The sequence below is a fragment of the Paracoccaceae bacterium genome, from assembly GCA_019454225.1.
In the GTDB taxonomy this organism is placed as follows: domain Bacteria; phylum Pseudomonadota; class Alphaproteobacteria; order Rhodobacterales; family Rhodobacteraceae.
This window is the reverse complement of record CP075370.1, coordinates 394,112-450,549: the sequence shown is the minus strand read 5'-3', so window position 1 is coordinate 450,549 and position 56,438 is coordinate 394,112. Positions and strand designations below refer to the sequence as shown.

The following is a 56,438-nucleotide window of genomic DNA, read 5'->3' as shown; positions in this document are numbered from 1 at the left end:
TGCCCTTCGGCCCGCGACAGGATGGCGTCCGGGTCGGTTCCGTCGCGCGGCGTCAGCGACCGCGCGCCGGTCGCGCTGCGCAGGAAGGTGGCAAGCCGGTCCACCGCGCCCTCGCCCGGATCGGCGCGCAGCGCGGATTCCAGCGCGGCACGGGCGGGGTCGGCGAAATCCTCCTGCAACGTCGCCAGGGTCGGCACGCCGGTCGCGGCGGCGCGCAGGGCGTCGGGCACCTCGACGCCGTTCCCGGCCAGGTCATCCAGCGGCTGGGCAAAGGCCGCCCCCGATTCGATGGCCGCCAGCACCCGGCCCAGCGCCGCGCGGCTCAGCGCGGCGCGGGCGGTTTCCTCGGCAGCGGCCTTGAGCTGCGCCGCCTCGGCCTCGGCCTCGCGCAGGGCCGCCTGTACAGCCTCGGCCGCAGCGGCGGTATCGGCGCTGGCCTGCGCCTGTCGCTCGGCCACCGACGCCAGTTCCGCCCGCAGGGTGGCAAGGTCGCGCTGCAGGGCGGCCATGGCAGCAGGGTCGCCCGGTTCACCCGTCGGCGGCGGCAGGGTTTCCAGCACGGCGATCCGCCCCTCGATCATCTCCAGCCGGGCGGTCGGATCGGGCGGAACCGTCAGGGTGCCCAGGCGCGATTCGATCGCGTCCAGCCGGGCCGTCAGCGGCGCCAGGTCGGGCCCGGCCGCCGGTGGGGGCAGCGCGGCAAGCGCCGCGCGGGTTTCCGCCTCGGCCGCCGCCAGACGCTCAAGTTCCGACTGCTGCGCCGCCACACGCGCCTCCAGCGCCTGGGTTCCGGCCAGCGGCCAGCCCTGCGGCACAACCTGCGCCACGGCAAAGCCCAGGCCCGCGGCCAGCACGCCACCAAGGAACGGCAGCACCGGCGATGCCCGACGCGGCGCAACCGGCTCGGCCCGGGGCGGCGCTGGCGCGGGGTCGGCCTTCGCCGTCGCGGGTTCGGGCTCTGCGGGCGGCGGGTCGGCCGTCAATACCAGGAGCGTCGGCTCGGGTTCCGGATCGCGCGGCGGCAGATCGGGTGACGGCGGATCGGGCGGCGCGGCCGGCCCATCAGAGGGTGCGGGCGATTCTTCGGGGGTCTGCGGGTCATGTGCCGGTTCGGGCAGCGGTGCATCCGGGGCGGCGTCGGCCTCCGTGCGCGGTGTTTTTCGGCTTGCCATGGTCTGCCTCCCTGCCGGACACGGGGTCGCGCGATGCCTGACTCGGCCGCGTCCACCGCGCAAACCCTAGCGGCAGGTGCCGCACCCCTCAAGGCGGGCCGGTTGCCGCAGGCAAGAATGACAGGATCAATTGACAGTCAGACTGTCAATCAAATCTGACATTGCTGCCGCATCGGGCCGCGCCGCCACCGAAACGCGCGCCGCAGGCGGCGCCGCCGCCGCCACAGCGTCGCTGAGCGCGGCGATGTGAAGCGGCGCCCGCGCGCGTGATGCCTCGGCGGCGAAAAGCTGCGCCGTCCGCGGCGAGAACAACGGCACGATCACCTTGCGCGTCTGGTCCAGCCAGGCCCGCGCGGCGGGCAGCAACGGTTGCGCCCGCTGTTCATAGATGATCGCCTCATCTGTGGGAATGCCCGCTGCCGCCAGGGTCGCCGCCACCTCGCCCCGGCTGTCGGCGCCGCGCAGGTGCAGCAGTCGCCCGCTGCGGGGGCCTGCCAGCAGCAGCCCGACCAGCGCGGCGGCATCGCCCCCCGCCGACCGCGCCCGGAACCCGGCGGCGGTGGCCACCGCCGCCGTCCGGTCGCCCACGCACCAGGCCCGGTCGGGCAGCGGCCAGCCCAGCCGCCGCGCCGCCTCGACCCCGGTTTCCGACGTGAAGATCACCGCATCCGGCATGGCGGCGGGCTGCGGTGGCGACAGGAACGCGGGCGCCAACAGCGGGCTGTGCAGGATCTCGGCACCCGGCAGCCGCGCCAGCAGGTCACGGGCAAAGCGCATGCCCTGCGCGGCGGGCCGGGTCAGCAGGATGCGCGGCGCATGACCTTCGGGCGGGCGGGGTTGAGCGGGCATGGGCGGGGTGTTACCCCGGGCGTGATCACCTGGCAACGCGCATGACCCCTCTCACCGTCCTTGGCATCGAATCAAGCTGCGACGACAGCGCCGCCGCCGTCGTGCGCGACGGGCCGTCCGGCCCGGCGATCCTGTCGTCGGTGGTCGAGGGGCAGACCGGCCTGCATGCCGCCTTCGGCGGTGTCGTGCCCGAGATCGCCGCCCGCGCCCATGCCGAACGGCTGGACCACTGCGTAGAGGCCGCGCTGGCGCAGGCGGGGATCGGCCTTGCCGACCTTGATGCCGTGGCGGTGACGGCGGGGCCGGGGCTGATCGGCGGGGTGCTGTCGGGGGTGATGCTGGCCAAGGGCATCGCCGCCGCGACCGGCCTTCCGCTGGTGGGGGTCAACCACCTCGCCGGGCACGCGCTGACCCCCCGCCTGACCGATGGGCTGGCCTATCCCTATCTGATGCTGCTGGTCTCGGGCGGGCACTGCCAGTTCCTGCGCGTCGCCGGGCCGACCGCCTTCGCCCGCCTCGGCGGCTCGATCGACGACGCCCCGGGCGAGGCCTTCGACAAGGTCGCCAAGGTGCTTGGCCTGCCGCAGCCCGGCGGCCCCGCAGTCGAGGCCGAGGCCCGCACCGGCGATCCCGGCCGGTTCCGCCTGCCCCGCCCGCTGCTCGACCGGCCGGACTGCGATCTCAGCTTTTCCGGGCTCAAGACGGCCGTACTGCGCCTGCGCGACACGATGGTGCAGGCCGACGGCGGGCTGCGGCGGCAGGCCCGCGCCGACATCTGCGCCGCCTTCCAGGCGGCGGTGGCCGATGTCCTGGCCGAAAAGACGCGCCGCGCCCTGCGGCGCGCCGATGTCGGGGCCTTCGCCGTGGCCGGGGGCGTCGCCGCGAACGGCGCGATCCGGGCCGCGCTGCAGGCGGTCTGCACCGCCTCGGGCGTCGCGTTCCATGCCCCCCCGCTGGCGCTCTGCACCGACAATGCCGCGATGATCGCCTGGGCCGGGATCGAGCGGTACCGCGCGGGCGGACGGGATGGCATGACCCTGTCGGCCCGGCCCCGCTGGCCGCTCGACGCCACCGCCGCCCCGATGCTGGGCAGCGGCAAGAAGGGCGCAAAGGCATGATCGGCGTGCTGGGGGCGGGCGCGTTCGGCACGGCGCTGGCCGTGGTGCAGGCGGTCTACGGCCGCCCGGTCCGGCTTTGGGCCCGGCGCGACGCCGCCGCGCTGCAGACCGGCCGCCGCACCCCCCGCCTGGAGGGCGTCGATGTTCCGCCCGCCGTCGCCGTCACCGGCGACCTTTCCGCGCTGGACGACTGCGGAACGCTGTTGCTGGCGCTGCCCATGCAGGCGCTGCGCGGGTTTCTTGCCGACCATGCGGCGCAACTGGACGGGCGGGTTCTGGTCGCCTGCTGCAAGGGCATCGACCTGACCACGCTGACCGGGCCCACCGCCCTGATCGCCGCCGCCTGCCCGCGCGCCACGCCGATGATCCTGACCGGCCCGTCCTTCGCCGCCGACATCGCGCGGCAACTGTCCACGGCGCTGACGCTGGCCGGGCGGGATGCCGCGGCGGTGCGGGCGGCGCAGGCCGCCATCGCCGTGCCCTCGCTGCGGATCTATGCCAATTCCGACGTGACCGGCGCCGAGATGGGCGGCGCGCTCAAGAACGTCATCGCCATCGCCTGCGGTGCGGCCATGGGCGAGGGCATGGGCGAAAGCGCCCGCGCGGCCCTGATGACGCGCGGCTTTGCCGAGATCACCCGCCTGTCGCTGGCCTGCGGCGCACGGCGCGAGACGCTGATGGGCCTTTCGGGCTTTGGCGATCTGGTGCTGACCTGCACCTCCGGCCAGTCGCGCAACTACCGCTACGGGCTGGCGCTGGGCCGGGGCGAACCGTTCGACCCCGGCGTCACCGTGGAGGGCGTCGCCACCGCCCGCGCCACGCTGGCCCTCGCCGCCCGCCTGGGGGTCGAGATGCCGATCACTGCGGCATTGGTGGAACTTGTCGACAACGATATCAGCGTGGCCGAGGCGATCCAGTCGCTTCTGTCGCGCCCGCTCAGGGAGGAATGACCATGCCTTACGCCTTGATCTGCACCGACAGGCCCGGGGCCCTTCAGACCCGCCAGGACAACCGCGCCGCCCATCTGGCACATATCCGGTCCACCGGCGTGGTGACCATGGCCGGTCCGTTCCTGGACGCGGCGGGCGAGATGTGCGGCAGCCTGATCGTGCTGGACGTGGCCACGATGGACGAGGCCCGCGCCTGGGCCGAGGCCGACCCCTACGCCAGGGCCGGGCTGTTCGACCGGGTCGAGATCCGCGCGTGGAAGAAGGTGGTGGGATGAACTACTGGCTGTTCAAGTCCGAACCCGATGTCTGGGGCTGGGACCATCAGGTCGCCAGGGGCGACGCGGGCGAGGAATGGCATGGCGTGCGCAACTATCAGGCGCGCAACAACATGCGGGCGATGAAGATCGGCGATCTCGGGTTCTTCTATCATTCCAACATCGGCAAGGCCGTCGTCGGCATCGTGCAGGTCACCCGCGAAAGCACCCCCGACAGCACCACCGAAGACCCGCGCTGGGATTGCGTGTGGATCAAGGCCGTGCGCCCCTTCGCGCGGGCGGTCACGCTGGACGAATGCAAGGTGCAGCCGGGTCTGGAAAAGATGGTGCTGGTCAACAACACCCGCCTGTCGGTGCAGCCTGTCTCGCCCGAGGAATGGCGCATCGTCTGCGGCATGGGCGGCGTCGAACCCTGACTTGATCGCCGCCCGCAGGGGCGTAGCATGGGCGCGCGATCCAATCATGGGGGATGCGATGGGAATCCTTTCGGTTCTGCTGGCCGCCGCCGCGGCCTGGATACTGGGTGCGGTCTGGTACATGGCATTGTCGAAACAGTGGATCGCCGCCTCGGGCGTCCCGGTCGATGCGCAGGGCAAGCCCGCCGGGGGGATGAACCCCCTGCCCTTCATCCTTTCGGCGCTCTGCATGCTGCTGGTGGCCGGAATGATGCGCCACGTCTTCGCGGCGGGTGGCGTCGCAACCCCCGGTGCGGGGCTGGTGTCGGGCCTTGGCATCGGTGCCTTCTTCATTGCGCCCTGGGTCATGATCAACAACGCCTATGCCATGCGGCCCTTCAGCCTGACGCTGATCGACGGCGGCTATGCCGTCTGCGGCTGCGGGCTGATCGGTCTGGTGCTGACCCTGGTCTAGCGCCGCGTCGGCGGTATCCGCCCGCTTCGCCCGAAGCCCGGTTGCGGGCATGATGCACGGCGCGCCGCATGCCGCCTGCAACCGGCCCCGCGATCCCCGATCCGGCGCCGATGTGTCCCTGCGATTGCGCCGCGATGCCAACCCCTGTGGCGGTTCCGCGCGCTGCGGCGACCGTCGGCCGTGACGCCGGCAGGGTGGGGTCTGGACGGACCGTTCGTTAAGAATCCCTTACCGGCGGACAGTCAACCTGTTGAAATATCTGTGCTTCGAAAATGTCCCATCGTGGGACGCTTGGCCGCGTCGCCGGTACACAGCCGCCTTGGACGGAACGAAATGAAGGGCCCCGCACCCCTACGGGACCCTTCATCCACCCCACGTGCTCCCCTTGCACCGCACGTGTTCTGAAAAGGTCCCGGGCTTGCTGCCCCGCGCTGCCGTGATACCGGGAATCACGCCCCGGCCGCAATTTCGAAGCGCGCAGGTTTTTCGACGAATGCGCCGGATCAGCCGCGCGGGTCGGGCAGCAGCAGCGCGACCAGCCCCAGCGCCGGCAGCACCGAACAGATCCGGTAGACCGCCTCGATCCCCCAGGCGTCGGCCATCACGCCCAGCACGGCCGCACCCACCGCCGCCAGCCCGAAGGCCAGCCCGAACAGCAGCCCCGCCACCATCCCCGTGCGCTGCGGCATCAGGTCCTGGGCGTAGACCACCATCGCCGGAAAGGCCGAGGCCATGATCATCCCGGCAAGCGCGCTGACCGCCATCGTCGCAGGCAGCGGCAGCCAGGGCAACGACAGCGACAGCGGCAGCACCCCCAGGATCGACCACAGGATGACCCGCCGCCGCCCGATCCGGTCGCCGATCGGTCCGCCCACATAGGTGCCCAGCGCGACGAAGGCCAGGAACACGAACAGCCCGATCTGGGACTGCCCGACCGACAGGCCGAAACGCTCGATCAGGTAGAAGGTGTAGTAGCTCGAGAACGACACCGTGTAGACGAACTTCGAGAACATCAGCACGATCAGCAGCGTCATCGCCAGCCGGACCACGGCGGGCGGATGCGCCGGGCTGCGCTGCGCGCGGGCCTTGCGGGCGACGGCGCGCCCCGCACCGACCGCGATGTACCACCGCCCCACCAGCCACAGCAGCGCCATGCCCGCCAGGGCCACGACCGCGAACCATTCGATCGACGCCTGCCCCCGGTCCAGCACGATGAAGGCCGCCGCCAGCGGGCCGATGGCCGACCCGGCATTGCCGCCGACCTGGAACACCGACTGCGCAAAGCCGGGCCGCATCCCCGCGGCCAGCCGCGCGATACGCGAGGATTCGGGGTGGAAGATCGACGATCCCAGCCCGATCAGCGCCACCGCCAGCAGGACCGTCCCGAAGCTGTCCGCATGGGCCAGCAGGACCAGCCCCACGCCGGTCGAGGCCATGCCGGCCGACAGCGCCCAGGGCAACGGCCGACGGTCGGTGTAAAGCCCGACCAGCGGCTGCAGGATCGAGGCCGTTCCCTGGAACACCAGCGTGACGATGCCGATCTGGGTGAAGGTCAGCGCCAGATTGTCCTTGAGCAGCGGATAGACCGCCGGGATCAGGGACTGCATCAGATCGTTCAGAAGATGCCCCAGCGAAACCGCAAGGATGATCGGAACGACGGTGGTTTCCGCCGTGGCGGGGGCGTGGGGATCGGCGGTCATCGGTGCCTTCCGGATGGACGGCGCACAGTTGCGCAGCCCGACGGGAATGACAAGACGCGCCGACCCCCGGCAGGGGCGTCAGCCGTAGACGGCTTCCTTGCCGAAATGCTTGGTCAGCATGTAGTAGACGACGGCGCGATGCTTGTTGCGTTCCGACTTGCCATAAGTCTCGACCACGGCAGCGATGGCGGCATCAAGCGCGGGGCCTTCGGGAAGGCCAAGCTTCTTGATCAGGAAGTTGTTGCGGACACGGGCCAGTTCTTCGGGGTCGCTGGCCGCGACCGTCTCGCTGTCGGCGTTGTAGATCGACGGGCCGCAGCCGATGGTGACCTTGGTCAGCAGCGCCATGTCGGGCTCCATCCCGCACTTCTTGCGCAGGTCGTCGGCGTATTTCGCGATCTTCTCGTCACGCTTGCTCATGGTCGGATCGACCCCCCCTGGTGTTGTTGCATACGCGAGGCCCCGTCGGGGCACGGGCGAAGGCTAGGACACCGAGGGGCGCCGACAAAGCGAAATGTCGGCGCCGCGATCAGGCAGCGACACCGTGACTGGCCAAATTGCCACGGACTTCGATGCTGCGGCGCAGGCGGATCACATACTGGTTGGCCATCAGTTGCAGCGTCGCGCAATCGCCAAGTTGCGCCATCACCGCCTCGACCGAGCGGCGCACCGGCGCGCCCAGTGTGTCGGACTGCCAGTTGAAATCGTCGCCCGCGATGATCCCGTCCGGCTTGACCTTGGCAAGGCAGAGTTCGAGATCCCGGCTGATGAACGGCTCGTTGTGGTTGCCGTCGATATAGACCCAGTCGAGCGACGCGTCGGGCAGCGCGGACAGCGCCTGCTCCGAAGTCATGCGGTGGATGCGCACACGCGGATCGTTGCCGAACGCGGCGACGACATCGTGATACTTGCTGTCCATGAGATCGGCGTTCTTGGGTCGTCCGAACCCTGTGTTCCTGAATTCCGGCAGATACTGCCAGGGGTCGATCAGGTGCAGACACACCGGATCGCAGAGTTCGAGGATGCGGCGGCTGAAGCCGCCCTCCCACACACCGATCTCGGCGGCGACCGCCCCTCTTGGCATCATGCCCAGCAGCCGGCCGCGCACCGCATCACGCTTCGACGTTTCCATTTCGCCGTTGTCCCGCCCGAATCACGTCATTGTTGACGCAATGGAACCAATCGGGCCGGATTGCGGCGGATTTTGGGCAGTATCGCCGGGTTCGGATCAATAGCGATAGTGATCGCTCTTGAACGGACCCTCGGGTTTCACGCCGATGTAGGCCGCCTGTTCGGGCTTCAGCTCGGTCAGCTTCACGCCGATCTTCTTGAGGTGCAGGCGGGCGACCTTTTCATCCAGGGCCTTCGGCAGGATGTAGACACCTGGGGCGTAGTCCTGCCCCTTGGTCCACAGCTCGATCTGGGCAAGAACCTGGTTGGTGAAGCTGGCCGACATCACGAAGGAGGGGTGGCCGGTGGCGTTGCCGAGGTTCAAAAGGCGCCCTTCGGACAGCAGGATGATCCGGTTGCCCGAGGGCATCTCGATCAGGTCAACCTGGTCTTTCACGTTGGTCCACTTGTGGTTCTTGAGCGCGGCAACCTGGATTTCGTTGTCGAAGTGGCCGATGTTTCCGACGATCGCCATGTCCTTCATCGCGCGCATGTGCTCGATGCGGATCACGTCCTTGTTGCCGGTGGTGGTGATGAAGATGTCGGCCGAGGCGACCTCATCCTCCAGCAGCGTGACCTCATAGCCATCCATCGCCGCCTGAAGGGCGCAGATCGGATCGACCTCGGTCACCTTCACGCGGGCGCCCGCACCGCGCAGGCTGGCCGCCGAGCCCTTGCCCACGTCGCCATAGCCGCAGACGACCGCGACCTTGCCGGCCATCATCGTGTCGGTGGCGCGGCGGATGCCGTCGACCAGCGATTCCTTGCAGCCGTACTTGTTGTCGAACTTCGACTTCGTGACGCTATCGTTGACGTTGATCGCCGGGAAGGGCAGCAGGCCCTTCTTGTGCAGTTCGTACAGGCGGTGGACGCCGGTGGTGGTTTCCTCCGAGACACCCTTGATCGCATCGCGCTGCCGGGTGAACCAGCCGGGCGAGGCCGCAAGACGCTTCTTGATCTGGTTGAACAGGCAGACCTCTTCGTCGCTGGTCGGCACCTCGATCAGGTCGGTTTCGCCTGCCTCGACCCGCGCGCCCAGAAGGATGTACAGCGTTGCATCGCCGCCATCGTCCAGGATCATGTTGCAGGTGCCGCCTTCGCCGCCGAACTGGAAGATCCGGTCAGTGAAGGTCCAGTAATCCTCAAGCGTCTCGCCCTTGTGGGCAAAGACGGGAACGCCTGCGGCCGCGATGGCCGCCGCCGCGTGATCCTGGGTGGAGAAGATGTTGCACGACGCCCAGCGGACCTCGGCGCCAAGCGCCGCCAGTGTCTCGATCAGCACACCGGTCTGGATGGTCATGTGCAGCGAACCCGCGATGCGCGCACCCTTGAGGGGCTTTGCCGCGCCGAACTCCTCACGGCAGGCCATCAGCCCAGGCATCTCGGTCTCGGCAATCATCAGCTCCTTGCGGCCGAAATCGGCGAGCGCGATGTCTTTGACGGCGTAATCGGTGGCCATGGCTTGTCCCTGCAAAGTTATCGGGGGGCACTTAGCACGGGGACCCCGTCTCGACAATGCGGCAGCGCAGCGGATAACGTCCCGGCCTGGAGGATGCGATGAAACAACCCCGCGCGTGGCAACGGATGCTGTCGGGCCGCAGGCTGGATCTGCTGGACCCGACACCGGTCGATATCGAGGTCGAGGACATCGCGCATGGCCTGGCCTTCGTCGCGCGCTGGAACGGGCAGACGCGGGGCGACTGGCCCTATTCGGTGGCGGAACATTCGTTGCTGGTCGAACAGATCTTTGCGCGCCGCAACCCTGCGGAAGGGCCGCGCTGGCGGCTGGCCGCGCTGCTGCATGATGCCCCGGAGTATGTGATCGGGGACATGATCAGCCCGGTAAAGGCAGCGGTTGGCCCGGGCTATGGCGCGCTGGATGAGCGGCTGTCGGCGGCGGTTCATCTGCGGTTCGGCCTGCCCGCGGTGCTGCCGCTGGCGGTGAAGCGGGCCATCAAGTCGGCAGACCGGGTTTCGGCCTGGCTCGAGGCGGTGCAGATCGCGGGGTTTTCGCGGGATGAGGCTGACCGGCTGTTCGGACGACAGGACAGTGCCCTGGTGGCCGGGCTGGAGATACGGTTGCGCCCGCCCGCAGAGGTGCGGGCGGACTACGTTGCGCGGCACACCGCCTTGCTGGATGCCTGCACGATCAGAACCTGATCCCGCCGAGCATCGACCACGCCTTGCGGCGATTCTCGTCATCGCGGATGGACCGGTCCTGCCCATGCAGGGCAGGGGGCGGCAGCTGGCGGGTGGCGATCATCATCACCTGGGCGAGTATATGCAACATTTCCTGTTCCTCCATTGATCGGATGGGGACAGTATTGCCCTTAAACACGACGATATCCGAATCAGGAATTTTTCCGATCTGTAAGACTGGCTAACACATGCCCATCGACTGGCGACACCTGCCACCGCTGACCGCGTTGCGCGCCTTTCAGGCTGTCGCGCAATCCGGCGGCTTTTCCGCCGCCGCACGCATCCTGAACGTCACGCATGCGGCGGTGGCGCAGCAGGTTCGCGCGCTGGAGGATCATCTGGCGGTGCCGCTGGTGCTGCGCGAGGGGCGGCGCATGGCGCTGACCGCGGACGGCGCGCGTCTGGCGCAGGCGCTGGAGGAGGGCTTTGGTGCGATCCAGTCCGCTGTCGAGGGGTTGCGGGCAGGCGGCGCCGACCGCCCGGTGCGCATCACGCTGACCACGGCCTTCGCCGCGCAGTGGCTGATGCCGCGCCTGCGGGATTTCTGGGCGCTGCACCCCGATATCGGCCTGTCGCTGCATCCCGACAACCGTGTGGTCGACCTGCGCCGCGACGGCATGGACCTGGGTATCCGCTATGGGCAGGGCAACTGGCCCGGCGTGACGGCCCGTTATCTTGCCGCCGCCCGGCTGGTGGTTGCCGCGGCCCCTGCAGTTGTCGGCGAGGTTCCGATCGGGCAGGATCGGCTGGCGGACATGGACTGGATCCTGTCGCGCGGCTGGCTGGAACAGGACGACTATCTGCGCAGCCTGGGGCTCGAGCCCGCGCTGTTGTCGGCCACCGAGATATCCGACGAGTCGCTTGCCCTCGCCGCGGCGCGGCAAGGGCTTGGTCTGGTCGTCGAAAGCGCAGCGCTGGTCGAGGACGACGTACGCGAAGGCCGACTGGTACTGGTTCACGAAAGCCGCGACCGCCTGCCGGCCTATTTCGTCGTCACGCCGCCAGGCCCACCCCGCGCCCCTGCGCGGGCCTTCCTGGCGTGGCTTTCCCGCCAGGCCTGACCGGGCTCAGATCGCCATGTCGCCCGGCTGCTTGCCTGCGGCGAGCGCCTCGCTGAACCAGCGGGGCTTGCGGCCACGTCCTGTCCAGGTATCGGCAGGGTTTGCCGGGTTCGCGAATTTGGGAGCAGAAACAGTCTTGCCCCGGGCCGTCGTCAGCGTGGCGAGTTCTGCCAGATTGAACCCCAGTTCCCGCGCCTTTTCCTCAAGCTCGACAAGCGCGGCTTTCTTGCGCCGGTCCTCAAAGCTCGAAATCGCGCGCGCCACCTGGGACTGAAGGTCCTTGAGCTCCTTCAGTGACAGGTCGTTGAGGTTGATTTCCATAGTCCCGTCCTTCTTTCATTGAATTGCATACACGGTATACGTTCGTATAGTGGCATTCAAGACGTCGAAAAGGACTGGTCAATTCAACGGGGGCTGCGTTTGGCCAGAATCCGCTGAAGCGTACGGCGATGCATGTTCAGTCGGCGCGCGGTTTCCGAAACGTTGCGGTCGCACATTTCATAGACCCGCTGGATGTGCTCCCATCGGACCCGGTCTGCAGACATCGGATTGTCCGGCGGCGCCGGAAGCGCGTCGCCCCGCGACAGGAGCGCGTTGGTGACCTCGTTCGCATCCGCAGGTTTCGAAAGGTAGTCGATGGCGCCGATCTTGACGGCGGCGACCGCCGTCGCAATCGCCCCGTATCCCGTCAGCACCACAATCCGGCAATCCGGCCGTCGCTCGCGCAGCATCTCCACCACGTCGAGCCCGTTGCCATCCTCCAGTCGCAGGTCGACCACCGCATAGGCGGGGGGACGGGCCTGGGCAATTGCCCGGCCGGCCGCGACGCTGTCGGCCGTCTCGGGAAGGAAGCCGCGCTTTTCCATCGCCCTCGCAAGGCGTTTCAGGAAGGGTTCGTCATCGTCCACAAGCAGAAGGCTGCGATCCGGACCCAGTTCTGCGGCGGCATCCTCTGCCATGCTTCTCTCCTGCTGCGCGATACGTGCAAATGAACCTAGGCACCTGCCACGCCGCAGTCAAACGGGGCGGTCAGGCGGGCGGCTTTGGCCTAGCCGGCATTCAGGAAGCAGGCGACGCGCTCTGCCATCTGGTCCGGCGTGACCTCGCGCTTGAAGAAGTCGACGAAACCGCGATCCGGCGTCATCAGGTAGGTGAAGGTGGAATGGTCGATCAGATAGAATTCCTCGGCCGGGTCCTGCACCTTGAAATAGGTCTTGTATGCCTGCGACGCGGCCCGAACCTGATCGTCGGTGCCGGTCAGGGCGATCATCCGGGGGTGCATGTTGGCGGCATAGTCCGCCAATACCTCGGGCGTATCGCGCTTGGGGTCGATCGAGATGAAGACCGGGATTGCCTCGATTCCCATCTCTTCCAGGATGTCCACCGCCTCGGCATTGCGCTGGTTGTCCAGCGGGCAGACATCGGGGCAGAACGTGTAGCCGAAATAGACCAGCGACGGCCTGGTGATCACCTCGGCCTCGGTCACCTGACGACCAGCCTGATCGGTCAGGGCGAAGGGTCCGCCAATGGCGCCGCCCGCGACCTGTCCGCCGCGACATGCCGCGAAAGGATCGGCCATGCGATCGGAGTATATCTTCCAGGCGGTCGCCCCGAGACCCCCCGCCACCGCCACCACCGCCGCCATTGCCCAGACACGCGCCATTCCAGTTCTCCACCTTCCAGGCGCCATTGAACCGGCCGACCGGGCGCCATAGCATGCATTGCGGTTACGTGATCCCGCAGCCGGGGGCAATGCGATGCTTTCACCCAGCCGGGGCTTCCGAACCTTCGACACCGGACAGGGCAGCGTCCGCCTGCGCACGCTCATCCTGCTGCGCTGGCTGGCGATCTGCGGCCAGCTGATGGCGATCACCGTGGCGCATCGCTACTACGGGCTGCAACTGCCGCTGGGCATGTGCTTTCTTGTGGTCGGCGCGGCGATCGTTGCCAATCTCATCTCGATCTTCGTGTTTCCCGAGAACAAGCGCCTGACCGAGGTCGAGGCCATGCTTGTGCTGCTGTTCGACCTCGCGCAATTGTCATTCCTTCTATACCTGACCGGCGGGCTGACCAATCCGTTCGCCCTGCTGATCCTTGCGCCCGTGGTCATCTCGGCTTCGGCGCTGCAGTTGCGCACGACGATCCTGCTGGGGCTGACGGCGATCTGCCTGGTCACGCTGACGGCCTTTGCCAACATCCCGCTTCGCTTTGCCGATGGCAGCGTGCTGGTCGTGCCGCCGCTGTTCGAGTTCGGTTTCTGGCTGTCGATCCTGATCGGGATCCTGTTTCTCGGGCTTTATTCGCATCGCGTCGCCGACGAGATCCGCGTGATGTCGGAGGCCTTGCTGGCAACCCAGATGGCGCTGGCGCGGGAACAGAAGCTGACCGACCTGGGCGGCGTCGTCGCAGCCGCCGCACATGAACTCGGCACGCCGCTGGCCACGATAAAGCTTGTCAGCGCCGAACTGATCGAGGAACTGGCGGACCGCCCGACGCTGCGCGAGGATGCCCAGCTGATCCGGGACCAGGCCGACCGTTGCCGCGACATCCTGCGATCAATGGGGCGGGCGGGCAAGGACGACCTGCACCTGCGCCGCGCGCCCCTCGGAGCGGTGCTGCGCGAGGCGGCAGAGCCGCATCTGGAACGCGGCCGCACCGTGCATTTCGATCTTGCCCCCGAGGGTGGTGCGCCGGACCGCCAGCCGGTGATCCTGCGGCGCCCCGAGCTTATCCACGGGCTGCGCAACCTGATCCAGAACGCGGTCGATTTCGCACGGTCCTCCGTATGGGTCGATGCGACATGGACGCCGCAGAAGGTGTCCGTGACGATCGTGGACGATGGCGAGGGGTACCCGCCGCATCTGATCGGCCGGATCGGCGATCCGTTCCTCCGGCAGCGTCGCGGGCCGCAGGATGGCGCACAGCGTCCGGAGTACGAGGGCATGGGCCTGGGCCTGTTCATCGCAAAGACGCTGCTGGAACGCACCGGCGCCGAGGTATCCTTCGCCAATGCCTCCGACCCGTTCCTGACCCCCGCCGAGCGCCCCGAGCGCGGCGGCGCCATCGTCCAGGTCGCCTGGCGCGCACGCGACATCGTGCTCCAGGATGAGGGATCGCTGGGCGAGAACCGTCCGAACGCAATCTGAGGCGACGTTTCGTCAGCTTCTGGCTTAATGCGCCGTTAACCTGTTCGCGACAAGGTTGCAGTCAGGTGGACAGCCCGGGTGTGCGATGACGTTCGATCCCTTTCTTGCCGCAGGCCTTGTCGTGACGGCGATCATGGCCGCTGCCCTCGGCGTCCTGGCGCTCGCCGCAATGCAGGCACGGATGCGCCCGCCCGTCCTCGCGGGCATCTTTGCCGAACCCGCCGGGGCCGTCACCTTCCTGTTCGATGGCGAGGCGCTGGTCGATGCAACGCCGGTGGCACGGGGTCTGGTGCAGCGCAGCCCGCTTCGCACGGGCAGCGCCTGGACAAGGCTGGGCGCATGGCTGCACCCGCGCTTTCCCGGCTTTGCCGAAACCATCGCGCGCCTGCCGTCAGAGGGGCGGATCGTGTTGACCGGAACGGGCGGGGATGCGTCACTTACCCTGACCGCAGAACTGCGTGGCGGGTTGACCCGCATCTCGCTGGTTCAAGGGGATGAGACGGCCGGTTCGCTGGCCGAAAGCGGCATGCAGGAGGAGCTTGATCTTCTGCGTCGCGCGACATCGACGCTGCCGGTGCCGATCTGGCGCGAGGATGCCGATGGCGCCGTGGTCTGGGGAAACGCCAACTATCTTGACCTTGCGCTGCAGCGCCTGCCACCCGGGGCCGAGCTTGAGTGGCCGCTGCCCCGGCTGTTCGACCGTCTCGCCGCGCTGCAGGGCGCGCGGGACCAGCGACAGAGGCTCTCCGATTCCGACGGCAAGTCGGGGCACTGGTACGAACTCGTCGTCGTGCCGGACGGTGACGGCCGGATCGTGCACGCACTTCCCGCCGATGGCGCGGTTCAGGCGGAAATGTCGCTGCGATCCTTCATGCAGACGCTGACAAAGACCTTCGCGCATCTGCGCACCGGACTGGCGATCTTTGACGAGGCGCGAAACCTTGCCCTGTTCAATCCTGCGCTGCTGGACCTGACGGGTCTGCCGCCCGACTTCCTGACTGCCCGGCCATCGCTCGCCGCATTCTTCGATGCGTTGCGCGACCGTTCGATGATCCCCGAACCCCGGGATTATCGGAACTGGCGCCGCCAGATGACCGAAATGGAAGATGCCGCCGCAACCGGCCTGTACGAGGAGATCTGGAACCTGCCCTCGGGCCAGTCCTACCGTGTCACCGGGCGCCCGCATCCGAACGGGGCACTGGCCCTGATGTTCGAAGACATCTCGACCGAGATGACACGCACCCGCCGCTATCGTGCCGATCTGGAACTGGGCCAGGCGGTCATCGACACGATGGACGAGGGGATCGCGGTGTTCTCGCAGGCCGGTGCGCTCGTCATGTCGAATGCGGCCTACAGTCGGCTATGGGGTCACGATCCCGGCGCCACTCTGGAAGGCACGGCCGCGGCCGCAGCGCTTTGCGAACACTGGCGCAACCGCTCGGCACCCACCACCGTCTGGGATCGCGCAGAGGATTTCATTGCCGCCATGGGTCCGCTTTCGGCCTGGGCCGACGACGTGCGGCTGACCGACGGGCGCCGCATCGCGTGCCGCTTTGCGCGGCTTGCAGGGGGTGCCACGCTGATCGTGTTCCGCGACGATGCGGCCGCCCCGCACCATGCCGCGACCCTGCCAGACGAACCCGCGCCGCAGTTCGCCAGCGGGCGCCGCAGCGCCTGAAGGGGCGAAGCAAGGACGGAAGGCAGCAATCGGGGACCCCCGACCGGCGCCGACAGGGATTGCCGCCTTTCGGCTTGTCGCGGCGGGCGAGCCCGGTAATGTCCGGGGATGCCCCTATCCGCAGCCCGGCCGTTCCCAGCCATGCCCAGTGCGCTCGACCTGACGCTCTATCTGCCCGACGATGCCGCCACGGATCGGCTTGGGCGCGCGATGGCGCATGTCCTGTGTGCGGGCGACACCGTGGCACTGGAAGGGCCGATCGGTGCAGGCAAGACGCATCTTGCCCGCGCGCTGATCCGCGCACGTTTGGCTGGCCAAGAGGATGTCCCTTCGCCGAGTTTCACGCTGGTCCAAACCTACGGACCACTGGATGATCCCGATGCGATCTGGCACGCCGATCTTTATCGCCTTGGCCACCCGGACGACACTGCGGAACTTGGCCTCGATGACGCACTGGGGCGGCGGCTCTGCCTGATCGAGTGGCCAGACCGGATGGGCAGCCGCCTGCCGGCCGACACGCTGCACCTGCGGCTGACCCCTAAAGGCGAGGGGCGGTCGGTGCTGCTTCGCGGGGGGGTGCCCGGCCGGATCGCGGCGCTGAGCGCCATGGTGTCCGCCCTTGACGGCACACGCGATGCCTGCTGATCCGCCGCACCCACGCGATGCCGCCGCCCGGCGGTTTCTGGATGCCGCCGGGTGGGGTGATGCCAGATGGCAGCCACTGGCAGGCGACGCCTCCGCACGCAGCTACAGGCGGCTGACGCGCGGCATGGAGACGGCGGTGCTGATGGATTCACCGCCCGGGCAGGCCGACGACCCTGCGGCCTTCGTCGCCATCGGCGCGCATCTGTCCGCCATCGGCCTGTCGCCGCCGCGCGTGCTGGCCGCCGATCTGGAAGATGGTTTCCTGCTGCTCGAAGACCTGGGGGACAGTCTGTTCGCACGGCTGGCCGCCACCGAGCCAGAGCGGGAACCGGCACTCTACGCCGCGGCGACAGATGTGCTGATCCACCTGCAGGCCAACCCCGCCCCTCCGGGCCTGCCGGATCTCCCGGCGCAGGACTGGGCCGAGGCCGCGATGCTCGCCGTCGATGTCTATGCGGCGGCGGCCACCGGATCGGCGCCGCCACGCCAGAACCTCGCCGCGCTTCTGGGCGAGGCTCTGGCGACCCATGCGGATGGCCCGCGCGTCCTGATCCTGCGCGACTATCATGCCGAGAACCTGCTGTGGCTGAAGGACCGCCCGGGTGTGGCGGCCGTGGGGCTTCTGGATTTCCAGCTGGGGCAGATGGGCCAGCCTGCCTATGACCTGGTGTCGCTGCTGCAGGACGCGCGGCGTGACCCGGCGCCCGGGATCGAAGCGGCGATGGTCGCCCGATTCCGCGCGGCACATGGCGGTGGCGCCGGTTTCGAAGCCGCCTACGCGGCGCTGGGCGTGCAGCGGGCCTTGCGGATCATCGGGGTCTTTGCGCGTCTGGCGGTGACGGCGGGCAAGTCGGGATACCTGCCGCTGATGCCGCGCGTCTGGGGGCATCTGATGCAGAATCTCGCGCATCCCGCGCTTGCCCGGCTGAACGCCGAATGCGCGCGGCTGTTGCCGCCACCCACCCCAACCATCCTGGCCCGGATCGCCCAGTCATGCCCCGCGCGCTGATGCTGTTCGCCGCCGGGTTCGGCACCCGGATGGGGCGGCTGACCGCCGATCGACCGAAACCGCTGATCCCGGTGGCGGGTCGGCCGCTGATCGACCATGCGCTCGGCCTTGCCGATGCGGCGGGCGCAGACCCCATCGTGGTGAACCTGCACTACCGGGGCGATCAGATCGCCGCGCATCTGGAAGGCCGGCCAGTTTCGCTGTCATGGGAGCGCGAGGCGATCCTCGACACCGGCGGCGGGCTGCGCGCGGCGCTGCCACTGCTGGGGCCGGGGCCGGTCTTCACGCTCAACTCAGATGGCATATTCACCGGCGAGAACCCTTTGTCCGCACTTCAAAGGGGATGGGACGGCGGGCGGATGGGGGCGCTGCTGTCGTTGCTGCCCGCCGACCCGGGCGATTTCCTGATGTCGGCCGATGGCCGTCTGGCGCGGGCAAGGGGTGCACCGGGCTATCGCTATCTGGGTGCGCAGATCATCGATCCCGCCGGACTGTCATCGATTCCCGATGCCGCGTTCTCGCTGAACCGGATATGGGACAGGATGATCGGCGAAGGCCGCGCGTTCGGCCGGGTCCATCGCGGCGCGTGGTGCGACGTCGGTCGCCCCGAGGGCATAGCCGAGGCGGAATCGCTGTTGCGGGGCACCGATGTTCGCTGAACCCGGGCCACGGCTGTTCGCGCTGCCACCCGGGGCGGATTTTCCGGCACTGGTGGCACGGGGTCTGCGCGAAAGGCTGTCGGGCATGGCCCCGGAAGGCTGGGCCCGCGTGCGCATTCTGGTGAACACGGACCGCATGCGCGACGCCATCATCGGCCATCTCGCTTCGCAGGGCGACATCCTTCTGCCGCAGGTCGGGCTTGTCACTGACCTCGGGCGCGATGCGGCCGAACCCGGGCTGCCGCCGTCCATCCCGCCGCTGCGCCGACGTCTGGAACTGTCGGTACTGATCGGGCGTCTGCTTGACCGTGCGCCCGATCTGGCGCCCCGCTCGGCGCTCTACGACCTGGCCGACAGTCTGGGCGACCTGCTGGACGAGATGCAGGGCGAAGGCGTGGCACCCGAGACCATCGCGGCGCTTGATGTGTCGGACCATTCCGACCACTGGCAGCGGACACGCGATTTCATGGCGATCGTGGCGCCCTTCTTCGGACCGGGCGCGGCACCGGATGCCGAGGCGCGTCAGCGGCTGGTGGTAGAGCGGCTGGCATGGAGATGGCGCACCGAACCGCCTGAAACGCCGGTCATCGTCGCGGGTTCGACCGGGTCGCGCGGCACGACCCTGCGGTTGATGGAGGCGGTGGCCGCATTGCCGCAGGGGGCATTGATCCTGCCGGGGTTCGACCCCGACATGCCGCCCGACGTCTGGACCGGGCTGACCGATGCCCTGGCTGCCGAGGATCACCCCCAGTTCCGCTATCGTCGGCTGTTCGATCGGCTTGGTATCGGTCCTGGTGCAGTGCGCCGCTGGCTGGCGGCTGACCCGCCCGCGCCGGACAGGAACCGCCTGATCTCACTGGCGCTGCGCCCTGCGCCGGTGACCGACCGCTGGCGGGCCGAGGGCGAAAAGCTGCCCGACCTTGTCGCCGCGACCGCCGGTGTCACCCTGATCGAGGCGCCCGATCCCCGCGCCGAGGCGATGGCGATCGCGCTGATGCTGCGCGAGGTCGCGGAACATCCGACGCGCAGCGCCGCACTGATCACTGCCGATCGGGCGCTGGCCCGCCGCGTCACCGCCGCACTGGACCGCTGGGGAATCCGTCCGGACGACAGTGCGGGGCGGCCCCTTTCCCTGTCCGCTCCGGGGCGGTTCCTGCGGATGATCGCCGCCCTGCCCGCCGCGCCCATCACCGTCGAGTCGCTGCTGGCTCTGCTGAAGCATCCGCTTGCGGCGGCGGGCGGGGATGGGGACGGGCGAGCGGCACATCTGCGCAACACCCGCGCTCTGGAACGGGTTCTGCGTCGCCACGGCCCGGCCTACCCGGGTCCCGCCGATGCCATCCGGATCGCGGCTGACATCGACGGCGCGGCCGAGTGGGGCGTGTGGCTGGCGGCCTGCCTGTCCGCCGTCGATCCGGCGCCGCGCGACCTGCCGCAGGCGGTGGCCGACCTGCTGGTTCAGGCGGGCGCGTGGGCAACGGGGCCGGGGCTTGCGCCGTCTGCCGCCGCTGTCTGGATGGCCGGTGGCGGAGCCGAGACCCGTGCCGCCATGGCCGCACTGACCGACGCGGCGGATGCCGGGGGAACGGTCGCACCTGCCGATCTGGCTCGCCTGCTCGACCGGGTGCTGCTTGGCCGCATCGAACGCGACCGTGCGGAGGCCCATCCGCGCATCCGGATATGGGGCCCACGCGAGGCGCGGGTTCAGGGCGTCGAACTGATGATCCTCGGCGGGCTGAACGAGGGCGGCTGGCCACAGGCGGCGGCACCCGATCCATGGATGAACCGCACGATGCGGTTGGCGGCGGGGCTGTTGCTGCCGGAACGGCAGATCGGGCTGGCGGCGCATGACTGGCAGCAGGCGATGGGTGCGCCGCAGGTCATCATGACGCGGGCGCGGCGCGACGACCAGGCAGAAACCGTGCCGTCGCGCTGGCTGAACAGGCTGACCAACCTGATGCAGGGCCTTTCGGGCGAAGGGCAGCGCGGGCCGCAGGCGCTTGCCGCGATGCGCGCGCGCGGTGACACTTGGCTTTCGCTGGTGCGCGGTGTCGAAGACCCGGGCGAGGTCGTGCCGCCTGCCCCGCGTCCGGCACCGATACCCCCGCTTTCAGCCCGGCCCCGCGAACTTCCCGTCACGGCGATCCGAACGCTGATCCGCGATCCTTATGCCGTCTATGCGGCGCATGTGTTGAAGCTGCGCCCGCTGGATCCGCTGCGGGCCGAGGCCGACGCCCGGCTGCGCGGCTCGATCCTGCACAAGGCGCTGGAACAGTTCACGATCGGAGCGCCGGATGGCGGCGAAGACCGCGACACCGCGATTGCCCGGCTGATCGCCACCGCCGATGCGGTGCTGCGGGACGGGGTGCCCTGGCCTTCGGCGCGGCTGTTGTGGCTGGCGCGGATCGCAGGGGCGGCACCCGTGGCCGTGGACGTTCTTGCGGCAAGCGGTGGAACGCCCGTCGTGGTGGAAACCCGGGGCGCCACGCATTTGCCGGGACATGCCTTCCGGCTGACGGCGCGGCCCGACCGGATCGACATCCTGCCGGATGGCACGGTGCATATCTTCGACTACAAGACGGGCGCGCCGCCGACGGCCGACCAGCAGAAGCACTTTGACAAGCAACTGCTGCTGACGGCGATGATTGCCGAGGATGGCGGGTTCGCGGCACTTTCCGGCCCGCGGTCGGTCGCGGGGGTGACCTATCTGGGGCTTGGCACCACACCAAAGGTCGAAACCGTCGCGATCACGGCCGATCTGATGGATGACACACGCGCCGGGCTGGATCGGCAGATCGGGGCCTACCTGGCGGAGGGCAAGGGTTTTGCATCGCGGCGCGCGGTCCTGCGGCGCGACCACCCGGGCGACTATGACCATCTGGCGCGCTTCGGCGAGTGGCAGATGACGGAATGGGCGCAAGCCCTGCCGGTGGGAGATCCGGAATGATCGCCGCCGACAACCCGTCGCTGCGACAGGCCCTGGCCTCGGACCCCGCGGCCTCGACCTGGGTTTCGGCGAATGCCGGTTCGGGCAAGACAAAGGTGCTTATCGACCGTGTCGCGCGCCTGCTGCTGGCAGGTGTGTCGCCCCAGGGCATTCTGTGCCTGACCTATACCAAGGCGGCGGCGGCCGAGATGCAGGTGCGGCTGTTTGCGCGGCTGGGAGGCTGGGCCATGCTGCCCGACGATGACCTGCGCGCGGCGCTCGGAAGTCTTGGGGGTGGGGCAGCGGCCGATCTGGCGCAGGCCCGCCGCCTGTTCGCACAGGCGATCGAGACGCCGGGCGGCCTTCGAATCCAGACGATCCACAGTTTCTGCGCCGGCTTGCTGCGCCGCTTTCCGCTCGAGGCCGGGGTATCCCCGGGTTTCCGCGAGCTTGAGGATCGCGCCGCCGCCCTGATGGTCGATGCGGTCCTGGACGATCTGGCCGAACGCGACCCCGGAGGCGCGATGTCACGGCTCGCCGCCACCTTCCCGGGCGCCGACCTGGCAAAGCTCGCCACCGCTGTCACTGGCCAGCGCGCGGGTTTCGCCGCCGTCCCCGATGATGCGGCACTGTCTGTCCGCCTTGGCGTTTCCCCGGGTGACAGCGACGACCGCCTGCGCCGCGATGCCCTGCGGCACGGGGATGCCGAACTCGTCGCGGCGGTGGCCGAGGTCATGGCAGGCGGATCGCCCAATGACACAAAGGCGGCGTGGAAACTGCGCACGCTGGATCTGTCTGCACCCGGTCTTGCCCCGCTTGAGGCGCTTGAGGGCGTGATGCTTTTCGGTGCCAAGGCCAAGGCCCCCTTTGGCCCCAAGGGTCGGGACATCGCAACCAAGTCAACGAAGGAGCAACTGGGCGATCTGGCCGAGGGTCTTGACGATCTGGCGCAGCGCATTGCCGATGCGCGCCCCCGCCGCCTGGCTTTGCAGGCGTTCCGCAAGTCGCAGGCGATCCACCATTTCGCCCGCGCCTTCCTGCCTGCCTATGCGCAGGCCAAGGCGGCCCGGGGCGCGCTGGATTTCGATGATCTGATCCTGTCGGCCCGGCGCTTGCTGTCCGACCCATCGGTCGCGCCCTGGGTGCTCTGGCGGCTGGATGGCGCGATCGATCATATCCTGGTGGACGAGGCGCAGGATACCAGCCCCGCGCAATGGGATATTATCCAGTCCCTTGCCGCGGAGTTCACCGCCGGAAGGGGCACACGGGCCGATGCGCCGCGCACGCTGTTCGTGGTGGGTGACCGAAAGCAGTCGATCTATTCCTTTCAGGGTGCCGATCTGCGGGCGTTCTCGGAAAAGCAGGCGCATTTCCGACAGGGCTTTGCCGACAGCGGGCGCGGTTTGCAGGAACTCGACCTGCCGCACTCCTTCCGGTCTTCCCCGGCGGTGCTGCGCCTGGTCGATGCCACCTTCGCGGCACCGGGGCACATACTGGACCCCGGTCTTCGCCACATCGCCTTTCGTGACACGATGCCGGGCCGATGCGATCTGTGGGACCCGGTCGAGGAAACCCCGGCCGACAGGCCCCCCGCCTGGGATGATCCGGTCGACACGCGCGGCGCCGACCACCACGACCGCGTTCTGGCCCGGCGCATCGCCTGGGCCCTGCGCGACCTTTTCGACCGCGGCAGCCAGGTTCCCGTTGCCGACCGTCCCGACACCTCGCGCAGACTGACCCCCGGCGATGTGATGATCCTGGTGCGCCGCCGTTCCGCACTGTTTGCCGAGATCATCGCCGCACTGAAGGCCGAGGCGTTGCCCGTCGCCGGTGCCGACAGGCTGAAGCTGGGGGGCGAACTGGCGGTGCGAGATCTGCTGGCGCTGCTGTCGGTGATCGACCTGCCGGATGATGACCTGTCGCTTGCGGCCTTGCTGCGCTCGCCGCTGATGGGGTGGTCCGAGGATGATCTATTCCGCCTCGCACACGGCCGGCCCGCTTCCCTGTGGGAGGCATTGCGCGCACGGGGTCCCTCGCCCGCGCTGGCGATGTTGCAGGATCTGATGGCGCAGGCCGACTATCTGCGCCCGCATGACCTGATCGACCGCGCACTGACGCGGCATGACGGGCGGCGGCGGTTGGTCGCGCGGCTGGGGGCCGAGGCAATAGACGGCATCGACGCCCTGCTCGCACAGTCGCTGGCCTATGAAACCGAAGGCGTGCCCAGCCTGACCGGCTTTCTTGTCTGGTCGCGCGCCGAAGATGCCGAGGTCAAGCGGCGGCTGGATTCGGGTGGCGGCACGATCCGCGTGATGACGATCCATGGCGCCAAGGGGCTTGAGGCGCCGCTGGTCATCCTGCCGGATACCGCCGCCCGCAGGGGGCACAGCCTGTCCGGTCCCTCTGCCCTTCCGGATGGCACCCCGGTCTGGCAGGTCGCCGCGGCCGATCGCCCACCCGCGCTGGCCGAGGCCGCCGAAGCGGCCCGTCAGGCGGATGCGGACGAGGACATGCGCCTGCTCTATGTCGCGATGACGCGGGCGCAAAGCTGGCTGATCGTGGCGGCTGCGGGCAACCTGGGCAAGGACCCGGGCGAGACCGGGAACGAGGACGCGGCACCCGTATGGTATCGCACCGTCGAGGCCGGAATGATCGCCGCCGGCGCCCGCGCCAGGGCCGACGACACGTTTCGGCTGTCGCACGGCGATTGGCCGCCCGACCTGGGCGCCGCAGCACCCGATGCCATCGCGCCGGCCGATGCCTTGCCGGGTTGGGCCGTCACGCCCGCGCCAGATGCGCTTCACAGGCCTCGATCCTTGGCGCCCACCGCATTGGGCGGGGCGAAGGTTCTGCATGGTGAGGCGACGGACCATGACCACCCCGATGACGAGGCGGGCAAGGCGCGAGGGACCGCACTGCACCGCCTGCTGGAGCATCTGCCGCTCTGGCCGCGCGCCGACTGGCCCCGCGTCGCCGCTGCCCTGATGCCTGAGGCCGACGCGGACGATCTGCTGCCCGAGGCGGTGGCCGTTCTGAACGCACCCGATCTGGCCCGGCTTTTCGCGCCCGGCACGCTGGCCGAGGTGCCGTTTGCCGCAGACTGGGAGGGGCGACGCCTGTCGGGCACCATCGACCGGCTGGTTGTCGGGCGCGATCACGTGCTTGCGGTGGATTACAAGTCGAACCGCCTGATCCCCGACTCGGCCGCCGGGGTTCCGGATGGAATTCTGCGGCAGATGGGGGCCTATGCCCATGCGCTCGGCCGGATCTATCCCGGGCGGCGCGTCGAGGTGGCAATTCTCTGGACGCGCGCGGCGCGCCTGATGCCGCTTGATGCCGCCGCCGTGAATGCGGCCTTGATGCGCGCCAGCACACCTTGACCTTTGCCGGAGCGGTGCCTAGCTTTTTGAGCCAACACATTCCGATCAGGAGATATGACATGGGTGCCGCGACCGTCGCCGTGACCGACGCCACCTTCGACAAGGAAGTCCGCCAGTCGGATATTCCGGTCGTTGTGGACTTCTGGGCCGAGTGGTGCGGCCCCTGCCGCCAGATCGGCCCCGCGCTTGAGGAACTTGCCACCGAGTATGCCGGCCGTGTGAAGATCGTGAAGGTCAACGTGGACGAGAACCCCGACAGCCCGGCCGAACTGGGCGTGCGCGGCATTCCGGCGCTGTTCCTGTTCAAGAACGGTCAGGTGGTGTCGAACAAGGTGGGCGCGGCGCCCAAGGCCGCGCTGGCCAACTGGATCGGCACGGCGATCTGACGTCGTCCGACCATCATCCGACAGATGACAGAGGCGGCCCGGCAGGGCCGCCTTTTTTCATGCCGGCCAGCCGTGGCGGCGCAGGCGCGCGGTGATCTGGGCTTCGGCCTCTGGCGCGCCCCCGTTGATGGTGTTCTGCTTGAAGAACCACCAAAGGTAAGCGGCAAAGTCCGGATCCGGGGCTGCCATGCGGGCGAACGCCGCCGAAAGACCATCTCGTGGCACCGAACCTGCGATGTGGTGAAAGTCGATCCCGGCAAACAGGACAGCCTGCTTTCCGGCGAAGAATCCGGTCAGGGCCACGCCGGAGTTCTGCGTGACCACATGGTCACAACCGCGCAAGAGGTCGCGGGCGTCGGCCTTGACCAACTGGAACCGCGGAAACCGCCGTTCCAGCAGGTTCAGCGCCGTCATGTCTGCCGCATCATACACCTCTTTCGGGTGCAGGGTGGCCCGGATCGGCAAGGCGCTGGCACCAAGCGTCGCCTCGATCATGGCCAGGGGGCTCATCGTCTGGAAGCTGCGGTGTTCGCGCAGTCGCCCTTGCAGCGGCATGAAGATGAAACCCTCGCGCGTCACAGGCCCATCACCGAACACCTTCGGCCGCCAACGCCGCAGGAACCCGCGCGCCTCGGACTGCGGCACGGAGCGGGGATCATGGTCGGCCAGTGCGACATCGAAATTCCAGCGTTCGTTCGTCGCCTCGATCCGCCAGAACGGATAGTGGTAGGCTCGGCGCAGGCAGAGGATGCGGCGGCCAAGCGGTTCCTGCATGTGAAACAGCCCATAGCCGCGCGTCAGTGCCAGCAGGCGCTCGGCCTCGGTATCGGGGTGGAATCTAAGTCGCCAACCGGGCAGCGCCGCCCCGATCCTGTTGAAGATGTTGATCTGCCCGGCCTCGGCATTCTCGCGCAGGGGCGAATGCAGATAGATGTGCAAGGTTTCGGCCAAGGTCCGCCCGCTTGTGTCACAGCACTCCACCCGCCATATACCAAGGCAGCACGGAGGACGACATGGCGGATGACAGGTTTCCCGGTTGGCATGGCACGACAATTCTGGCCGTGCGGCGGGGCGGCAAGGTCGTCATGGCGGGCGACGGGCAGGTCAGCCTCGGCAATACCGTGATCAAGGGTACGGCGCGCAAGGTGCGCCGCCTCTCGCCGGGCGGGCGGGATGTGGTGGCGGGTTTTGCCGGGTCCACCGCCGATGCCTTCACCCTGCTGGAACGACTGGAGAAGAAGCTGGAGGCGCTGCCGGGGCAACTTGCGCGCGCATCGGTGGAACTGGCCAAGGACTGGCGCACCGACAAATACCTGCGAAACCTGGAAGCCATGCTGATCGTCACCGACGGGCGCGACCTGTTCGTGATCACCGGCGCGGGCGACGTGCTGGAACCGGAACATGATGTGGCAGCCATCGGGTCAGGCGGAAACTTCGCGCTGGCCGCAGCGCGCGGCCTGATGGCGACCGAACAGGATGCCGAAACGATCGCCCGCCGTGCCATGGCCATAGCTGCGGAAATCTGCGTCTACACCAACGGCAACCTGACCGTCGAAACCATAGGGGCCTGACGCATGGACACCTTCCAGCGCGAGGACCTGCGCGCCGCCGTGGCCGCCGGTATCCTGACCGAGGCGCAGGCGGCATCCGTCGCCACGCTGGCCGAAGGGCGCGCGGGGCAGCGGGCGGCGATGCCCGCCGAGGATGAGCCCTTTGAATTCTTCCGCGGCTTTTCCGAGATCTTCGTCTCGATCGGCCTCGTGATCCTGCTTTCCGGCGTGGCCGCGATGCTGGCCTGGTTCGGCGGCGAGGGCCTGCTGCTCTTTGTTCCGCTGGCCTGTGCGGGGGTTGCCTGGTGGTGGGCAGGGTATTTCACGCTGCGGCGGCGAATGAATCTGCCGTCGATGGTGCTGGCCATGGCGTTCGGTAGCGGGCTTTACCTTTCGGCGGTCACCCTCGCCGCGATGGCGGACCTGCCCTATCGCATCGCGGTGGTAGGGTCGTTCGTGGTCGGGGCGGCGGGCATGGCCCTGTGGTATCGGCGGTTCCGGCTGCCGTTTGCGATGTTCCTGCTGGGGCTCAGCGTTCTGGGCGCGATCTATGCGCTGACCGCGTCGGTCGATTCTCTGGGCGGGTTCGTCGAGGGGCGCAGGGGGGCGGGGCTCACCTCGCTGTTCGACCTGCGCGAAAGCCCCTATTTCGCGATGGCGACGCTGGGCTTCGGCGTGGCGGCCTTTCTGGTGGGCATGTGGTTCGACACGCGCGACCCTTACCGCCTGGGTCGGCATGCGGCGACCGCCTTCTGGTGCCATATGCTGGCTGCGCCCGCCCTCGTGAACACAGTCGCGCTGACGCTCTACAACACCGGCGGGCAATCGGGCATCTTGCTGCTGGTGATCGCGCTGGCGGCCATCACGGCGCTTGCGCTGGTCATCGACCGGCGGTCGTTTCTGACGGCGGCGATTGCCTACATCGCACTGGTCATCGCGTGGATCGTGCAGGGCGATGGTGAAAGCGATTTCGGCAGCTGGACATTCATCCTGATCGCGCTGGGCGGGATCATCACCGCCATCGGCACCTGGTGGGTGCCGCTTCGCGCAGGCCTGATGCGCGCCTTGCCGGATTTTCCGGGCAAATCCCGGCTGCCCCCCTATGGAAGCACCGAATGACAGACCTGACCCCGCGCGAGATCGTATCCGAACTTGACCGCTTCATCGTCGGCCAGGCGGCGGCCAAGCGCGCCGTGGCGGTCGCGCTGCGCAACCGGTGGCGGCGGCGGCACCTGCCAGACGGGCTGCGCGATGAGGTCTACCCGAAGAATATCCTGATGATCGGACCGACAGGGGTGGGCAAGACGGAGATATCACGGCGACTTGCGAAGCTTGCCCGGGCGCCTTTCCTGAAGGTCGAGGCAACCAAGTTCACCGAGGTCGGCTATGTCGGTCGCGATGTCGATTCGATCATTCGCGATCTGGTCGATGCCGCGATGATCGAGACGCGGGAACGGATGCGCGAGGATGTGAAGGCCCGTGCCGCAAAGGCAGCCGAAGACCGGGTGATCGAGGCGATTGCGGGCAAGGATGCGCGCGAAGGCACGCGCGAGGCGTTCCGGGGCAAGCTGCGGCGCGGCGAACTGGACGAGACCGTGATCGAGGTCACCATCGCCGACACGTCAAACCCGCTGGCGATGTTCGATCCGACCGGCGGTCAGGGTCAGATGGGCGCCGTGAACCTGGGCGACCTGTTCGCGAAACTCGGCGGACGACAGTCGCGGCGACGGATGACCGTGGCCGAGAGCCATGACATCCTGATCGGGGAAGAGGCGGACAAGCTGCTCGATGACGAGGCCGTGAAGGCCGCGGCGCTGCGCGCGGTGCAGGAAGACGGCATCGTCTTCATCGACGAGATCGACAAGGTGGCGGCGCGATCCGACCTTCGGGGCGCGGACGTGAGCCGCGAGGGTGTGCAGCGCGACCTGCTTCCGCTGATCGAAGGCACAACCGTCAGCACGAAGCATGGCGCGGTGAAGACCGACCACATCCTGTTCATCGCGTCGGGCGCCTTCCATATTGCCAAGCCATCCGACCTCTTGCCCGAACTGCAGGGCCGCCTGCCGATAAGGGTAGAGCTTTCGGCACTGACCGAGGCCGATTTCGTTCGCATCCTGACGGATACGGACAATGCGCTGACCCGCCAGTATGCCGCGCTGATGGCAACGGAGGGGGTAGCAGTGACCTTCACCGAGGACGGGATTGCCAGCCTCGCCCGGATCGCGGCTGAGGTGAATGCAAGCGTCGAGAACATCGGGGCGCGGCGGCTCTACACCGTGATGGAGCGCGTATTCGAGGAGTTGTCCTTCGCTGCACCCGACCGTGACGGCGAGAGCGTGACGATCGACGCGGCCTATGTAGAGGCGCAGGTCGGGGCACTGGCACGGGCGGCAGACATCAGCCGATACGTTCTGTAACGAAGCCGGGCAGGCGCTGTTTGACATGCGCCGTCATCGGGGGAATGACTGGACCATCTTTGGTGGAGTTCCCGCGATGCGCTGGCATCTTGCAGTCATGTTCCTCGCGGTCGCCGCCTGCACGCCGCGCGGTGAAATCACGCTTCTGGCGGACGCCGGCCGCGTGGCACAGGTGGAACCCATCTTCATCGGCACGACACGCGAGATGGATGCGGCCACCGGCCAGTTCGGGCGCGAGCGTCGGCTGAAGGGCGTGACCTTTGCACGCTATGATGTGGCGATCCCTCCGGATCGCGAGGTCGGCACCATCGACTTTCCCCGGCGGGGCAGCACACCCGACCCGCGCACCGATTTCGTGACGACGGCAGAGCGGATCTATCGCGACGACCGCGCCTTCCGGACCGATCTGGCGGCCGCGATGCGTGCCCTTCCCCGCGGGACACGCGAGGTGACCGTGTTTACCCACGGCTTCAACAATACATTCGCCGAGGGCCTGTATCGCATCGCGCAGATGAGCCACGATCTGGAGCTTCCGGGCGTGGCCGTTCACTACTCCTGGCCCTCGCTGGGGCAACCTCTGGGCTACGTGCGTGATCGCGACAGCGCGCTGTTCGCACGGGATGGGCTGGAGCTGCTGCTGAATGAGGTCACGGCAGCCGGGGCCGAGCGGGTCATGATCGTCGGCCATTCCATGGGTGCCGCCCTGACCATGGAAACCCTGCGCCAGATGGCGATCCGGGGAAACACGAACGTGCTGCGCCGGGTGTCGGGCGTGGTTCTTCTGTCGCCCGATATCGAGGTCGATGTGTTCCACGCGCAGGCTTCGGCGATCAAGCCCCTGCCGCAGCCGTTCTTCGTGTTCACCTCGACCCGGGATCGGGCGCTGGCGCTGTCGGCGCGGTTGACCGGCCAGCGCCAGGAACGGCTGGGCAATATCCGCAATGTCGGACGAATCTCGGATCTGCCGATCACCATCGTGGACGTGGCTGCGTTCTCGAAGGGCGACGGCCATTTCAATGTCGGCAACTCACCCGCTCTGATCCGGTTGCTGAACCGGATCGCGGATGTCGACGCCGCCTACGGTCTTGATCAGACGGGGCGCACCGGACTTCTGCCGGGGGTCGTGCTGACGGTGCAGAGCGCCACGAAGATCATCCTTTCACCCGTGACGGAACTCGCCCGCACCGGCGGTCCGCGCTGAGGCGTCTGGCCATTTCGCCTTTCGCGTGGGATGTGACGGATCGCGGAGTGACCCGATGCCCTTCCTTGCCTTCCTGCGCGCCAATGCGCCCTTCCTGACGGCGGGGTTTCTGCTGTCGTTCCTGTCAACCTTCGGACAGACCAGCTTCATCGCGATCTTCGCCGGAGAGATACGCACGAAGTTCGGACTGTCTCACGGCGACTGGGGAACGATCTATGCCGCCGGCACGCTGGCTTCGGCCTTCGTGATGCTTTGGGCCGGGGTTCTGACCGACCGGTTCCGGGTGCGTGCGATCGGGGCGGTGGTTGTGATCGCGCTGGCCGTCGCGTGCCTGGCGATGGCGGCAAATCCCTGGGTGGCGGCGCTGCCCGTCGTGATCTTCGCATTGCGCTTCCTCGGGCAGGGGATGGCCTCTCATATCTCGGGCGTGGCAATGGCGCGGTGGTTCGTGGCATCGCGCGGCCGCGCCCTGGCGATTGCGGGCCTGGGCTTTGCCGCGGGCGAGGTGGTGCTGCCGCTGTCCTTTGTCGCGCTGAAGACGGTCGTGGACTGGCGCTGGCTCTGGGTCACGGGCGCCGCAGTCCTTTGCCTGATGCTGCCGGTTCTTGTGCGGCTCCTGCGTCTGGAGCGGACGCCACAGTCCATGGCCGAAGAGTCACAGGCACACGGGCTGGGCGGTCGCATGTGGACCCGACGGCAGGCGTTGCGCACCCCGCTGTTCTGGATGGTCTGTCCGGTCATCCTTTGCGGTCCGACCTTCGGCACGGCATTCTTTTTCCAGCAGGTCCACATGGCCGAAGTGAAGGGTTGGTCGCATCTGGCACTGGTTGCGATCTTTCCGGTCTACACGATGGCCACGGTGGCCGCGATGCTGGGATCGGGCTGGGCGGTGGACCGGTTCGGGGCGCTGCGCCTGATGGCTTTCTATCCCCTGCCGCTGTGCCTGTTCTTCCTGGTGATGCCGCTGGTCGACAATCTGGGGGCTGCCGCAGCCGTGCTGGTGCTGTTCGGCATGTCGAGCGGTTCGCAGGCAACCATTCCCGTGGCGTTCTGGGCCGAGGCCTACGGAACCCGGCACCTTGGCGCAGTCCGGGCGACGTCTGGCGCGGTCATGGTGGTGGGATCGGCAGTCGGACCGATCCTGACCGGACGCCTGATCGACCAGGGTATCTCGTTTCCCGACCAGATGCCCGGCATCGCGGCCTGGACAGCGGGGGCGATCCTGCTGGCCGCGATCGGAATTGCACGGGCGCGATCAGCCGCGGCGGCGCAGATAGACGTAATACGCCCCTGATCCGCCATGGCGCAGGTGCGCCTCTGCCACCTGCTGCACCGCGGGGCCCAGCGGCGGCAGACGCAGCCACTGCGGGACCTGGTGGCGCAGGACGCCGGGGCGTCGCGGGATCGGCCCGTCATCGGCGCCCGGCTTGCCCTTGCCGGTGATCACAAGAACCAGGCGCAATCCTTCGGCGTGGGCGTTCAGCACGAACCGGATCAGTTCCGGATGCGCCTCGGCAAGGGTCATGCCATGCAGGTCGATCCGTGCTTCCGGTGCGATCCGCCCGCGCGTCATCCTGGCATAGGCCTTGGCATCCATCCGCAGCGGTGCGACCGCCAGCCGTTCGGACAGCGAAGGCAGGATGTCATGCCCCCGGCTACCGGCAGCACGTTCGCCAAGGTTGAAAGCCGGCAGGGGCGCCGGCCGTTCCGGGGACGAAGGGGATGGCGGCGTCGGCAGGGCCGGTGCCATCTCGGTCGGCAGATCGCGCGACTTCAGCGGACGTGCCGTGCGGGCGACCGCCTGCCAGACCTCATGCTCGTCCGGGCGCAGGGTGCGGCGTCGTGCCACGACATCAACCCTCGGGCAACAGCGCGTAGGCGCGGTCGATGGGCAGCAGCACGACCATGCGGCCACCATCCTTGACCGTTCCGGCGGCATCGCCGGCGGCATCGCCCGTACCATAGAAGATGTCGGCACGCTGGGCACCCTTGATGGCACCGCCGGTGTCCTGGGCGACCATCAGGCGCCGAAGCGGGGCACCGCCGTGCTTTTCGATCCAGACCGGTGCGCCAAGGGGCACATGCGCCGGATCCACCGCAAGACTGCGCAGCGCCGTGATCGACCGGCCCATGGCCCCGATCGGTCCGCGTTCCGGTGGCAGGTCGGCAAGGCGCCGGAAGAAGATGTAGGACGGGTTGGTGTTCAGCAATTCGGCCCCCGCAACCGGGTTCCGCCGCACCCAGGCGCGGATCGCCTGTGCCGACACTTCGGAAAAGCTGTGGGTGCCACGCCGCACCATTTCCTGACCGATCGAGCGGTAGGGATGGCCGTTGCGCCCCGCATAGCCCAGACGCAGTACCCGGCCGTCAGGCAGGCGGATGCGCCCCGAACCCTGAACCTGCAGGAAATAGGCCTCGACCGGGTCCTCTACCCAGGCAATCTCAAGCCCCCGACCACGCAGCGCACCCGCCTCGATCTGCGCGCGTGACAGGTACTGGATACCTTCGGCCAGTTCCGGGGGGCGCGCATAGAGCGGCACGGCGTAGCGAGGCGTCCGCGTCAGCGAGCCGGGCAGTTCGGGTTCGTAATAGCCGGTGAACAAGGCAGGCGGGTTCCCGATCAGCACGGGACGAAACAGCAGTTCGAAGAAGCTGCGGGCGTCGGGGGCATTCGTGCCGGCATCGGCGGCCAGACGGCAGATCGGCCCCCAGTCGGGATCGGTCAACAGACCGCAGGTTTCGCGGAAGGTGCGCAATGCGGCGCCGTGGTCATCGTCATCCCAACCATCAAGGGCCTGGAAATCCAGAATCTGCGCAGGGGTCGGGGTTGCCGCCGTCATCAGGACGATCGCAAGAACGGCGAGCGCGGCACGCATCACTCGCCGGTCGCGACCAGTATCCAGTTGGGATCGTCGACACCCATCTTGCGGGCAAATGTCCAGACGTCCCGCTGGCGCTTGATCTCGGTCGGGCTGCCCTCGATCACTTCGCCCATGCGGTTGCGGATCACCGAGGTAAGTTCGCCGGTGAACCGCACAGTCACCTGTCCTTCGCGGGTGCCACGGTCGAATGACGCATCCTGAAGCGAAAGCTCTCGCAGGCCCACGAAATTGGCCTCGACCGTCAGGCCCTGTTCCTCACGGGCGTCGACGGCCGCCTGGAAGGTTTCATAGACCTCGGGCGACAGGAACGGAACCACCGGGGACAGATCGCCCTTTTCATAGGCCATCAGGATCATCTCATAGGCCCCGCGCGCCCCGGACAGGAAGGTGCTGACCGAGAATCCGGGCTCGGCCATCTTCATCCCGGCGAGTGCCTTGGCGGCCGGACTGCCGTCGGGAACGTGATCGGTGATGTCCCGATCGGGACCGCCGTCGACCACCTCGAGATCGCGCTTGGTGAGGCGCGGACGCGCCTCATCGGCGGGAAGCGGCGGCTTTTCAAAACCTTCGCGGGTGCCCAGGACGCTCTTGAGCTTGAGGATCAGGAAGACCGCAATTCCCGCAAGGACGAGAAGCTGGATCAGGCTGGAACTCATGGTGTCCTCTGGGATGGGCTAGCCGGGAATGGCTTGGGGTCCTGGTGTTCAGTCCCTATGTAGGAGAGGGGCCCGCGCAAGTCCACCGCCGGGCGGAAGGAAAGGTTTGGCCATGTGGCTGCTTCTGGCCTTTGTCACCGTGCCGCTGATCGAGATCGCGCTGTTCATCCAGGTGGGAGGCTGGCTTTCGCTGTGGCCGACCCTCGGCCTCATCCTGCTGACCGGGGTGATCGGCACGGTTCTGGTGCGCAGGCAGGGTCTTTCCGTGCTGCGGGAGGTGCAGGGCGGGCTTGCCACGATGCGCGACCCGCTTTCACCTCTGGCCCATGGGGCGCTGATCCTTCTCGCAGGCGTGCTTCTGCTGACACCGGGGTTCCTTACCGACGGCGTGGGCTTCCTGCTGCTGATTCCTGCCCTGCGCCGCGCACTGATTTCCGCCATAGCCGCACGGCTGACCGTGGTGACCTCGCACCCGGGCCCGGCCGACGTCGTCGACGGCGAATGGACCGATGTGACCGAGGTCAGACAGCGCCATGTCACACCGCCAGACTGGACACGTCGCTAGCCCGTCATCGCCCGGGAAGGATTGAGGCAACGCAATCGACCTGCTACAGAAGCGCCGAAACCGGAACAGGAGAGACAGCGATGCAGGATGCCAATGGTGCCGGAGCCGCGCCGCAGGTGAGGATGCAGGTTCTGGGCCAGTTCGTGCGCGACCTGTCGTTCGAAAACGCGGTTGCCCAGCGTGGCCTGCAATCCAACGAAGTTTCACCCGACACGCAGGTCCAGGTCAGCCTCGACGCACGCAAGCGGACCCAGGACCATCAGTTCGAGGTCATCACGAAATTCCGCGTGACCTCGAAGAACAAGGCCACCGACGAGACGCTGTTCCTTGTCGAACTGGACTATGGCGGAATCTTCCATATCGAGGGCGTGCCGGAAGACCAGCTGCATGGCTTCCTGCTGATCGAATGTCCCCGCCTGCTGTTCCCCTACGTCCGGCGCATCATCTCGGACATCACGCGCGATGGCGGATTCCCGCCGCTGAACATCGACCAGGTCGATTTCCGCCAGCTCTACATCAGCGAGATCCAGCGTCGGATGGCGGCGCAGAACACCGCCGCGCCCGCGCCGACGGTCAGCTGACTATCCGACGGTGCGGCGGCGCCAGACCGCCGCATCGCCCATCCCCGCCACAAAGGCCTCGTGGGCGGCACGTTCTGCCTCGGTCAGTCGCGGTGGCAGGGGTGCAGGGCGCGGCGGGCGCGGCCGGTGGGGCGCGCCGGGTGATGTCGCGGTGCTGGGGGTACCCTGCACCACCAGCCCCAGACCCGGCTGGCGACCGCCGATCAGTTCCAGATAGACCTCGGCCAGAAGCTCGCTGTCGAGAAGCGCGCCGTGCTTCTCGCGCGCGGAATTGTCCACCCCGAACCGTCGGCACAACGCATCCAGCGAGGACGGGGCGCCAGGGTACTTTGATCTGGCGAGGGAGAGAGTGTCGAGCGCACGCGCGTCCGGCAATGTCGGATGGCCATTGGCCCGGAGTTCCCAGTTGAGGAACTTCATGTCGAAGCTGGCGTTGTGGATGATCAGCCGCGCCTCGCCGACGAAGGCAAGGAAATCGGCGGCGACATCGCGGAACAGCGGCTTGTCGCGCAGAAAGTCGGACGACAGACCGTGAACCGCGAGGGCCTCGGCCGGCATGTCGCGCTCGGGGTTGAGGTAGGCGTGGAAGGTGCGGCCCGTCGGCATGTGGTTGAAAAGCTCGACCGCGCCGATTTCGACCAGGCGGTGGCCTTCGGACGGCTCGAAACCGGTGGTCTCGGTATCCAGGACGATCTCACGCATCGGGGGTCTCTGGCGCACGGATATAGGCGATCAGCGCCCGGACGGCTGCACGAACGGAGGCATGGGACAATGTCTCGATGATATGGGTCGCGCGGGCGCGTTTGTCGCGATCGGGCATCTGACGGGCCAGAATCGCATCGAATGCCGCCTCGGTCATCCCGGGGCGGGACAGAACGCGCTGCCGCTGCAGGGCGGGCGGTGCCGTCACCAGCAGCGTCGCATCCATCAGCGCCTCGGCCCCGGTTTCGAACAGCAGCGGGATATCCAGAACGACGAGGTCCGCGTCGGTGCGCGCCAGGAACGCCGCACGGTCGGCCGCAACAAGCGGGTGGACGACCGCCTCGAGACGCGCCAGTCCCGCCGGGTCCGCCGTGACAATGGACTTGAGCACCTGCCGGTCGACCCCCCCCGCCGATACCGCGCGCGGCCAGATCGCCGCCACCGGCGCCACCGCATCGCCACCGGGCGCATAGAGCTTGTGCACCGCGGCGTCGGCATCCCAGACCGGCACGCCCTCATCCGCGAACATGACGGCGGTGGTCGACTTGCCCATGCCGATCGACCCTGTAAGGCCGAGACGAAAGGCCGTCATGCCGCAAGAACCGCCGCACGTGTCGCGTCATCGACCTCGGGACGCTGGCCGAACCAGCGTTCGAACCCTGGCGCGGCCTGATGCAGAAGCATGCCCAGGCCATCGACCGTCTGGCACCCCAGGGCTGCGGCTTCCTCGAGAAAGGCGGTACGCAGCGGGGTATAGACCAGATCGGTGACCAGCGCGCGGGGGTCGAGCCCGTCAAGCGGCACGCGGAACGGGGCCTTTCCTGACATGCCGAGTGCCGTGGTGTTGACGACCAGTCCCGCATCATCCAGCACGTTGCCGGCCTGAACCCAGTCAACCACCGTGATCTTTGCACCCAGATCGGCGCGCAGCGCATCGGCCCTTGCGCGCGTGCGATTTGCAACGCGGATCTCCGGCACGCCCACCTCGATCAGCGCGGCGACCACCGCCCTGGCACCGCCCCCGGCCCCGAAGACCACCGCAGGCGCAGCCGAGGGAACCCAGGCAGGCGCATGCTGGCGAAGGTTCGCCATGAAGCCCGCGCCATCGGTGTTGTCGGCGTGGATGCGCCCGTCCTTGCGGAAGATCAGCGTGTTCACGGCACCGATCAGGGCGGCGCGATCGGTCACGATGTCGGCGATTCCGAGGATCGTTTCCTTGTGCGGAATGGTGACATTGACCCCCACGAAACCGAGGCGCGGCAGCGTCCGCAGGAGTTCGGGCAGATCGGCCTGCGCGATGTCGATCGGAACGTAATGACCGCGCAGCCCATAGCGGCGAAGCCAGTAGCCGTGCAACGCGGGCGACCGGCTGTGTGCGATGGGCGAGCCGATGACACCGGCGAGCGGGATGCGCGGATGATCCGTCATGTCGGTATGAACCCCCTTTCCCCGAGATATCCGAGGAGGGGAAGGAGGGGAAGGCCGAGGACGGTGAAGTAGTCGCCCTCGACTGCGGAGAAGAGGCGCACCCCCTCGGCTTCCAGAAGATAGCCCCCTGCCGAGTGGCGAAGATCGGCCCAGTTGCGCGAGAGGTAGCCATCAAGCCATTCGTCCGAGAACTGCCGCATGGTCAGGCGGGCCTCACCGACATGGCGCCACTGCGGACGCCCGTCATGATACAGGACCACCGCCGAAAGCAGTCGGTGCGTCTGGCCGCGCAAGGCGGCGAGCTGCGCGCGTGCCGCGTCGGCTGTGGAAGATTTGCCCCATGCGCGACCTCGAAAATCGAGAACCTGGTCGCATCCGATCACGATCGCGCCCGGCGTACGTTCGGCAATGCGCCGCGCCTTCATTTCTGCAAGCGTATCGGCGATGTCGCGCGGTGTCGCGTCTTCGGCCTCCAGCGCTGCCCGGATCATGTCCTCGTCGAGGCGGGCAGCCTGGGCGGTGACAGGCAGACCTGCCGCACGCAGAAGGCGCAGCCGGGTTTCGGATGACGAGGCGAGCACAATGGGCGGCGGCACGGCAGGTCCTGTCGCGATTGACCGAGGGCAACAGACGCCGGTCGGCTGTGCGGAAGGTCGTGGATAATCCGGTTTCGTTCTTCGGGGTGGATCGCGCGAATTCGGTGTTGCCGCTGACTGGTGCCGGTAGAGGCCGACGCTTGTCAAGCGGCAACGGCGGAGGAAGGCATTCGTCCACAGGTGCACATCACCGGCACAAGGCAGGGTATAGTTTCCTCGGCGGCGATGGAGGATCCCGGGAACAGTAGACGAACATTCAGTCACATTCGATCCATCAATCTGATAATACTTGAATATTTTCCGCCTCCGGATCACGCGCGGCGCGGTCTCGGGAGGTTTTTGTCACCGCGGCCTGTGGATAGTCCTGAGGATTGTTTGCGGCATCCAGATACGCACAGGGCCTACATCAACTACATTCTCTTTTCCTTCTTTCTTGATTAAGAAGCAGGGCAGAGGTGAAGAATGCAGGATGTGCTGGCTTCGGCCTATCCCTATGTGAAGGCCGTGCATGTCATGGCCGTGATCGCCTGGATGGCGGGGCTGTTCTATCTGCCGCGGCTGTTCGTCTATCACGTCGAGGGGCTGGCAAAGGCCGGTGTGCCGGACGGATCGGACATGGACCTTCTGTTCCGGCATCAGGAACGGCTGCTGCTGCGCGCGATCATGAACCCTGCGATGATCGTTGCCTGGACGGCAGGCCTGGCGCTTGTGATGACGCCCGGGATTGTCGACTGGGGGTCGGCCTGGGCCTGGGTCAAGGCGGGGTCGGTGCTTGGCATGACCTGGTTTCATCACTGGTTGGGCCTGCGCCGGAAGGCCTTCGCTGCCGGAGCGAACCGCCTGACCGGTCGAGACTACCGCTTGATGAACGAGGTGCCCACGATCCTGATGGTGGCCATCGTTCTGGCGGTGATCGTGAAATTCTGAGAACCTTGACAGCGGGCTGTCCTGCGCCTATCCGGTCCGGGCGGGGCCGTCCGGCCCATGGCAGTTCCCATTCATCCATAGGCGGCGGACACCACAGGTGGACGCGCGGGGCGATTTCCGAATGAACGACGACGATGTGCAGCGGCTGAACCTGTCCGAGCTGAAGGCCAAGACACCGGCCGATCTTCTGGCGATGGCCGAGGAGTGGGAGATCGAGAACGCGCCCAGCATGCGCAAGGGCGAGATGATGTTCTCGATCCTCAAGGAACATGCCGAGGAAGGCTGGGAGATCGGCGGCGACGGCGTCCTGGAGGTGCTCCAGGATGGTTTCGGCTTCCTGCGGTCGAAGGAGGCCAACTATCTGCCAGGACCGGACGACATCTACGTGAGCCCCGACATCCTGCGGCAGTTCAGTCTGCGCACCGGGGATACCGTCGAGGGCGTGATCGCGGCGCCGCGGGACAATGAGCGGTATTTCTGCCTGACCAAGGTCACACGCATCAACTTCGATGACCCTGAGCGCGCGCGGCACAAGGTGCATTTCGACAACCTGACGCCGCTTTATCCCGACGAGCGGCTGAAGATGGAGATCGAGGATCCGACGATCCGTGACCGGTCGGCCCGCATCATCGATCTGGTGTCCCCCATCGGGAAGGGACAGCGCGCCCTGATCGTCGCGCCGCCGCGTACCGGCAAGACGGTGCTGTTGCAGAACATCGCGCATTCGATCGCGACCAACCATCCGGAATGCTACCTGATCGTCCTTCTGATCGACGAACGCCCCGAAGAAGTCACCGACATGCAGCGCTCGGTGAAGGGTGAAGTCGTCAGTTCGACGTTCGACGAACCCGCGTCCCGCCATGTTGCGGTGGCCGAAATGGTGATCGAGAAGGCCAAGCGCCTGGTCGAGCACAAGCGGGATGTGGTGATCCTTCTGGATTCGATCACGCGGTTGGGTCGTGCCTTCAACACGGTGGTTCCGTCCTCCGGCAAGGTTCTGACGGGCGGTGTGGATGCGAACGCGCTGCAGCGGCCGAAGCGGTTCTTCGGTGCGGCGCGGAACATCGAGGAAGGCGGTTCGCTGACCATCATCGCGACGGCGCTGATCGACACCGGCAGCCGCATGGACGAGGTGATCTTCGAGGAGTTCAAGGGCACCGGCAACAGCGAGATCGTGCTGGACCGGAAGGTGGCGGACAAGCGGGTCTTCCCCGCGATGGACATCCTGAAATCGGGCACCCGGAAGGAAGAACTGCTTGTCGAGAAGTCCGATCTGCAGAAAACCTATGTGCTGCGCCGAATCCTGAACCCGATGGGCACGACCGATGCGATCGAGTTCCTGATTTCCAAGCTGAAACAGACGAAGTCGAACTCGGAGTTCTTCGATTCGATGAACACCTGATGAGGTTCGGGCCTGATCATGGACACGATCTTCGCGCTGGCGACCGCACGCGGCAAGGCCGGTGTCGCGGTGGTGCGCATTTCAGGGAACCGGGCGCACGCGGCCGCGACGATGCTGGCCGGCACGCTGCCGCCGACACGGTTCGCGGGTCTGCGAAAGATCGCGCGCGACGGCGAGGTGATCGACGAGGCCCTGGTGCTCGCCTTTGCCGAGGGAGCGAGCTTTACCGGTGAACCCGTTGTCGAGCTGCATCTTCACGGTGGGCGGGCTGTCGTCGACCTGACGCTGGACAGCTTGCGCCGCATGCCGGGCCTGCGCATGGCGGAGCCGGGTGAATTTACCCGCCGGGCACTGGAGAACGGGCGACTCGATCTCGCGCAGGTCGAGGGCCTTGCCGATCTGATCGACGCCGAGACCGAGGTGCAACGCCGCCAGGCGATCCGGGAGCTTTCGGGCTCGGTCGCCGCCCGCGCGGATGCCTGGCGCGCCGACATCCTTCGAGCCGAGGGCTTGCTGGCAGCGGCGATCGACTTTGCGGATGAGGACGTGCCGGACAACGTGCTTGCCGGCGTCGATGACATCGTGGCGCGGCTGCTTCTGGCCTGGCGGGCCGAGGTCGCGGGAACGGCGATGGCCGAACGTGTGCGCGACGGGTTCGAGGTTGCCATCGTCGGCTCGCCAAACGCCGGGAAATCCACGCTGCTCAATGCGCTGGCCGGTCGTGACGTGGCGCTGACCTCTGCGGTGGCAGGAACGACGCGGGATGTCATCGAGGTGCGGATGGATCTGCGTGGCCTGCCGGTAACCGTGCTTGACACTGCGGGACTGCGCGACGCGGCGGATGAGGTGGAGGCGATGGGTGTTGCCCGCGCCCGCGCCCGCGCCCGCGCCGCGGATCTGCGGGTGTTTCTTCTGGATGACGACGGTCTGCCGGCGGGGTTAGCCCCGCAGGACGACGACATTCTTTGTCAGGGCAAGGCAGATCTGCGTGGGGCCGGAGCCGCGGGCGTCTCGGGCGTGACCGGACAAGGCGTGACCGTCCTGCTGGAGATGATCTCCGATCGAATCGCGCAGCGGGCGGCGTCCGTGGGAACGATGACCCGTCAGCGCCACCGTCAGGCCCTCGAGAAGGCCATCGGGTCTTTGGAATCAGCCAGGGATCTGATAGGCGAGGCGACGGATCATCCGGAACTGCTGGCGGAGCGTCTGCGCGAAGCACGCACGGCGGTCGAGATGCTGGTGGGCCGGATCGATGTGGAAGAGATTCTGGGCGAAGTCTTCGCACGCTTCTGCATCGGCAAGTAGCGCAACGGGCAAGGAATGTTTCACGTGAAACACACGGATACGGACGTGATCGTGATCGGCGGGGGGCACGCGGGCAGCGAGGCCGCCGCTGCGGCTGCGCGCGCCGGTGCCCGGACAGTTCTGGTGACACTGAAACGTGGCGGAATCGGTGTCATGTCGTGCAATCCCGCGATCGGCGGGCTGGGCAAGGGTCACCTCGTCCGCGAGATCGACGCCCTTGACGGCGTGATGGGCCGCGTGGCGGACCGCGCCGGAATTCAGTTCCGGTTGCTGAACCGTCGCAAGGGTCCCGCCGTCCAGGGCCCGCGTGCGCAAGCGGACCGCCGGCTGTACCGCGAGGCGATGCAGGCGGAACTTGCCGCCCTTTCCGGGCTTTCCATCGTCGAGGCCGAAGTCACCGATCTGATCGTGGAGGCCGGCAGGGTGGCCGGTGTGCGGTTGTCTGACCGGTCGGACATCCGCGCGCGCGCAGTGATCCTGACGGCCGGCACGTTCCTGAACGGCCTGATGCATATCGGTTCGGAACGCACGATCGGGGGGCGCGTTGGCGATGGCGCGGCCGTCCGTCTGGCAGAACGTTTGGCGGATCTGAACCTTGCGCGCGGACGCTTGAAGACCGGCACGCCACCCCGTCTGGACGGCCGCACGATCCGCTGGGACGCGCTTGAGATGCAGCCGGGCGATGATGACCCGGTCATGTTCTCCTTCCTGAACCGCAGGCCCGAGGCCCGGCAGATATCCTGCGGCATCACCTACACCAATGCGCGCACGCATGACATCGTGCGGTCGAACCTGTCGCGGTCGGCGATGTATGGGGGCCATATCGAAGGCGTGGGGCCACGCTATTGCCCGTCGATCGAGGACAAGGTGCTGCGGTTCGCCGACAAGGACCGGCATCAGGTCTTTCTGGAGCCTGAGGGCCTTGATGACGAGACGGTCTATCCGAACGGAATTTCCACATCGCTGCCCGCGGATGTTCAGGCCGAGTATGTGCGAACCATCGCCGGGCTCGAGGATGTGCGCATCCTTCAGCCGGGCTATGCCGTCGAATACGACTACTTCGACCCGAGAGGCCTGTCGTCGGTTCTGGAATCACGGGCGCTGGCAGGGCTCTACCTCGCGGGCCAGATCAACGGCACCACCGGATATGAAGAGGCTGCGGCCCAGGGTCTGGTGGCCGGGCTCAACGCCGCAATGGCGGCCATGGGGCGCGACCCGGTCCGGTTTCCGCGGAGCGACAGCTACATCGGCGTGATGATCGATGATCTGACGACCCGCGGTGTCACCGAACCCTATCGGATGTTCACATCGCGCGCCGAATTCAGGCTGTCGCTTCGCGCCGACAACGCCGACCAGCGTCTGACGCCGCTGGGTATCGCGGCGGGATGCGTCGGCGCGCGCCGCGCCCATGCCTTTGCGCGCAAGATGGAGGGTCTCGATGCCCTGCGGTCGGACCTTGCAGCGGCACGGTTCACGCCCGGCCAGGCCGCGTCGCTGGGCATCGCGGTCAGTGCCGATGGCGCGCGCCGTTCGGCCTTCGATCTCCTGGGTTTTCCGGATGTGACTCCGGCGACGCTGGCGATTGCCGTTCCGGCGCTGTCGGTGGCCGATCCCGATCTCGTCGCGCAGGTCTCGCGTGAGGCGCTGTATGCGCGCTACGAGGATCGCCAGCGCGCCGATATCGACAGCTTGCGCCGCGACGACGCCACGCCGCTGCCGCCAAGTCTGGACTACGCGGCAATGCCCGGCCTGTCGCGCGAGATTGCCGGGAAGCTCGCCCAGCGGCGGCCCGACACGCTGGGCCAGGCCGCCCGCATGGAAGGGATGACGCCAGCGGCCCTGATCATCCTGCTTGCGCATGTCCGCCGGGCAGAGAAGGGCCAGGCGGCGTGACCGCACCGTCCGGTTCCGGCCCATTCGTGCTTCCCGGGGGCTTCGGCGACACCGCCGAACGGCGGCTGGCGATGTTTGCCGACCTCCTGCTCCGCTGGAATGCGACCGTCAACCTGGTCTCGGCCGCGACCCTGCCGCATATGCGGACGCGGCACATCCTCGATTCGGCACAGATCGCCGCACTCTGCCCGGCGGCGGTGCGGCGCTGGGTCGATCTCGGTACCGGGGGCGGCTTCCCGGGGCTGGTCGTCGCCATCCTGCTGGCCGAGGAGCGGCCCGAAGTCACCGTTCACCTGATCGAGTCGGATCAACGGAAGGCCGCCTTCCTGCGCGAGGCCGCGCGCCAGCTGTCGGTCGGTGCCGTCGTTCACGCGATTCGGATCGAGGAGGTCGCGCCGCTTGGCGCGGATGTCGTGTCGGCACGCGCCCTTGCGCCTCTCCCGGCACTGCTGGGTCTTGCCCATCGGCACCTCGCGCCGGACGGTATCGGCCTGTTCCTCAAAGGGGCTGGCGCTGCGGAAGAGGTCGAGGCCGCGCGCAAGCTATGGACGTTCGAGGCCGAACTGCTGCAAAGTCAGACGGACCCGCAAGGCGTCATTCTACGGACAAGGGGTCTTTGCCGTGCAGCCTGACCAACCGCGAATCATTGCCATTGCCAACCAGAAGGGCGGTGTCGGCAAGACAACCACGGCAATCAACTTGTCCGCGGCGCTTGCGGAACGCGGCGCGCGCGTGCTGCTTGTCGATCTTGACCCGCAGGGAAATGCCTCTACCGGTCTTGGCGTTGCGGCGGCCTCCAGGCGTCGGACCAGCTACGATCTTCTGATGGAGGATCTGCCGCTGCCCGAGGCGGTACAGCAGACACCGTTCGAGGGTCTGCTCGTCTGTCCGGCAAATGGCGACCTGTCATCCGCTGACGTCGATCTTGTGGCCATCGAAAAGCGCAGCTTCCTGTTGCACGATGCGCTGCGCCATCCCTCCGTTGGGGGTCTGGCGCTGGACTACATCCTGATCGATTGTCCGCCATCGCTCAGCCTCCTGACGGTCAATGCCCTTGTCGCCGCGCATGGCGTCCTGGTGCCGCTGCAGACCGAGTTCTTCGCGCTCGAGGGCCTGTCGCAGGTGATGCTGACGATCCGCGAGATCCGTCAGACGGCGAATCCCGGCCTGCGTATCGAAGGTGTTGTTCTGACCATGTTCGATGGTCGCAACAACCTGTCGCAGCAGGTCGAGGCTGATGCCCGCGGGACGCTGGGCGATGTGGTGTTCCGCACCGTGATTCCGCGCAATGTGCGGCTGAGCGAGGCACCATCCTATGCGCTGCCGGTCCTGGCCTATGACAGCGCGTCACGCGGGGCGGCCGCCTATCGTGCATTGGCCGCCGAGCTTGTCGGCCGTCATGGCTTCTCGCCGCTCCGGCAGGAGGTTGCCTGATGACCGAGCGCAAGGTTGAACGACGCGGCCTGGGCCGCGGCCTTTCGGCGCTCATGGCCGACATCCGCGCCGACGGCGAGGCGGGCCCCCAAGCTGCGCCCGATGCGACGGTACCGATCGAGCGCATTCGCGCCAATCCGGCACAGCCGCGGCGCGACTTCCCGCCCGAGGCGCTCGCCGAGCTTGCCGAATCGATCCGCCAGAAGGGCGTGCTGCAACCTGTCATCCTTCGCCCGCTGCCGGACGATGCGGGCTACGAACTGGTTGCGGGCGAACGTCGGTGGCGCGCCGCACAGATGGCGCAGCTTCACGCGATACCCGCCATTGTCCGGTCGCTGGACGATGCCGAGGTTCTGGAAATCGCCATCATCGAGAACGTCCAGCGGGCCGATCTCAACCCGATCGAAGAGGCGGCGGGCTACGCGCAGTTGATCGAACGGTTTGGCCATACCCAGGAACAGATTGCCGATGCCCTGGCCAAAAGCCGCAGCCATATTGCCAACCTCCTGCGGCTGCTGAAGCTTCCGCCGGATGTTCAGGGGCATGTCCGGGCTGGCCGGATCTCGTCGGGTCACGCCCGCGCCCTGGTCACGATGGCCGATCCCGTGTCGGTGGCGCAGCGCATCATTGTCGAAGGGCTTTCCGTTCGCGAGACCGAGACCCTGGCCCGGGACGAGGCCATGGGAACCGGCCGCCGTGCTTCGCGCGCCAAGACCGGCGGCCGGTCGGGCGGCGCGCCCGAGAAGGATGCGGATACCCGTGCGCTCGAGGCCGATCTTTCGGCGAACCTGGGCATGGCCGTGTCGATCCAGCACGAACCGGGCGGCGAGCGCGGGCGGCTGACAATTACCTACAACTCGTTGCAGGACCTCGACGATCTGTGCCGCGCGCTGTCGTCCATGCCGCGCGACGGCGTGTTCTGAGGAAGCGCGCTGCGCTCAGGTCGCCGCGTCGATGGCCTCGGCGACCCGGGCGATCACCCCGTTCAGGACCAGCCGGCCAGACCGCGTCGCGCGCAGACGCCCATGGGAGATTTCGGCGAGTCCCAGCTCGGTCACATAGGAAAAGTCGGGAAGGCTGGCACAGCCAGCCATGCGCGACATGCGCGAGAGGTCGATGCCGTCTTCGAGCCGAAGCCCCATCATCGCGTACTCGATGGCCTGATCGCGCCCGGAAAGCGGCTCTCGCGCGGCCGTTTCCTGCCCCGAAAGGGCCGCGCGCAGCCAGGTTTCGGGTTGGCGCGGGCATTCCGTGCCGATCCGCTGTCCGTTCAGCGAGATGCGGCCATGGGCACCCGGCCCGATGCCCAGATAGTCACCCGCCTGCCAATAGATCATGTTGTGCCGCGCTTCCTCGCCCGGTCGGGCATGGTTGGAAACCTCATAGGCCGGCAGTCCGTGCGCCTCGCAGATCTTCTGCGTCAGTTCATACATGTCGGCCGACAGCGCCTCATCCGGAAGACCTCGCAGCCCGCCCTTGGCGTGGCGTGCGGCAAAGGGCGTGCCGGGTTCGATCGTCAGCTGGTAAAGCGAAAGATGCCCGGTACCAAACGCCAGCGCTTCGGAAAGCTCGGTCCGCCAGTCCGCCGCAGTCTGGTTCTGCCGGGCATAGATCAGGTCGAAGCTGACACGCGGAAAGACGCTCTGCGCCAGACGGATCGCTGACCTGGCACCCGCCGAATCGTGCCGTCGGCCCAACTGCGCGAGATTGCGGTCATTCAGCGCCTGGACACCGATGGAGATTCGATTCACCCCCGCGTCGCGATAGGCCGCAAAGCGCGCGGCCTCGACGGACCCGGGGTTTGCTTCCAGCGTCACTTCCAGATCGTTCGCCACCGGCCAGGTTTCCCGCACCGCCCGCAGCACGCTCGAAACCAACGCGGGCTCCATCAGCGAAGGCGTCCCACCGCCGAAGAAGACGCTGCGCAGCAGGCGTCCTGATGTTTCCGCACCCGCCCGGGCGATTTCTGCCAGATAGGCCTCCCGCCACTGGCCCTGGTCGATCCTTGCCGCGACGTGGCTGTTGAAGTCGCAGTAGGGACACTTCGATTCGCAGAACGGCCAGTGAAGATACAGGCCAAATCCCCCGTTCTGCCAATCGGCCTCGGCGCGGGAATGTTTCACGTGAAACATTCCCGAACCAGTTGGGCGAACGCATCGGCACGGTGGCTGATCCGGTTCTTCTCCCACCGGTCCATCTCGCCAAAGGTCACAAGATGTCCGTCGGGCTGAAAGATCGGATCATAACCGTGACCCAGGTCGCCGCGCATCGGCCAGACGATCCGGCCGGCGACCATCCCCTCGAACACGGCATCCCGGCCGTCGGGCCATGCCAGCACGAGCGTGCAGCGGAACTGTGCCCGACGGGGCTCCGGGGCCGCGGCCGCCTGCAGCAGATCCCAGGTGTGCTGCATGGCGCGCCGGAAATCGCGTCCGCCGGGTCCCTCGGCCCAATCCGCCGTATGCACACCCGGCGCGCCACCAAGCGCATCGACGCAGATCCCCGAATCATCGGCCAGGGCCACGATCCCAGTCGCCTGCGCAGCCGCATGGGCCTTGATCCGGGCATTTCCGGCAAAGCTGTCCTCGGTTTCCGCCGGTTCGGGCAGGCCGAGCGATCCTGCCGACACCAGTGTCATCCCGTAGGGACCCAGAAGCGCCGAGATCTCTTCAAGCTTGCCCGCGTTGTGGGTGGCCACGACCATCGGGCCAGGCAGCAGTTTCGGCATGTTCTCCTACCCCAACGCAGCCCGCTGCGCCGCAATCAGCCGCGTCGTCCCCGCCATCGCCAGGTCGAGCAGCGCCTCCATCTCGGTCCGCGCAAAGGCCGAACCCTCCGCCGACATCTGCACCTCGACCAGCCGTCCACCGCCCGTCACGACGAAGTTCCCGTCCGTTCCCGCGACCGAGTCCTCCGCATAGTCAAGGTCAAGAACCGGCTGTCCTGCAAAGATGCCACAAGAGACGGCCGCGACGTGATCGGCAATCGGATCGGACAGGACCGCGCCCGATCGCATCAGCGCATTGCAGGCCAGCCGCAGTGCAACCCACCCACCGGTAATCGCCGCGCAGCGCGTGCCACCGTCGGCCTGGATCACATCGCAGTCAACCACGATCTGCCGCTCTCCCAGCGCGCGGCGATCCACCGCGGCACGCAGGGCGCGCCCGATAAGGCGCTGAATCTCCTGCGTTCTGCCCGTCTGCTTTCCGGTCGCGGCCTCGCGCCGGTTCCGTGTCGTCGTGGCCCGCGGCAACATCCCGTACTCGGCCGTGACCCATCCCATTCCCGTCCCCTTCAGGAAGGGCGGCGCCTTGTCCTCGAGGCTCGCCGAGCAAAGGACATGCGTATCTCCCATCCGGATCAGGCAGGAACCCTCCGCATGCCGCATCACCCCCGGTTCGATTGTCACCGACCGCAGTTCGTCAATCTTTCGCCCCGAAGGTCGCATGCACATCATCCCCTACAGAAACCCGCGCCAGATAGGCGCGAACCCCCGCGTTCCGCAACCCGCATTGACGCGGGGCGCCCGCGCTCCCTATCTTGGAGGGTCACCCGCAGGCTTGCACATCCATGACCAGTCCGATCGACCGCGCCGCCCTTCTTGCCGAACTCAACGACCGCTCGCGCGAGGTGTTCCGCCGCGTCGTCGAAGGCTATCTGACATCGGGCGATCCGGTGGGCTCGCGCACCCTGACGCGCGCGATGTCCGAAAAGATCAGCGCCGCCACAATCCGCAACGTCATGCAGGATCTGGAATTTCTGGGCCTTCTCGACAGTCCGCACATCTCGGCGGGGCGCATCCCCACACAGCTCGGGCTCCGTCTCTTCGTCGACACGATTCTCGAGGTGGGCACCGCCGCCGAAGAGGACAGAGAGCGCATGGATGCGTCCCTCGGCGCCAGCAATACCGATGTCGCCGCGCTGCTCGATCAGGTGGGCTCCACCCTGTCCGGCATTACCCATGGCGCCAGTCTGGTCCTGACGCCGAAGCGCGAATCGCCCATCCGTCACATCGAATTCGTCTCGCTCGGCCCGGACCGCGCGCTTGCCGTCCTGGTGTTCTCGGATGGTCATGTCGAGAACCGTGTCTTCGCCCCGCCACAGGGCATGACCGCCTCGGCCATGCGCGAGGCGGCGAACTTCCTGAATGCCCTGGCCGAAGGCCGCACCATCGCGGAACTGCGCCAGACGATCGGGCATGACATCTCCGCCCGGCGTCAGGAGATCGACGCGCTGGCCCGTGACCTGGTCGAACGCGGGGTGGCGCTCTGGGAAGATGCGGGCGGCCCGGCCGAACGTCTCATCGTGCGCGGCTCGGCCAACCTCCTCGACGATGCGCCCGATACGCAAGAGCTTGATCGCGTGCGCCGCCTGTTCGACGATCTGGAGCGCAAGCGCGACATCGCCGAATTCCTCGATCTGACCGAGGCGGGCGAGGGCGTGCGGATCTTCATCGGATCGGAGAACAAGCTTTTCTCGCTTTCTGCTTCCTCTCTCATCATCGCTCCCTATATGGATGCCGACCGGCGCATCATCGGGGCGGTCGGCGTGATCGGCCCGACTCGCCTGAACTACGGGCGCGTGGTGCCCATCGTGAACTACACGGCCCAGCTCGTCGGGCGGCTCGTGTCCGAACGCGCAAAGGGATAGGCCCGTGACCGGCAAGGCAAGACAATTCGAGGACTTGGACATGAACGACAACCAGGCGCTGCACGATCTTTCGGATGAGGTGATGGCGGCAACCGAGGAAGGTGACGATACCCTCCTGGCCGAGATCGAGAGCCTCCGCGCCGAACGTGACGAGCTGCGCGACCGGTTCATGCGGGCCCTGGCCGATGCCGAGAACTCGCGCAAGCGCGCCGAACGCGACCGGCGCGAGGCCGAACAGTACGGCGGGTCGCGTCTCGCCCGCGATCTGCTGCCGGTCTACGACAATCTGCGCCGTGCCCTCGATGCCGCCACCGATGACCAGCGCGCCCAGGCCGGCGCATTGATCGAGGGGGTCGAACTGACGCTGCGGGAACTGGTCAACACGATGACGCGGCACGGCATCACCACGATCAGCCCGGCCACGGGGGACATGTTCGATCCGCAAACGCATCAGGCGATGTTCGAGGCACCGGTTCCCGGCACCCGGTCCGGCCAGATCATCCAGGTGATGACCGAGGGCTTCCTGCTGCACGACCGGCTGCTGCGGCCCGCGCAGGTCGGTGTTTCCTCGACCCCCGGGTGACAGGCCCGTCCGGCCGGATAGGCGCGATTCCCGGGGAAAACAACAAATTCGCGCAAAACCGAATAGAATCTCGGCGCATTCCCTGATTCGGCAGCCTCGCGAAGGTCAGCCTTCCAGCAGGCCCCGCAGCTCGTAGATCAGAGCCAGGGCCTCGCGCGGGGTCAGCTCGTCAGGGATCACCCCGGAAAGCCGCGCCTCGACGGCGGATGGTGCCTTGCTCTCCGGGGCGGGCGCCGGGGCGGCGCGGAACAGCGGCAGGTCGTCGATCACCGCCGCCCGCCGTCCGCCCTGCCGGTCCCCGGCTTCCAGCATCGTCAGCACCTCGCGTGCCCGTGCCACCACCGGCGCAGGCAATCCGGCCAGCCGCGCCACCTGCACGCCATAGGACCGGTCCGCAGCACCCGCGCGCACCTCGTGCAGAAAGATCACATCGCCCTGCCATTCACGCACCGCCACCGTGGCATTCCGCACACCGCCCAGCCGCCCGGCCAGCGTGGTCAGCTCGTGGTAGTGGGTGGCGAACAGCCCCCGGCAGCGGTTCGACCCGTGCAGATGCTCCAGCACCGCCCAGGCGATCGACAGCCCGTCCCAGGTCGCCGTGCCGCGCCCGATCTCGTCCAGGATCACCAGCGCCCTGTCATCCGCCTGGTTCAGGATCGCCGCGGTCTCCACCATCTCGACCATGAAGGTCGACCGCCCGCGGGCCAGATCGTCGCTTGCCCCGACCCGGCTGAACACCTGGCTGACCAGCCCGATCCGTGCCGCCGCCGCCGGCACCTGGCTGCCTGCCTGCGCCAGCACCGCAATCAGGGCGTTCTGCCGCAGGAACGTCGATTTCCCTGCCATGTTCGGCCCGGTCAGCAGCCATATCGCCGGCGCCTCACCCGCGCTCAGGGCGCAGTCGTTGGCGACAAAGGCCGCTCCGCCCTGCCGCCGCAGCGCCGCCTCGACCACCGGATGCCGCCCGGCGGTGATGTCGAAGGCGCGGCTGTCGTCCACCTCGGGCGCGCACCAGTCGCCCTCGGCCGCCATCTCTGCCAGCCCCGCCGCCAGGTCGATCTCTGCCAGCGCCCGGGCCGTCGCCGTGATGCCGGACGCCGCCGTCAGGACCTGCGCCACCAGATCCGCGAAATGCCGCTTCTCGATCTCCACCGCATGACCGCCGGCGTTCAGGATGCGCGTCTCCAGCGCCGACAGCTCGACCGTGGTGAACCGCACCTGGTTTGCCGTGGTCTGGCGGTGGATGAAGCTCTGCGACAGGGGCGGCGACATCATGCGCTCGGCATGGGTGGCCGTCGTCTCGATGAAATAGCCCAGCACGTTGTTGTGCCGGATCTTCAGCGACGGCACGCCCGCCGCCTCGGCATACCGGGCCTGCATCCCCGCCACCACGCCCCGTCCCTCGTCCCGCAGGGCGCGGGTCTCGTCCAGTTCCGCGTCGTATCCGGGCGCCACCATGCCCCCGTCGCGGACCAGCAGCGGCGGTTCCTCGACCAGCGCCCGCGCCAGCAGTCCGACCATGTCGTCATGCCCGACCAGCCGCCCCGCCGCCTCGGCAAGGCCCCCGGGCAACCCGGACGGCAGGTTCCCCGCCACCAGCCCGGCACCCCGCAGCCCGGCCCGGATCGCGGCCAGATCCCGCGGACCGCCACGATCCAGCGCCAGCCGCGACAGCGCCCGGTCCATGTCGGGCACCCCGCGCAGAACGCCCCGCAGCGCCCGGCGCAGCGCGCCGTTCTCGCGCAGGAAGGCCACGTCGGCCAGCCGCGCCCGGATCACCCCGGGGTCGCAGGATGGCGCGCCAAGCCGCGCTTCCAGCAACCGCGCCCCGCCCGCCGTCACCGTCCGGTCGATGGTGGCCAGCAACGACCCCTCGCGCCCCCCCGCCATCGCCTGCGTCAGTTCCAGGTTGCGCCGGGTCGCCGCGTCAATCTGCATCGTCGCCCCCGGCATCTCGCGCACCGGCACGCGCAGCAGCGGCAGGCGGCCGCGCTGTGTCAGGTCCAGATAGGCCACCAGCGCGCCCAGCGCGGCCACCTCGGCCCGTCCGAAGGCACCGAACCCGGCCAGCGTCGCCACCTGGTACAGCCCGCACAGCCGCCGCTCCGCGCCCTGGCTGTCAAACGACGAACGCGGCGCGGGCGTCACGGCCATGCCGGGAAACGTCTCGAACACCGCGGCTTCCGGCATCCGGCCCTCTGCCACCAGCAGCTCGCGCGGCCCGATCCGCGCAAGCTCTGCCACCAGGCGCGCGGGCCCGCAGGGCATCACCCGTACCTCGCCCGTCGACATGTCGCACCAGGCCAGCGCCCCCTCGTCGCGCACCTCCGCATGCGCCGCCAGCCAGTTCGCCCGCCGCGCCTCCAGCAGGCTCTCCTCGGTCAGCGTCCCGGGCGTCACCAGCCGCACCACATCGCGCGCCACCACCGATTTCGACCCGCGCTTCTTCGCCTCGGCCGGGTCCTCCATCTGCTCGGCAACCGCCACGCGGAATCCCTTGCGGATCAGTTGCAGCAGATAGTCCTCCGACCTGACCACCGGCACGCCGCACATCGGAATGGGCTCGCCCTCATGGACCCCGCGCCTGGTCAGCGCGATGTCCAGCGCGGCCGAGGCGGCCACGGCATCGTCAAAGAACATCTCGTAGAAGTCGCCCATCCGGTAGAACAGCAGCGCATCGGGGTGCCGCCCCTTGATCTCCAGATACTGCGCCATCATCGGCGTCACGGTGTTGTCGGCCACGCTGCGCCCCTGACGTTCCGGCCGTCGACCCTAGCGAAGCCGCCCCGCCCCGAAAAGCCGCAAAACCGTTGTGGGCCGGGGAAGGCAGCGCTATCACCGCCGGACGTCAGGGAGGACGCCATGACCCGCATCAAGATCACGCCCGAAGAAGCGCTGGCCTTCCACCTCGAACCCCGCCCGGGCAAGTTCGACGTGGTGGCCTCGGTCCCGATGGCGACCCAGCGTGACCTGAGCCTCGCCTACTCCCCCGGCGTCGCGGTGCCGGTCCAGGCCATCGCCGACCGTCCCGAAACCGCCTATGACTATACGGTCAAGGGCAACCTTGTCGCGGTGATCTCGAACGGCACCGCGATCCTCGGCATGGGCAACCTGGGCGCGCTGGCCTCGAAACCGGTGATGGAGGGCAAGGCGGTGCTGTTCAAGCGCTTCGCCGACGTCAACGCCATCGACATCGAGCTGGACACCGAGGATCCGGACGAGATCATCAATGCCGTGCGCCTGATGGGCCCGACCTTCGGCGGGATCAACCTTGAGGACATCAAGGCGCCCGAGTGCTTCATCATCGAAAGCCGCCTGAAGGAACTCATGGACATCCCGGTGTTCCATGACGACCAGCACGGCACCGCGGTGATCTGCGCCGCGGGCCTGATCAATGCGCTGGAACTGACCGGCAAGAAGATCGAGGACGTGCGCATCGTCCTGAACGGCGCGGGGGCGGCGGGCATCGCCTGCCTCGAACTGCTGAAACGGATGGGCGCCCGGCATGACAACTGCCTGATCTGCGATACCAAGGGGATCGTCTGGCAGGGCCGCACCGAAGGCATGAACCAGTGGAAATCGGCCCATGCCGCCAATACGCCCCTGCGCACGCTGGAAGAGGCGATGAACGGCGCCGACGTGTTCCTGGGCGTGTCGGCCAAGGGCGCGGTCACGCAGGACATGGTGCGCAGCATGGCCGACAACCCGGTCATCTTCGCCATGGCCAACCCCGATCCCGAAATCACGCCGGAAGAGGCGCACGCTGTCCGTCCCGATGCGATCGTCGCCACAGGGCGGTCGGACTACCCGAACCAGGTCAACAATGTCCTGGGCTTCCCCTACCTGTTCCGCGGCGCGCTCGACATCCACGCCCGCGCGATCAACGACGAGATGAAGATCGCCGGCGCCCGCGCCCTGGCCGCGCTGGCCCGCCAGGATGTGCCCGACGAGGTGGCGATGGCCTATGGCCGCAAGCTCTCCTTCGGGCGTGACTACATCATCCCCACCCCCTTCGATCCCCGCCTGATCCACGTGGTCCCGCCCGCCGTCGCCAAGGCCGGCATGGATACCGGCGTGGCCCGCCGCCCCATCGTCGACCTGCGCGCCTACGAGGCCAGCCTGAAGGCCCGCATGGACCCCACCGCCTCGATCCTCGAAGGCATCCAGACCCGTGCGCGCAGCGCCCAGTCGCGCATGATCTTTGCCGAGGGCGATGATCCCCGCGTGCTGCGCGCCGCCGTCGCATGGCAGCGCTCGGGCCTCGGCCGCGCCCTGATCGTCGGCCGCGACGCGGATGTGCGCGAGAAACTGGAAGGTGCCGGGATCGGCGATGCCTGGCGCGAACTGGAAATCGTCAACGCCGCCAACTCCCGCCATTTCGAGACCTACAAGGAATTCCTCTACGCCCGCCTGCAGCGCCGCGGCTTCGACGCGCATGACATCCACCGCCTTGCCGCCCGCGACCGCCACGTCTTTGCGGCCCTCATGCTGGCGCATGGCCACGGCGATGCGCTGGTCACCGGCGCCACGCGCAAGTCGGCGCATGTGCTCAGCCTGATCAACCATGTCTTCGATGCGCGGCCCGAGGATGGCGCCGTGGGCGTCACCGCCCTGCTGCACAAGGGGCGCATCCTGCTGATTGCCGACACGCTGGTCCATGAATGGCCCGAACCCGAGGATCTGGCGAACATCGCCGTCAAGGCGGCGGGCGTGGCGCGCAACCTCGGCCTGGAACCCCGCGTCGCCTTCGTCAGCTTCTCGACCTTCGGCTACCCCGACAGCGAACGTGCCTCCAAGATGCACAAGGCGCCCAAGGTGCTCGACGCCCGCCGGGTGGATTTCGAGTACGAGGGCGAGATGACCGTCGATGTCGCCCTGAACCCCGAGGTGATGCGCCAGTATCCGTTCTGCCGCCTTACCGGCCCGGCCAACATCCTGGTGGTGCCCGCCCGGCACTCGGCCTCGATCTCGGTCAAGCTGATGCAGGAAATGGCGGGCGCCACGGTCATCGGCCCGATCCTGACCGGCGTGACAAAGCCGATCCAGATCTGCTCGACCGGCGCCACCGCGAACGACATCCTGAACATGGCCGTGATGGCCGCCTGCCGGGTGGGCTGAGGCCGTGGCGCTGTGGAACCTCGGCTCGGTCAACGTCGACCACGTCTACCGCACCCCCCGCATTCCCGCCCCCGGCGAGACGCTCGCCGCCTCGGGCTATCGCGCGGGGCTGGGCGGCAAGGGCGCGAACCAGTCGGTCGCGGCGGCCCGCGCGGGCGCCCGCGTGCATCACATCGGGGCCATCGGCCCGGACGGCGGCTGGACCCGCACGGCGCTGCGGGACTATGGCGTCGATACCGCGCATCTCGCCGATGTGGGCGAACCCACCGGCCATGCGATCATCGCCGTCGATGACGCGGGCGAGAATGCCATCCTGATCTGGCCGGGCGCGAACCGCAGCCCCGACGCGGCGCTGGTCGGCGCGGCGCTGGCGGGCGCTGCCGCGGGTGACAGCCTGCTCCTGCAGAACGAAACCTCGGCCCAGGCCGAAGCGGCACAGGCCGCGCGCCGGCGCGGCCTGTCGGTCATCTACTCCGCCGCGCCCTTCGACCCCGCGGCCGTGCGCGCGGTGGTGGACCATGTGACGCTTCTGGTGATGAACGCGGGCGAGGCGGCCGAACTCGCGGCCGCCATGGGCGCCCTGCCCCCGGTCGACTGCCTGATCACGCGCGGCGCCAGCGGCGCCGACTGGATCGCGCCGGGCACCGAACCCCTGCACCAGCCTGCCTTCCGCGTCACGCCGGTCGACACCACCGGCGCGGGCGACACCTTCACCGGCTGGCTGGCGGCCGAGCTTGATCTCGGACTGTCGCGCCCGCAGGCGATGCAGCGCGCCGCCGCCGCCGCCGCGATCCAGGTCACCCGGCCCGGCGCTGCCCCGGCCATCCCCACGGCGGCCGAGGTCACGGCGTTCCTGGCGGCCCGCCCGGCCTGAGCCCGCGCCCCCTGACGGGGCGGCGTCCGGCGCTACTGCGAGAATACCGCGTCCTTGCCCCACAGTTCCCGCAGCCGCGCATCGCGCCCGCAGGCCTGCCGGTAGAACTTGTAGGCATCCGACTGCCGCTTGGGCCCGGCGCGGGTCAGCAGCAGCTGGCTGCCCTTGTAATAGTCCTGATGATAGTCCTCGGCGGGCCAGAACCGCCCGGCCTGCAGCACCGGCGTGACGATCGTCATGCCCAGCGCCTTGCCTGCCGCTGCCTTCGCGGCCTCGGCCGCCGCCCGTTCCTCGGCATTCCGCACGAAGATCGCGGTGCGATAGCTGTCGCCCCTGTCGCAGAACTGTCCGCCCGCGTCGGTCGGGTTCACCGAACGGAAGAACAGGTACAGCAACTCGGCATAGCTGACCCGCGCCGGGTCATAGTCGATCTCGACCGCCTCGTAGTGGCCGCCGATATCGGCGCTTACCTGTTCATAGG

55 protein-coding genes (2 of these 55 running past the window's edge) are annotated in these 56,438 nt (G+C 67.9%); 32 read left to right on the top strand and 23 right to left on the bottom strand.

Features of this window, described 5'->3' with window-relative positions; translation table 11 throughout:
* Both KF887_02195 and KF887_02190 read right to left on the bottom strand, forming a co-directional pair.
* A protein-coding gene (locus tag KF887_02195; GenBank protein ID QYK41974.1) for a hypothetical protein crosses the window boundary here: on the bottom strand, positions 1–1,172 show its 5' portion. Its footprint begins 154 nt before the window's first position; only the first 1,172 of its 1,326 coding nucleotides appear in the window; its start codon is at positions 1,170–1,172; the stop codon falls past the left edge of the window.
* A gap of 126 nt (positions 1,173–1,298) precedes the next feature.
* Positions 1,299–2,021: a uroporphyrinogen-III synthase gene (locus KF887_02190; protein ID QYK41973.1), complete on the bottom strand. Its 723-nt coding sequence runs from the start codon at positions 2,019–2,021 to the stop codon at positions 1,299–1,301.
* 41 nt (positions 2,022–2,062) lie between these two features.
* Here KF887_02190 and tsaD point away from each other — a divergent pair, with 41 nt between their 5' ends.
* Genes tsaD through KF887_02165 form a run of 5 tightly spaced genes read left to right on the top strand, consistent with a single transcriptional unit; the run spans position 2,063 to position 5,234 of the window.
* On the top strand, positions 2,063–3,139 hold the full coding sequence (tsaD, locus tag KF887_02185; GenBank protein ID QYK41972.1) for a tRNA (adenosine(37)-N6)-threonylcarbamoyltransferase complex transferase subunit TsaD: 1,077 nt from the start codon (positions 2,063–2,065) through the stop codon (positions 3,137–3,139).
* On the top strand, positions 3,136–4,089 hold the full coding sequence (locus tag KF887_02180) for an NAD(P)-dependent glycerol-3-phosphate dehydrogenase (GenBank protein ID QYK41971.1): 954 nt from the start codon (positions 3,136–3,138) through the stop codon (positions 4,087–4,089). Before tsaD ends, KF887_02180 begins: the two co-directional genes overlap by 4 nt.
* 2 nt (positions 4,090–4,091) lie before the next feature.
* The gene (locus tag KF887_02175) at positions 4,092–4,364 is read left to right on the top strand and encodes a YciI family protein (protein ID QYK41970.1); all 273 of its coding nucleotides are present in this window, start codon (positions 4,092–4,094) and stop codon (positions 4,362–4,364) included.
* The gene (locus KF887_02170; GenBank protein QYK41969.1) at positions 4,361–4,780 is read left to right on the top strand and encodes an EVE domain-containing protein; all 420 of its coding nucleotides are present in this window, start codon (positions 4,361–4,363) and stop codon (positions 4,778–4,780) included. The genes KF887_02175 and KF887_02170 overlap by 4 nt, the downstream gene beginning before the upstream one ends.
* A gap of 58 nt (positions 4,781–4,838) precedes the next feature.
* On the top strand, positions 4,839–5,234 hold the full coding sequence (locus KF887_02165; GenBank protein QYK41968.1) for a DUF1761 domain-containing protein: 396 nt from the start codon (positions 4,839–4,841) through the stop codon (positions 5,232–5,234).
* A 503-nt stretch (positions 5,235–5,737) separates the two neighbouring features.
* Here KF887_02165 and KF887_02160 read toward each other — a convergent pair.
* From KF887_02160 to ahcY, 4 genes are all read right to left on the bottom strand, one after another.
* On the bottom strand, positions 5,738–6,934 hold the full coding sequence (locus KF887_02160) for an MFS transporter (GenBank protein ID QYK41967.1): 1,197 nt from the start codon (positions 6,932–6,934) through the stop codon (positions 5,738–5,740).
* Between the two features lie 78 nt (positions 6,935–7,012).
* On the bottom strand, positions 7,013–7,354 hold the full coding sequence (locus KF887_02155) for a DUF2853 family protein (protein ID QYK41966.1): 342 nt from the start codon (positions 7,352–7,354) through the stop codon (positions 7,013–7,015).
* 109 nt (positions 7,355–7,463) lie between these two features.
* A complete protein-coding gene (locus KF887_02150) occupies positions 7,464–8,066 on the bottom strand; it encodes a class I SAM-dependent methyltransferase (protein ID QYK41965.1) in 603 nt (200 codons plus the stop codon).
* 96 nt (positions 8,067–8,162) lie between these two features.
* Complete coding sequence (gene ahcY / locus KF887_02145; GenBank protein ID QYK41964.1) at positions 8,163–9,563, bottom strand: adenosylhomocysteinase; 1,401 nt, start codon at positions 9,561–9,563, stop codon at positions 8,163–8,165.
* 98 nt (positions 9,564–9,661) lie between these two features.
* On the opposite strand from ahcY, the gene KF887_02140 reads away from it, so the two are divergent.
* Positions 9,662–10,264: an HD family hydrolase gene (locus tag KF887_02140; protein ID QYK41963.1), complete on the top strand. Its 603-nt coding sequence runs from the start codon at positions 9,662–9,664 to the stop codon at positions 10,262–10,264.
* Here the strand turns inward: KF887_02140 and KF887_02135 are convergent.
* Complete coding sequence (locus KF887_02135; protein QYK41962.1) at positions 10,254–10,394, bottom strand: hypothetical protein; 141 nt, start codon at positions 10,392–10,394, stop codon at positions 10,254–10,256. The two genes, KF887_02140 and KF887_02135, sit on opposite strands and share 11 nt — an antisense overlap.
* A gap of 97 nt (positions 10,395–10,491) precedes the next feature.
* On the opposite strand from KF887_02135, the gene KF887_02130 reads away from it, so the two are divergent.
* Positions 10,492–11,364, top strand: coding sequence for a LysR family transcriptional regulator (locus tag KF887_02130; GenBank protein ID QYK41961.1), 873 nt, complete (start codon positions 10,492–10,494; stop codon positions 11,362–11,364).
* Positions 11,365–11,370: 6 nt separating this feature from the next.
* Here KF887_02130 and KF887_02125 read toward each other — a convergent pair whose 3' ends face one another.
* The 3 genes from KF887_02125 to KF887_02115 all read right to left on the bottom strand — a co-directional run bounded on the left by KF887_02125 (position 11,371) and on the right by KF887_02115 (position 13,027).
* Positions 11,371–11,685 (bottom strand): H-NS histone family protein, encoded by a 315-nt coding sequence (locus tag KF887_02125; GenBank protein ID QYK41960.1) that lies wholly within the window; start codon positions 11,683–11,685, stop codon positions 11,371–11,373.
* An 83-nt stretch (positions 11,686–11,768) separates the two neighbouring features.
* On the bottom strand, positions 11,769–12,323 hold the full coding sequence (locus KF887_02120) for an ActR/PrrA/RegA family redox response regulator transcription factor (protein QYK41959.1): 555 nt from the start codon (positions 12,321–12,323) through the stop codon (positions 11,769–11,771).
* An 89-nt stretch (positions 12,324–12,412) separates the two neighbouring features.
* Positions 12,413–13,027, bottom strand: a complete 615-nt coding sequence (locus KF887_02115; protein ID QYK41958.1) for an SCO family protein — start codon at positions 13,025–13,027, stop codon at positions 12,413–12,415.
* 94 nt (positions 13,028–13,121) lie between these two features.
* On the opposite strand from KF887_02115, the gene KF887_02110 reads away from it, so the two are divergent.
* From KF887_02110 to trxA, 8 genes are all read left to right on the top strand, one after another.
* Entirely contained in the window at positions 13,122–14,510 is a 1,389-nt protein-coding gene (locus KF887_02110; protein QYK41957.1) for an ActS/PrrB/RegB family redox-sensitive histidine kinase, read from the top strand.
* 85 nt (positions 14,511–14,595) lie between these two features.
* Entirely contained in the window at positions 14,596–16,188 is a 1,593-nt protein-coding gene (locus KF887_02105) for a PAS-domain containing protein (GenBank protein ID QYK41956.1), read from the top strand.
* A gap of 141 nt (positions 16,189–16,329) precedes the next feature.
* A complete protein-coding gene (tsaE, locus tag KF887_02100; GenBank protein QYK41955.1) occupies positions 16,330–16,833 on the top strand; it encodes a tRNA (adenosine(37)-N6)-threonylcarbamoyltransferase complex ATPase subunit type 1 TsaE in 504 nt (167 codons plus the stop codon).
* Positions 16,823–17,842 (top strand): phosphotransferase, encoded by a 1,020-nt coding sequence (locus tag KF887_02095; GenBank protein QYK41954.1) that lies wholly within the window; start codon positions 16,823–16,825, stop codon positions 17,840–17,842. The genes tsaE and KF887_02095 overlap by 11 nt, the downstream gene beginning before the upstream one ends.
* Positions 17,827–18,501, top strand: coding sequence for a nucleotidyltransferase family protein (locus tag KF887_02090; GenBank protein QYK41953.1), 675 nt, complete (start codon positions 17,827–17,829; stop codon positions 18,499–18,501). Before KF887_02095 ends, KF887_02090 begins: the two co-directional genes overlap by 16 nt.
* Positions 18,491–21,448, top strand: coding sequence for a double-strand break repair protein AddB (addB, locus tag KF887_02085; GenBank protein QYK41952.1), 2,958 nt, complete (start codon positions 18,491–18,493; stop codon positions 21,446–21,448). Before KF887_02090 ends, addB begins: the two co-directional genes overlap by 11 nt.
* A complete protein-coding gene (gene addA / locus KF887_02080) occupies positions 21,445–24,807 on the top strand; it encodes a double-strand break repair helicase AddA (protein QYK41951.1) in 3,363 nt (1,120 codons plus the stop codon). Before addB ends, addA begins: the two co-directional genes overlap by 4 nt.
* Before the next feature lie 59 nt (positions 24,808–24,866).
* Complete coding sequence (gene trxA, locus KF887_02075) at positions 24,867–25,193, top strand: thioredoxin (protein ID QYK41950.1); 327 nt, start codon at positions 24,867–24,869, stop codon at positions 25,191–25,193.
* A 57-nt stretch (positions 25,194–25,250) separates the two neighbouring features.
* Here the strand turns inward: trxA and KF887_02070 are convergent, their stop codons facing one another.
* Positions 25,251–26,144 carry a hypothetical protein gene (locus tag KF887_02070; protein QYK41949.1) on the bottom strand — a complete coding sequence of 298 codons (894 nt, stop codon included), beginning with the start codon at positions 26,142–26,144 and terminating at the stop codon, positions 25,251–25,253.
* Positions 26,145–26,206: 62 nt separating this feature from the next.
* Between KF887_02070 and hslV the strand changes: the two genes are divergently transcribed.
* The 5 genes from hslV to KF887_02045 all read left to right on the top strand — a co-directional run bounded on the left by hslV (position 26,207) and on the right by KF887_02045 (position 31,655).
* On the top strand, positions 26,207–26,764 hold the full coding sequence (gene hslV, locus KF887_02065) for an ATP-dependent protease subunit HslV (protein ID QYK41948.1): 558 nt from the start codon (positions 26,207–26,209) through the stop codon (positions 26,762–26,764).
* Positions 26,765–26,884: 120 nt separating this feature from the next.
* Positions 26,885–27,862, top strand: coding sequence for a hypothetical protein (locus tag KF887_02060; protein QYK43397.1), 978 nt, complete (start codon positions 26,885–26,887; stop codon positions 27,860–27,862).
* Positions 27,859–29,160, top strand: coding sequence for an ATP-dependent protease ATPase subunit HslU (gene hslU / locus KF887_02055; protein ID QYK41947.1), 1,302 nt, complete (start codon positions 27,859–27,861; stop codon positions 29,158–29,160). The genes KF887_02060 and hslU overlap by 4 nt, the downstream gene beginning before the upstream one ends.
* 76 nt (positions 29,161–29,236) lie before the next feature.
* Complete coding sequence (locus KF887_02050; protein ID QYK41946.1) at positions 29,237–30,361, top strand: alpha/beta fold hydrolase; 1,125 nt, start codon at positions 29,237–29,239, stop codon at positions 30,359–30,361.
* Positions 30,362–30,416: 55 nt separating this feature from the next.
* Positions 30,417–31,655 carry an MFS transporter gene (locus KF887_02045; GenBank protein ID QYK41945.1) on the top strand — a complete coding sequence of 413 codons (1,239 nt, stop codon included), beginning with the start codon at positions 30,417–30,419 and terminating at the stop codon, positions 31,653–31,655.
* Here the strand turns inward: KF887_02045 and KF887_02040 are convergent.
* From KF887_02040 to KF887_02030, 3 genes are read right to left on the bottom strand one after another with little or no spacing between them, the layout of a single operon-like run.
* On the bottom strand, positions 31,617–32,210 hold the full coding sequence (locus KF887_02040) for a Smr/MutS family protein (protein QYK41944.1): 594 nt from the start codon (positions 32,208–32,210) through the stop codon (positions 31,617–31,619). The genes KF887_02045 and KF887_02040 overlap by 39 nt on opposite strands.
* A 4-nt stretch (positions 32,211–32,214) precedes the next feature.
* Complete coding sequence (locus tag KF887_02035; protein ID QYK41943.1) at positions 32,215–33,237, bottom strand: MltA domain-containing protein; 1,023 nt, start codon at positions 33,235–33,237, stop codon at positions 32,215–32,217.
* Positions 33,237–33,899, bottom strand: coding sequence for a Tim44 domain-containing protein (locus KF887_02030; protein QYK41942.1), 663 nt, complete (start codon positions 33,897–33,899; stop codon positions 33,237–33,239). Before KF887_02030 ends, KF887_02035 begins: the two co-directional genes overlap by 1 nt.
* A 112-nt stretch (positions 33,900–34,011) precedes the next feature.
* Here KF887_02030 and KF887_02025 point away from each other — a divergent pair, with 112 nt between their 5' ends.
* Positions 34,012–34,464 carry an FxsA family protein gene (locus KF887_02025; protein ID QYK41941.1) on the top strand — a complete coding sequence of 151 codons (453 nt, stop codon included), beginning with the start codon at positions 34,012–34,014 and terminating at the stop codon, positions 34,462–34,464.
* 80 nt (positions 34,465–34,544) lie between these two features.
* On the top strand, positions 34,545–35,045 hold the full coding sequence (gene secB / locus KF887_02020; protein ID QYK41940.1) for a protein-export chaperone SecB: 501 nt from the start codon (positions 34,545–34,547) through the stop codon (positions 35,043–35,045).
* On the opposite strand, the gene dnaQ is transcribed toward secB, so the two are convergent.
* Genes dnaQ through KF887_02000 form a run of 4 tightly spaced genes read right to left on the bottom strand, consistent with a single transcriptional unit; the run spans position 35,046 to position 37,771 of the window.
* Positions 35,046–35,747, bottom strand: coding sequence for a DNA polymerase III subunit epsilon (dnaQ, locus tag KF887_02015; protein ID QYK41939.1), 702 nt, complete (start codon positions 35,745–35,747; stop codon positions 35,046–35,048).
* Positions 35,740–36,339 carry a dephospho-CoA kinase gene (coaE, locus tag KF887_02010; GenBank protein ID QYK41938.1) on the bottom strand — a complete coding sequence of 200 codons (600 nt, stop codon included), beginning with the start codon at positions 36,337–36,339 and terminating at the stop codon, positions 35,740–35,742. Before coaE ends, dnaQ begins: the two co-directional genes overlap by 8 nt.
* Positions 36,336–37,175 (bottom strand): shikimate dehydrogenase, encoded by an 840-nt coding sequence (locus KF887_02005; GenBank protein ID QYK41937.1) that lies wholly within the window; start codon positions 37,173–37,175, stop codon positions 36,336–36,338. The genes coaE and KF887_02005 overlap by 4 nt, the downstream gene beginning before the upstream one ends.
* The gene (locus tag KF887_02000; GenBank protein QYK41936.1) at positions 37,172–37,771 is read right to left on the bottom strand and encodes a Maf family protein; all 600 of its coding nucleotides are present in this window, start codon (positions 37,769–37,771) and stop codon (positions 37,172–37,174) included. Before KF887_02000 ends, KF887_02005 begins: the two co-directional genes overlap by 4 nt.
* Before the next feature lie 462 nt (positions 37,772–38,233).
* Between KF887_02000 and KF887_01995 the strand changes: the two genes are divergently transcribed.
* The 6 genes from KF887_01995 to KF887_01970 all read left to right on the top strand — a co-directional run bounded on the left by KF887_01995 (position 38,234) and on the right by KF887_01970 (position 45,655).
* Positions 38,234–38,698 (top strand): CopD family protein, encoded by a 465-nt coding sequence (locus KF887_01995; GenBank protein QYK41935.1) that lies wholly within the window; start codon positions 38,234–38,236, stop codon positions 38,696–38,698.
* A gap of 121 nt (positions 38,699–38,819) precedes the next feature.
* Complete coding sequence (gene rho, locus KF887_01990; GenBank protein QYK41934.1) at positions 38,820–40,100, top strand: transcription termination factor Rho; 1,281 nt, start codon at positions 38,820–38,822, stop codon at positions 40,098–40,100.
* A gap of 18 nt (positions 40,101–40,118) precedes the next feature.
* Complete coding sequence (gene mnmE / locus KF887_01985; protein ID QYK41933.1) at positions 40,119–41,405, top strand: tRNA uridine-5-carboxymethylaminomethyl(34) synthesis GTPase MnmE; 1,287 nt, start codon at positions 40,119–40,121, stop codon at positions 41,403–41,405.
* A 24-nt stretch (positions 41,406–41,429) separates the two neighbouring features.
* Positions 41,430–43,298: a tRNA uridine-5-carboxymethylaminomethyl(34) synthesis enzyme MnmG gene (gene mnmG, locus KF887_01980; GenBank protein ID QYK41932.1), complete on the top strand. Its 1,869-nt coding sequence runs from the start codon at positions 41,430–41,432 to the stop codon at positions 43,296–43,298.
* Between the two features lie 408 nt (positions 43,299–43,706).
* On the top strand, positions 43,707–44,732 hold the full coding sequence (locus tag KF887_01975) for a ParA family protein (protein ID QYK43396.1): 1,026 nt from the start codon (positions 43,707–43,709) through the stop codon (positions 44,730–44,732).
* Positions 44,732–45,655, top strand: a complete 924-nt coding sequence (locus KF887_01970) for a ParB/RepB/Spo0J family partition protein (GenBank protein ID QYK41931.1) — start codon at positions 44,732–44,734, stop codon at positions 45,653–45,655. Before KF887_01975 ends, KF887_01970 begins: the two co-directional genes overlap by 1 nt.
* 15 nt (positions 45,656–45,670) lie before the next feature.
* Here the strand turns inward: KF887_01970 and KF887_01965 are convergent, their stop codons facing one another.
* The 3 genes from KF887_01965 to rph are packed head-to-tail and all read right to left on the bottom strand — an operon-like array spanning position 45,671 to position 48,180.
* On the bottom strand, positions 45,671–46,864 hold the full coding sequence (locus tag KF887_01965) for a coproporphyrinogen III oxidase (protein ID QYK41930.1): 1,194 nt from the start codon (positions 46,862–46,864) through the stop codon (positions 45,671–45,673).
* Positions 46,852–47,460: an RdgB/HAM1 family non-canonical purine NTP pyrophosphatase gene (gene rdgB / locus KF887_01960; GenBank protein ID QYK41929.1), complete on the bottom strand. Its 609-nt coding sequence runs from the start codon at positions 47,458–47,460 to the stop codon at positions 46,852–46,854. The genes KF887_01965 and rdgB overlap by 13 nt, the downstream gene beginning before the upstream one ends.
* 6 nt (positions 47,461–47,466) lie before the next feature.
* The gene (gene rph / locus KF887_01955; GenBank protein ID QYK41928.1) at positions 47,467–48,180 is read right to left on the bottom strand and encodes a ribonuclease PH; all 714 of its coding nucleotides are present in this window, start codon (positions 48,178–48,180) and stop codon (positions 47,467–47,469) included.
* Between the two features lie 122 nt (positions 48,181–48,302).
* Here rph and hrcA point away from each other — a divergent pair, with 122 nt between their 5' ends.
* On the top strand, positions 48,303–49,382 hold the full coding sequence (hrcA, locus tag KF887_01950) for a heat-inducible transcriptional repressor HrcA (protein ID QYK41927.1): 1,080 nt from the start codon (positions 48,303–48,305) through the stop codon (positions 49,380–49,382).
* 40 nt (positions 49,383–49,422) lie between these two features.
* Positions 49,423–49,965, top strand: coding sequence for a nucleotide exchange factor GrpE (locus KF887_01945; protein ID QYK41926.1), 543 nt, complete (start codon positions 49,423–49,425; stop codon positions 49,963–49,965).
* Between the two features lie 105 nt (positions 49,966–50,070).
* Here KF887_01945 and mutS read toward each other — a convergent pair whose 3' ends face one another.
* The gene (gene mutS, locus KF887_01940) at positions 50,071–52,683 is read right to left on the bottom strand and encodes a DNA mismatch repair protein MutS (GenBank protein QYK43395.1); all 2,613 of its coding nucleotides are present in this window, start codon (positions 52,681–52,683) and stop codon (positions 50,071–50,073) included.
* A gap of 144 nt (positions 52,684–52,827) precedes the next feature.
* Between mutS and KF887_01935 the strand changes: the two genes are divergently transcribed.
* A complete protein-coding gene (locus KF887_01935) occupies positions 52,828–55,083 on the top strand; it encodes an NADP-dependent malic enzyme (GenBank protein QYK41925.1) in 2,256 nt (751 codons plus the stop codon).
* A 4-nt stretch (positions 55,084–55,087) separates the two neighbouring features.
* Complete coding sequence (locus tag KF887_01930) at positions 55,088–55,957, top strand: ribokinase (GenBank protein QYK41924.1); 870 nt, start codon at positions 55,088–55,090, stop codon at positions 55,955–55,957.
* A gap of 32 nt (positions 55,958–55,989) precedes the next feature.
* Here KF887_01930 and msrA read toward each other — a convergent pair whose 3' ends face one another.
* Positions 55,990–56,438, bottom strand: partial view of a peptide-methionine (S)-S-oxide reductase MsrA gene (gene msrA, locus KF887_01925; protein ID QYK41923.1) — the 3' portion only. It continues 208 nt past the right edge of the window; the window shows 449 of its 657 coding nt (coding positions 209–657); the start codon falls outside the window, past its right edge — the gene reads right to left on this strand; it ends in the stop codon at positions 55,990–55,992.

Coding starts and splice junctions, on each gene's coding strand:
- KF887_02190 (QYK41973.1), bottom strand. CDS start 2,021: ATGCCCGCTCAACCCCGCCCGCCCGAAGGTCATGCGCCGCGCATCCTG.
- tsaD (QYK41972.1), top strand. CDS start 2,063: ATGACCCCTCTCACCGTCCTTGGCATCGAATCAAGCTGCGACGACAGC.
- KF887_02180 (QYK41971.1), top strand. CDS start 3,136: ATGATCGGCGTGCTGGGGGCGGGCGCGTTCGGCACGGCGCTGGCCGTG.
- KF887_02175 (QYK41970.1), top strand. CDS start 4,092: ATGCCTTACGCCTTGATCTGCACCGACAGGCCCGGGGCCCTTCAGACC.
- KF887_02170 (QYK41969.1), top strand. CDS start 4,361: ATGAACTACTGGCTGTTCAAGTCCGAACCCGATGTCTGGGGCTGGGAC.
- KF887_02165 (QYK41968.1), top strand. CDS start 4,839: ATGGGAATCCTTTCGGTTCTGCTGGCCGCCGCCGCGGCCTGGATACTG.
- KF887_02160 (QYK41967.1), bottom strand. CDS start 6,934: ATGACCGCCGATCCCCACGCCCCCGCCACGGCGGAAACCACCGTCGTT.
- KF887_02155 (QYK41966.1), bottom strand. CDS start 7,354: ATGAGCAAGCGTGACGAGAAGATCGCGAAATACGCCGACGACCTGCGC.
- KF887_02150 (QYK41965.1), bottom strand. CDS start 8,066: ATGGAAACGTCGAAGCGTGATGCGGTGCGCGGCCGGCTGCTGGGCATG.
- ahcY (QYK41964.1), bottom strand. CDS start 9,563: ATGGCCACCGATTACGCCGTCAAAGACATCGCGCTCGCCGATTTCGGC.
- KF887_02140 (QYK41963.1), top strand. CDS start 9,662: ATGAAACAACCCCGCGCGTGGCAACGGATGCTGTCGGGCCGCAGGCTG.
- KF887_02135 (QYK41962.1), bottom strand. CDS start 10,394: ATGTTGCATATACTCGCCCAGGTGATGATGATCGCCACCCGCCAGCTG.
- KF887_02130 (QYK41961.1), top strand. CDS start 10,492: ATGCCCATCGACTGGCGACACCTGCCACCGCTGACCGCGTTGCGCGCC.
- KF887_02125 (QYK41960.1), bottom strand. CDS start 11,685: ATGGAAATCAACCTCAACGACCTGTCACTGAAGGAGCTCAAGGACCTT.
- KF887_02120 (QYK41959.1), bottom strand. CDS start 12,323: ATGGCAGAGGATGCCGCCGCAGAACTGGGTCCGGATCGCAGCCTTCTG.
- KF887_02115 (QYK41958.1), bottom strand. CDS start 13,027: ATGGCGCGTGTCTGGGCAATGGCGGCGGTGGTGGCGGTGGCGGGGGGT.
- KF887_02110 (QYK41957.1), top strand. CDS start 13,122: ATGCTTTCACCCAGCCGGGGCTTCCGAACCTTCGACACCGGACAGGGC.
- KF887_02105 (QYK41956.1), top strand. CDS start 14,596: ATGACGTTCGATCCCTTTCTTGCCGCAGGCCTTGTCGTGACGGCGATC.
- tsaE (QYK41955.1), top strand. CDS start 16,330: ATGCCCAGTGCGCTCGACCTGACGCTCTATCTGCCCGACGATGCCGCC.
- KF887_02095 (QYK41954.1), top strand. CDS start 16,823: ATGCCTGCTGATCCGCCGCACCCACGCGATGCCGCCGCCCGGCGGTTT.
- KF887_02090 (QYK41953.1), top strand. CDS start 17,827: ATGCCCCGCGCGCTGATGCTGTTCGCCGCCGGGTTCGGCACCCGGATG.
- addB (QYK41952.1), top strand. CDS start 18,491: ATGTTCGCTGAACCCGGGCCACGGCTGTTCGCGCTGCCACCCGGGGCG.
- addA (QYK41951.1), top strand. CDS start 21,445: ATGATCGCCGCCGACAACCCGTCGCTGCGACAGGCCCTGGCCTCGGAC.
- trxA (QYK41950.1), top strand. CDS start 24,867: ATGGGTGCCGCGACCGTCGCCGTGACCGACGCCACCTTCGACAAGGAA.
- hslV (QYK41948.1), top strand. CDS start 26,207: ATGGCGGATGACAGGTTTCCCGGTTGGCATGGCACGACAATTCTGGCC.
- KF887_02060 (QYK43397.1), top strand. CDS start 26,885: ATGCCCGCCGAGGATGAGCCCTTTGAATTCTTCCGCGGCTTTTCCGAG.
- hslU (QYK41947.1), top strand. CDS start 27,859: ATGACAGACCTGACCCCGCGCGAGATCGTATCCGAACTTGACCGCTTC.
- KF887_02050 (QYK41946.1), top strand. CDS start 29,237: ATGCGCTGGCATCTTGCAGTCATGTTCCTCGCGGTCGCCGCCTGCACG.
- KF887_02045 (QYK41945.1), top strand. CDS start 30,417: ATGCCCTTCCTTGCCTTCCTGCGCGCCAATGCGCCCTTCCTGACGGCG.
- KF887_02035 (QYK41943.1), bottom strand. CDS start 33,237: ATGCGTGCCGCGCTCGCCGTTCTTGCGATCGTCCTGATGACGGCGGCA.
- KF887_02030 (QYK41942.1), bottom strand. CDS start 33,899: ATGAGTTCCAGCCTGATCCAGCTTCTCGTCCTTGCGGGAATTGCGGTC.
- KF887_02025 (QYK41941.1), top strand. CDS start 34,012: ATGTGGCTGCTTCTGGCCTTTGTCACCGTGCCGCTGATCGAGATCGCG.
- secB (QYK41940.1), top strand. CDS start 34,545: ATGCAGGATGCCAATGGTGCCGGAGCCGCGCCGCAGGTGAGGATGCAG.
- dnaQ (QYK41939.1), bottom strand. CDS start 35,747: ATGCGTGAGATCGTCCTGGATACCGAGACCACCGGTTTCGAGCCGTCC.
- coaE (QYK41938.1), bottom strand. CDS start 36,339: ATGACGGCCTTTCGTCTCGGCCTTACAGGGTCGATCGGCATGGGCAAG.
- KF887_02005 (QYK41937.1), bottom strand. CDS start 37,175: ATGACGGATCATCCGCGCATCCCGCTCGCCGGTGTCATCGGCTCGCCC.
- KF887_01995 (QYK41935.1), top strand. CDS start 38,234: ATGCAGGATGTGCTGGCTTCGGCCTATCCCTATGTGAAGGCCGTGCAT.
- rho (QYK41934.1), top strand. CDS start 38,820: ATGAACGACGACGATGTGCAGCGGCTGAACCTGTCCGAGCTGAAGGCC.
- mnmE (QYK41933.1), top strand. CDS start 40,119: ATGGACACGATCTTCGCGCTGGCGACCGCACGCGGCAAGGCCGGTGTC.
- KF887_01975 (QYK43396.1), top strand. CDS start 43,707: ATGTCGTGTCGGCACGCGCCCTTGCGCCTCTCCCGGCACTGCTGGGTC.
- KF887_01970 (QYK41931.1), top strand. CDS start 44,732: ATGACCGAGCGCAAGGTTGAACGACGCGGCCTGGGCCGCGGCCTTTCG.
- KF887_01965 (QYK41930.1), bottom strand. CDS start 46,864: ATGTTTCACGTGAAACATTCCCGCGCCGAGGCCGATTGGCAGAACGGG.
- rdgB (QYK41929.1), bottom strand. CDS start 47,460: ATGCCGAAACTGCTGCCTGGCCCGATGGTCGTGGCCACCCACAACGCG.
- rph (QYK41928.1), bottom strand. CDS start 48,180: ATGCGACCTTCGGGGCGAAAGATTGACGAACTGCGGTCGGTGACAATC.
- hrcA (QYK41927.1), top strand. CDS start 48,303: ATGACCAGTCCGATCGACCGCGCCGCCCTTCTTGCCGAACTCAACGAC.
- KF887_01945 (QYK41926.1), top strand. CDS start 49,423: ATGAACGACAACCAGGCGCTGCACGATCTTTCGGATGAGGTGATGGCG.
- mutS (QYK43395.1), bottom strand. CDS start 52,683: ATGATGGCGCAGTATCTGGAGATCAAGGGGCGGCACCCCGATGCGCTG.
- KF887_01935 (QYK41925.1), top strand. CDS start 52,828: ATGACCCGCATCAAGATCACGCCCGAAGAAGCGCTGGCCTTCCACCTC.